The 54,206-nt window shown below is 67.5% G+C and carries 58 protein-coding genes, 2 tRNA genes and 1 other RNA gene (1 of these 61 running past the window's edge); 27 read left to right on the top strand and 34 right to left on the bottom strand.

Annotated features, from left to right (window positions below; translation table 11 throughout):
• The 7 genes in view from K3A84_RS11540 to K3A84_RS11510 are tightly spaced (at most 5 nt apart) and all read right to left on the bottom strand, a layout consistent with a single transcriptional unit that may run on beyond the window.
• A protein-coding gene (locus tag K3A84_RS11540; protein ID WP_225009501.1) for a hypothetical protein crosses the window boundary here: on the bottom strand, positions 1–399 show its 5' portion. 24 nt of this gene lie to the left of the window's left edge; only the first 399 of its 423 coding nucleotides appear in the window; its start codon is at positions 397–399; its stop codon lies off the left edge, out of view.
• The gene (locus tag K3A84_RS11535) at positions 389–1,717 is read right to left on the bottom strand and encodes a FliI/YscN family ATPase (RefSeq protein ID WP_225009500.1); all 1,329 of its coding nucleotides are present in this window, start codon (positions 1,715–1,717) and stop codon (positions 389–391) included. Before K3A84_RS11535 ends, K3A84_RS11540 begins: the two co-directional genes overlap by 11 nt.
• Positions 1,711–2,346 carry a FliH/SctL family protein gene (locus K3A84_RS11530; protein WP_225009499.1) on the bottom strand — a complete coding sequence of 212 codons (636 nt, stop codon included), beginning with the start codon at positions 2,344–2,346 and terminating at the stop codon, positions 1,711–1,713. The genes K3A84_RS11535 and K3A84_RS11530 overlap by 7 nt, the downstream gene beginning before the upstream one ends.
• Positions 2,339–3,355 (bottom strand): flagellar motor switch protein FliG, encoded by a 1,017-nt coding sequence (gene fliG / locus K3A84_RS11525; RefSeq protein ID WP_404823157.1) that lies wholly within the window; start codon positions 3,353–3,355, stop codon positions 2,339–2,341. Before fliG ends, K3A84_RS11530 begins: the two co-directional genes overlap by 8 nt.
• A gap of 5 nt (positions 3,356–3,360) precedes the next feature.
• Positions 3,361–5,088: a flagellar basal-body MS-ring/collar protein FliF gene (gene fliF / locus K3A84_RS11520; protein ID WP_225009497.1), complete on the bottom strand. Its 1,728-nt coding sequence runs from the start codon at positions 5,086–5,088 to the stop codon at positions 3,361–3,363.
• Positions 5,089–5,091: 3 nt separating this feature from the next.
• On the bottom strand, positions 5,092–5,457 hold the full coding sequence (fliE, locus tag K3A84_RS11515) for a flagellar hook-basal body complex protein FliE (RefSeq protein ID WP_225009496.1): 366 nt from the start codon (positions 5,455–5,457) through the stop codon (positions 5,092–5,094).
• Positions 5,454–6,737, bottom strand: a complete 1,284-nt coding sequence (locus tag K3A84_RS11510) for a sigma-54 interaction domain-containing protein (RefSeq protein WP_225009495.1) — start codon at positions 6,735–6,737, stop codon at positions 5,454–5,456. Before K3A84_RS11510 ends, fliE begins: the two co-directional genes overlap by 4 nt.
• A 245-nt stretch (positions 6,738–6,982) precedes the next feature.
• Between K3A84_RS11510 and K3A84_RS11505 the strand changes: the two genes are divergently transcribed.
• Complete coding sequence (locus K3A84_RS11505) at positions 6,983–7,783, top strand: flagellin N-terminal helical domain-containing protein (RefSeq protein WP_225009494.1); 801 nt, start codon at positions 6,983–6,985, stop codon at positions 7,781–7,783.
• A 418-nt stretch (positions 7,784–8,201) separates the two neighbouring features.
• The gene (locus K3A84_RS11500) at positions 8,202–8,600 is read left to right on the top strand and encodes a MarR family winged helix-turn-helix transcriptional regulator (RefSeq protein ID WP_225009493.1); all 399 of its coding nucleotides are present in this window, start codon (positions 8,202–8,204) and stop codon (positions 8,598–8,600) included.
• Positions 8,601–8,796: 196 nt separating this feature from the next.
• On the opposite strand, the gene K3A84_RS11495 is transcribed toward K3A84_RS11500, so the two are convergent.
• Genes K3A84_RS11495 through flgB form a run of 13 tightly spaced genes read right to left on the bottom strand, consistent with a single transcriptional unit; the run spans position 8,797 to position 18,505 of the window.
• Positions 8,797–9,636, bottom strand: coding sequence for a flagellar motor protein MotB (locus K3A84_RS11495; protein ID WP_225009492.1), 840 nt, complete (start codon positions 9,634–9,636; stop codon positions 8,797–8,799).
• Between the two features lie 15 nt (positions 9,637–9,651).
• Positions 9,652–10,515 carry a flagellar motor stator protein MotA gene (gene motA / locus K3A84_RS11490; protein ID WP_225009491.1) on the bottom strand — a complete coding sequence of 288 codons (864 nt, stop codon included), beginning with the start codon at positions 10,513–10,515 and terminating at the stop codon, positions 9,652–9,654.
• Between the two features lie 24 nt (positions 10,516–10,539).
• The gene (locus tag K3A84_RS11485) at positions 10,540–11,448 is read right to left on the bottom strand and encodes a flagellin N-terminal helical domain-containing protein (RefSeq protein ID WP_225009490.1); all 909 of its coding nucleotides are present in this window, start codon (positions 11,446–11,448) and stop codon (positions 10,540–10,542) included.
• A gap of 7 nt (positions 11,449–11,455) precedes the next feature.
• Positions 11,456–12,811, bottom strand: coding sequence for a flagellar hook-associated protein FlgK (gene flgK / locus K3A84_RS11480; RefSeq protein ID WP_225009489.1), 1,356 nt, complete (start codon positions 12,809–12,811; stop codon positions 11,456–11,458).
• Between the two features lie 4 nt (positions 12,812–12,815).
• Positions 12,816–13,172, bottom strand: coding sequence for a rod-binding protein (locus K3A84_RS11475; protein ID WP_225009488.1), 357 nt, complete (start codon positions 13,170–13,172; stop codon positions 12,816–12,818).
• On the bottom strand, positions 13,169–14,275 hold the full coding sequence (locus K3A84_RS11470; protein ID WP_404823146.1) for a flagellar basal body P-ring protein FlgI: 1,107 nt from the start codon (positions 14,273–14,275) through the stop codon (positions 13,169–13,171). The genes K3A84_RS11475 and K3A84_RS11470 overlap by 4 nt, the downstream gene beginning before the upstream one ends.
• A gap of 20 nt (positions 14,276–14,295) precedes the next feature.
• Positions 14,296–15,027, bottom strand: coding sequence for a flagellar basal body L-ring protein FlgH (locus K3A84_RS11465; protein WP_225009487.1), 732 nt, complete (start codon positions 15,025–15,027; stop codon positions 14,296–14,298).
• 2 nt (positions 15,028–15,029) lie between these two features.
• On the bottom strand, positions 15,030–15,818 hold the full coding sequence (gene flgG / locus K3A84_RS11460) for a flagellar basal-body rod protein FlgG (protein ID WP_225009486.1): 789 nt from the start codon (positions 15,816–15,818) through the stop codon (positions 15,030–15,032).
• A 14-nt stretch (positions 15,819–15,832) separates the two neighbouring features.
• Positions 15,833–16,573, bottom strand: a complete 741-nt coding sequence (locus K3A84_RS11455; protein WP_225009485.1) for a flagellar basal body rod protein FlgF — start codon at positions 16,571–16,573, stop codon at positions 15,833–15,835.
• Positions 16,574–16,592: 19 nt separating this feature from the next.
• Entirely contained in the window at positions 16,593–17,435 is an 843-nt protein-coding gene (locus K3A84_RS11450; protein WP_225009484.1) for a flagellar hook-basal body complex protein, read from the bottom strand.
• 19 nt (positions 17,436–17,454) lie between these two features.
• On the bottom strand, positions 17,455–17,736 hold the full coding sequence (locus K3A84_RS11445; RefSeq protein ID WP_225009483.1) for a flagellar hook assembly protein FlgD: 282 nt from the start codon (positions 17,734–17,736) through the stop codon (positions 17,455–17,457).
• On the bottom strand, positions 17,736–18,128 hold the full coding sequence (flgC, locus tag K3A84_RS11440) for a flagellar basal body rod protein FlgC (RefSeq protein WP_225009860.1): 393 nt from the start codon (positions 18,126–18,128) through the stop codon (positions 17,736–17,738). Before flgC ends, K3A84_RS11445 begins: the two co-directional genes overlap by 1 nt.
• Positions 18,129–18,157: 29 nt before the next feature.
• A complete protein-coding gene (gene flgB, locus K3A84_RS11435; protein WP_225009482.1) occupies positions 18,158–18,505 on the bottom strand; it encodes a flagellar basal body rod protein FlgB in 348 nt (115 codons plus the stop codon).
• Positions 18,506–18,714: 209 nt separating this feature from the next.
• On the opposite strand from flgB, the gene K3A84_RS11430 reads away from it, so the two are divergent.
• The 10 genes from K3A84_RS11430 to K3A84_RS11385 all read left to right on the top strand — a co-directional run bounded on the left by K3A84_RS11430 (position 18,715) and on the right by K3A84_RS11385 (position 26,829).
• A complete protein-coding gene (locus tag K3A84_RS11430) occupies positions 18,715–19,392 on the top strand; it encodes a MotA/TolQ/ExbB proton channel family protein (RefSeq protein ID WP_225009481.1) in 678 nt (225 codons plus the stop codon).
• Entirely contained in the window at positions 19,389–19,829 is a 441-nt protein-coding gene (locus K3A84_RS11425; protein ID WP_225009480.1) for a hypothetical protein, read from the top strand. The genes K3A84_RS11430 and K3A84_RS11425 overlap by 4 nt, the downstream gene beginning before the upstream one ends.
• Before the next feature lie 44 nt (positions 19,830–19,873).
• Positions 19,874–20,380 carry a flagella basal body P-ring formation protein FlgA gene (locus tag K3A84_RS11420; RefSeq protein WP_225009479.1) on the top strand — a complete coding sequence of 169 codons (507 nt, stop codon included), beginning with the start codon at positions 19,874–19,876 and terminating at the stop codon, positions 20,378–20,380.
• A 97-nt stretch (positions 20,381–20,477) separates the two neighbouring features.
• Positions 20,478–20,762, top strand: coding sequence for a flagellar biosynthesis anti-sigma factor FlgM (gene flgM, locus K3A84_RS11415; RefSeq protein ID WP_225009478.1), 285 nt, complete (start codon positions 20,478–20,480; stop codon positions 20,760–20,762).
• Complete coding sequence (locus K3A84_RS11410; RefSeq protein WP_318248300.1) at positions 20,762–21,139, top strand: flagellar protein FlgN; 378 nt, start codon at positions 20,762–20,764, stop codon at positions 21,137–21,139. The genes flgM and K3A84_RS11410 overlap by 1 nt, the downstream gene beginning before the upstream one ends.
• Positions 21,140–21,234: 95 nt before the next feature.
• A complete protein-coding gene (locus K3A84_RS11405; RefSeq protein ID WP_225009477.1) occupies positions 21,235–22,155 on the top strand; it encodes a lysozyme family protein in 921 nt (306 codons plus the stop codon).
• Between the two features lie 3 nt (positions 22,156–22,158).
• A complete protein-coding gene (locus K3A84_RS11400) occupies positions 22,159–24,267 on the top strand; it encodes a flagellar biosynthesis protein FlhA (RefSeq protein WP_225009476.1) in 2,109 nt (702 codons plus the stop codon).
• Positions 24,264–24,995, top strand: a complete 732-nt coding sequence (locus K3A84_RS11395; RefSeq protein WP_225009475.1) for a sigma-70 family RNA polymerase sigma factor — start codon at positions 24,264–24,266, stop codon at positions 24,993–24,995. The genes K3A84_RS11400 and K3A84_RS11395 overlap by 4 nt, the downstream gene beginning before the upstream one ends.
• Positions 24,996–25,075: 80 nt before the next feature.
• On the top strand, positions 25,076–26,050 hold the full coding sequence (locus K3A84_RS11390; RefSeq protein ID WP_225009474.1) for an NAD(P)H-dependent flavin oxidoreductase: 975 nt from the start codon (positions 25,076–25,078) through the stop codon (positions 26,048–26,050).
• Positions 26,047–26,829, top strand: a complete 783-nt coding sequence (locus K3A84_RS11385) for an SDR family oxidoreductase (RefSeq protein WP_225009473.1) — start codon at positions 26,047–26,049, stop codon at positions 26,827–26,829. The genes K3A84_RS11390 and K3A84_RS11385 overlap by 4 nt, the downstream gene beginning before the upstream one ends.
• On the opposite strand, the gene K3A84_RS11380 is transcribed toward K3A84_RS11385, so the two are convergent.
• Positions 26,826–27,527 (bottom strand): L,D-transpeptidase family protein, encoded by a 702-nt coding sequence (locus tag K3A84_RS11380; RefSeq protein WP_225009472.1) that lies wholly within the window; start codon positions 27,525–27,527, stop codon positions 26,826–26,828. The two genes, K3A84_RS11385 and K3A84_RS11380, sit on opposite strands and share 4 nt — an antisense overlap.
• Before the next feature lie 94 nt (positions 27,528–27,621).
• On the opposite strand from K3A84_RS11380, the gene K3A84_RS11375 reads away from it, so the two are divergent.
• Entirely contained in the window at positions 27,622–28,275 is a 654-nt protein-coding gene (locus tag K3A84_RS11375; RefSeq protein WP_225009471.1) for a retropepsin-like aspartic protease family protein, read from the top strand.
• Here K3A84_RS11375 and K3A84_RS11370 read toward each other — a convergent pair.
• A complete protein-coding gene (locus K3A84_RS11370) occupies positions 28,265–29,494 on the bottom strand; it encodes a DUF418 domain-containing protein (protein ID WP_225009470.1) in 1,230 nt (409 codons plus the stop codon). The genes K3A84_RS11375 and K3A84_RS11370 overlap by 11 nt on opposite strands.
• Before the next feature lie 4 nt (positions 29,495–29,498).
• Positions 29,499–30,626 carry an SPOR domain-containing protein gene (locus tag K3A84_RS11365; protein ID WP_225009469.1) on the bottom strand — a complete coding sequence of 376 codons (1,128 nt, stop codon included), beginning with the start codon at positions 30,624–30,626 and terminating at the stop codon, positions 29,499–29,501.
• A gap of 204 nt (positions 30,627–30,830) precedes the next feature.
• On the opposite strand from K3A84_RS11365, the gene K3A84_RS11360 reads away from it, so the two are divergent.
• From K3A84_RS11360 to K3A84_RS11350, 3 genes are read left to right on the top strand one after another with little or no spacing between them, the layout of a single operon-like run.
• Positions 30,831–31,559 carry an AAA family ATPase gene (locus tag K3A84_RS11360; protein ID WP_225009858.1) on the top strand — a complete coding sequence of 243 codons (729 nt, stop codon included), beginning with the start codon at positions 30,831–30,833 and terminating at the stop codon, positions 31,557–31,559.
• Between the two features lie 14 nt (positions 31,560–31,573).
• Positions 31,574–32,083 carry a hypothetical protein gene (locus K3A84_RS11355; protein WP_225009468.1) on the top strand — a complete coding sequence of 170 codons (510 nt, stop codon included), beginning with the start codon at positions 31,574–31,576 and terminating at the stop codon, positions 32,081–32,083.
• Between the two features lie 19 nt (positions 32,084–32,102).
• A complete protein-coding gene (locus tag K3A84_RS11350) occupies positions 32,103–33,362 on the top strand; it encodes an SPOR domain-containing protein (RefSeq protein ID WP_225009467.1) in 1,260 nt (419 codons plus the stop codon).
• A gap of 67 nt (positions 33,363–33,429) precedes the next feature.
• On the opposite strand, the gene K3A84_RS11345 is transcribed toward K3A84_RS11350, so the two are convergent.
• Both K3A84_RS11345 and K3A84_RS11340 read right to left on the bottom strand, forming a co-directional pair.
• Positions 33,430–34,662, bottom strand: coding sequence for a dihydroorotase (locus K3A84_RS11345; RefSeq protein ID WP_225009466.1), 1,233 nt, complete (start codon positions 34,660–34,662; stop codon positions 33,430–33,432).
• Positions 34,659–35,687 carry an aspartate carbamoyltransferase catalytic subunit gene (locus tag K3A84_RS11340; RefSeq protein ID WP_225009465.1) on the bottom strand — a complete coding sequence of 343 codons (1,029 nt, stop codon included), beginning with the start codon at positions 35,685–35,687 and terminating at the stop codon, positions 34,659–34,661. The genes K3A84_RS11345 and K3A84_RS11340 overlap by 4 nt, the downstream gene beginning before the upstream one ends.
• 84 nt (positions 35,688–35,771) lie before the next feature.
• Here K3A84_RS11340 and sppA point away from each other — a divergent pair, with 84 nt between their 5' ends.
• A complete protein-coding gene (gene sppA / locus K3A84_RS11335; RefSeq protein WP_225009464.1) occupies positions 35,772–37,658 on the top strand; it encodes a signal peptide peptidase SppA in 1,887 nt (628 codons plus the stop codon).
• Positions 37,659–37,661: 3 nt separating this feature from the next.
• Here sppA and K3A84_RS11330 read toward each other — a convergent pair whose 3' ends face one another.
• Positions 37,662–37,826: a hypothetical protein gene (locus K3A84_RS11330; RefSeq protein WP_225009463.1), complete on the bottom strand. Its 165-nt coding sequence runs from the start codon at positions 37,824–37,826 to the stop codon at positions 37,662–37,664.
• A 155-nt stretch (positions 37,827–37,981) separates the two neighbouring features.
• Here K3A84_RS11330 and K3A84_RS11325 point away from each other — a divergent pair.
• From K3A84_RS11325 to clpX, 4 genes are all read left to right on the top strand, one after another.
• A tRNA-Leu gene (locus tag K3A84_RS11325) sits at positions 37,982–38,066 on the top strand.
• Positions 38,067–38,129: 63 nt separating this feature from the next.
• Positions 38,130–39,698, top strand: a complete 1,569-nt coding sequence (tig, locus tag K3A84_RS11320) for a trigger factor (protein ID WP_225009462.1) — start codon at positions 38,130–38,132, stop codon at positions 39,696–39,698.
• 196 nt (positions 39,699–39,894) lie between these two features.
• Positions 39,895–40,590: an ATP-dependent Clp endopeptidase proteolytic subunit ClpP gene (gene clpP / locus K3A84_RS11315; RefSeq protein WP_225009857.1), complete on the top strand. Its 696-nt coding sequence runs from the start codon at positions 39,895–39,897 to the stop codon at positions 40,588–40,590.
• 149 nt (positions 40,591–40,739) lie between these two features.
• Positions 40,740–41,996 (top strand): ATP-dependent Clp protease ATP-binding subunit ClpX, encoded by a 1,257-nt coding sequence (clpX, locus tag K3A84_RS11310; protein WP_225009461.1) that lies wholly within the window; start codon positions 40,740–40,742, stop codon positions 41,994–41,996.
• Positions 41,997–42,060: 64 nt separating this feature from the next.
• On the opposite strand, the gene K3A84_RS11305 is transcribed toward clpX, so the two are convergent.
• From K3A84_RS11305 to K3A84_RS11285, 5 genes are all read right to left on the bottom strand, one after another.
• Positions 42,061–43,020: a cation diffusion facilitator family transporter gene (locus tag K3A84_RS11305; protein ID WP_225009460.1), complete on the bottom strand. Its 960-nt coding sequence runs from the start codon at positions 43,018–43,020 to the stop codon at positions 42,061–42,063.
• A 92-nt stretch (positions 43,021–43,112) separates the two neighbouring features.
• An RNA gene (gene rnpB, locus K3A84_RS11300) (RNase P RNA component class A) lies at positions 43,113–43,553 on the bottom strand.
• Positions 43,554–43,561: 8 nt separating this feature from the next.
• Positions 43,562–44,266 (bottom strand): N-acetylmuramoyl-L-alanine amidase, encoded by a 705-nt coding sequence (locus tag K3A84_RS11295; RefSeq protein WP_225009459.1) that lies wholly within the window; start codon positions 44,264–44,266, stop codon positions 43,562–43,564.
• A 17-nt stretch (positions 44,267–44,283) separates the two neighbouring features.
• Positions 44,284–44,925 carry a histidine phosphotransferase family protein gene (locus tag K3A84_RS11290; RefSeq protein ID WP_225009458.1) on the bottom strand — a complete coding sequence of 214 codons (642 nt, stop codon included), beginning with the start codon at positions 44,923–44,925 and terminating at the stop codon, positions 44,284–44,286.
• Positions 44,926–44,967: 42 nt separating this feature from the next.
• Complete coding sequence (locus tag K3A84_RS11285; protein ID WP_225009457.1) at positions 44,968–45,363, bottom strand: Mov34/MPN/PAD-1 family protein; 396 nt, start codon at positions 45,361–45,363, stop codon at positions 44,968–44,970.
• A 57-nt stretch (positions 45,364–45,420) separates the two neighbouring features.
• Here K3A84_RS11285 and K3A84_RS11280 point away from each other — a divergent pair, with 57 nt between their 5' ends.
• Both K3A84_RS11280 and rpoH read left to right on the top strand, forming a co-directional pair.
• The gene (locus K3A84_RS11280; RefSeq protein WP_225009456.1) at positions 45,421–46,398 is read left to right on the top strand and encodes an RluA family pseudouridine synthase; all 978 of its coding nucleotides are present in this window, start codon (positions 45,421–45,423) and stop codon (positions 46,396–46,398) included.
• A 102-nt stretch (positions 46,399–46,500) separates the two neighbouring features.
• A complete protein-coding gene (gene rpoH / locus K3A84_RS11275; RefSeq protein ID WP_225009455.1) occupies positions 46,501–47,403 on the top strand; it encodes an RNA polymerase sigma factor RpoH in 903 nt (300 codons plus the stop codon).
• Between the two features lie 58 nt (positions 47,404–47,461).
• Here rpoH and K3A84_RS11270 read toward each other — a convergent pair whose 3' ends face one another.
• On the bottom strand, positions 47,462–47,656 hold the full coding sequence (locus K3A84_RS11270; RefSeq protein WP_225009454.1) for a hypothetical protein: 195 nt from the start codon (positions 47,654–47,656) through the stop codon (positions 47,462–47,464).
• Positions 47,657–47,742: 86 nt separating this feature from the next.
• On the opposite strand from K3A84_RS11270, the gene mtgA reads away from it, so the two are divergent.
• Positions 47,743–48,459 carry a monofunctional biosynthetic peptidoglycan transglycosylase gene (gene mtgA, locus K3A84_RS11265; protein WP_225009453.1) on the top strand — a complete coding sequence of 239 codons (717 nt, stop codon included), beginning with the start codon at positions 47,743–47,745 and terminating at the stop codon, positions 48,457–48,459.
• A gap of 193 nt (positions 48,460–48,652) precedes the next feature.
• Here the strand turns inward: mtgA and K3A84_RS11260 are convergent, their stop codons facing one another.
• On the bottom strand, positions 48,653–51,166 hold the full coding sequence (locus K3A84_RS11260; RefSeq protein WP_225009452.1) for a TonB-dependent receptor: 2,514 nt from the start codon (positions 51,164–51,166) through the stop codon (positions 48,653–48,655).
• A gap of 332 nt (positions 51,167–51,498) precedes the next feature.
• Positions 51,499–52,284 (bottom strand): metallophosphoesterase family protein, encoded by a 786-nt coding sequence (locus K3A84_RS11255; RefSeq protein WP_225009451.1) that lies wholly within the window; start codon positions 52,282–52,284, stop codon positions 51,499–51,501.
• Positions 52,285–52,543: 259 nt separating this feature from the next.
• Between K3A84_RS11255 and K3A84_RS11250 the strand changes: the two genes are divergently transcribed.
• From K3A84_RS11250 to K3A84_RS11240, 3 genes are all read left to right on the top strand, one after another.
• Positions 52,544–53,314, top strand: coding sequence for a TorF family putative porin (locus K3A84_RS11250; protein WP_225009450.1), 771 nt, complete (start codon positions 52,544–52,546; stop codon positions 53,312–53,314).
• A 118-nt stretch (positions 53,315–53,432) separates the two neighbouring features.
• Positions 53,433–53,867: a VOC family protein gene (locus K3A84_RS11245; RefSeq protein ID WP_225009449.1), complete on the top strand. Its 435-nt coding sequence runs from the start codon at positions 53,433–53,435 to the stop codon at positions 53,865–53,867.
• Positions 53,868–53,945: 78 nt separating this feature from the next.
• A tRNA-Thr gene (locus tag K3A84_RS11240) sits at positions 53,946–54,021 on the top strand.
• The last annotated feature ends 185 nt before the right edge of the window (positions 54,022–54,206 follow it).

Below are 54,206 nucleotides of genomic sequence, written 5' to 3'. Positions count from 1 at the left end.
GGCCACGGGCGTCGCACCGGCCTCGATCAGTCGTGCGATGCGGCGGGCCTGGTCCTCGGCACGGTCCTGCACCGCGGCGCGGCGGCGCTCGGCTTCGGCAGCTTCTGCGGCGCGGGCGTCAGCCACCGTGCGGGCGCGGGCGATGTCGCGGTCCGTGCTGGTAACGACGCGCTCCAGTCCGCGCACGAACGTGTGCAATTGCTGCAGGGCGGCGGCGTCGGGCGCATCGCTGCGCGCGGCATAATCGCCGACGAGGCCGCGCGTGCGCTGGCCCAGCGCTTCCAATTGCGCGAGCGTGCCCTCGGCCTTGCCTGCTTCGGCCAGCGCGGTGCGGCGGGCCACGTCGCGGATGCGTTCGAGCCTCTGCAACCGCGCGAGGCGGGCGCGTTCAGCCTTCATGGCCGAGCAGCGCGATCAGCGCCGCAACGCTTGCGTCGAACCCGACGATTTCACGCTGTGGTTGCGAGAGGAACGCGCTCAAGGCCTCGTGCATGGCAATCGCGCGATCGAGCTGGGGGTCGGCCCCGCTGCGATAGGCGCCCATTAGCACCAGATCGCGGTTCGCTTCGTAGGTAGCGACCAGCGCGCGGAACTGGCGGGCAAGCTTCTGGTGTTCCGGGGCGGTGATGTCGCTCATCACGCGGCTGAGCGAGGCGGCGATGTCGATCGCCGGATATTGCCCGCGCTGCGCCAGATCGCGCGACAGCACGATATGCCCGTCGAGGATCGAGCGCGCGGTATCGACCACCGGATCGTCCTGGTTGTCGCCGTCGGCCAGCACGGTGTAGAGGCCTGTGATCGAGCCTCCGCTCGCCGCCGAATTGCCCGCGCGTTCGACCAGCTTGGTGATCGTGGCCAGCGCCGAAGGAGGATAGCCGCGCGCCGCGCCGGGTTCGCCCAGCAGCAGCGCGATCTCGCGCCCGGCGTGGGCCACGCGGGTCAGCGAATCCATGATCAGCAGCACGCGCTTGCCACGGCTGCGGAAGTATTCGGCCATGCACGTCGCCAGCATCGCCCCGCGGATGCGCAAGTTTGGCGCATGGTCGGCGGGCACCGCCACCACCACGCTGCGCGTGCGCTTCGATCCGTGCATGTGGCGCTCGACGAAATCGGACACTTCGCGCGCGCGCTCGCCGATCAGGCCGACGACCACGATCTCCGCCTCGGCCCCATGCGCGATCATGTCCAGCAGCACCGACTTGCCCACGCCCGATCCGGCCATGATGCCGATGCGCTGGCCGACGCCGAAGGTGGTCAGCGCATTGAGCGAGCGCACGCCGGTATCGAACGAGAGCCGGACCGGCGAACGGTCGAGCGCGCCCGCGCGCACCCCGCCCGAAGGCCATTCGCGCGCCGCCTCGATCTCGGGCCCGCCGTCGATCGGCTTGCCCTCGCCATCGACCGCGCGCCCCAGGAAGGCCTCGCCCACGGGCAGCATTCCCGGTCGCCCCTCTGGCCGCACCCGCGCGCCGGGGCGCAGCAGCACGGCATCGCCGAGCAGCATCATCAGGGTATGGCCGTTGCGAAAGCCGATCACTTCGGCGGCGAGCGAGCCTTGCCCATGCGGAATGCGGCATTGCGTGCCGATGGGCACCGACAGGCCGGTCACTTCAAGCAGCCCCCCGTCGCAGGCCGACAGCAGGCCATAGCGGCGCGGGGCGAAATCGGGCTGCGCGCCTTCGAACCGGGCGAGCAGCGGGAACGCCGGGTTCAGCATTGCCGCAGCGCGTCTTCGATTGCGCGCCGCCACTGTTCCGGGCCGTCCTCCACGCCGCCTTGCGTGCCCTCGATGCGGATCGCGCCGCGTTCGAGCGTGGGGCAGGGTTCGCAATGCCAGGCTTCGGGCAGGCGCGAATGGACCAGCGCGAGGTCTTCGGGATGGAGCCGGATCACCCGCGCATCCTCGGCGCGCGCCAGCATCGCGGCAGCAGTCGCCACGCGGCGGGCCAGTGCCTCGGCGTCGATCGCGGCGGGGCCAAGCGCGGCCTCGCACAGCGACAGCACGGTCTGGCGCAGCCGGTCCTGCAACTGGTGGAGCAGGTCGTCGTCCATGCGCACCAGCGCGGTTTCGATGCGGTGGCGCGCGGCATCGGCCTCGGCGGCCTCGACCTGCGCGGCGCGGCGGGCATCGTCTGCCCCTTGCGCGTAGCCATCGGCAAAGGCGGCTTGCAGCGGGTCTTCCTGCGCGGCGCGCGGGATACCGGCGGCCTCGGCTTGCGTTCGCTCGCCCGCAGGTACGAAGCGCGCATCGCGCGCAAACGGTCCGGTGGTGCCGCCGATCAGGTCGGCCAGCGCGAAGGCGCGTGGGGCGGCGCTGGCGAAGCGGTCGTGCAGCAGCTCAGACATAGTCGTCGTCGCCCGCGCCGAACACGATCACGCCTTCGGCGGAGAGGCGGCGAGCGGCGGCGACCACCGCCTTCTGCGCCTCGATCACCTCGGCCATCTTCATGCGCCCGCGCGCCGCGATCTCGTCGCGCACGCCATCGGCGGCGCGGCTGGACATGGCGCGGAAAAAGCAGTCGCGCTGGTCTTCGGGAATGCCCTTGAGCGCGGCGATGAGCGTGTCCGAATCGACCTCGCGCAGCAGCGAGCCCATCGACTTGTCGTCGAGCACGTAGAGGTGTTCGAACTTGAACATCTCGTTCTCGATCGCCTTGGCCAGCGCTTTGTCCTGCTTGGCGATTTCCGGCATCACGCGCTTTTCGACCGCGCGTGCCGCCGCGTTGATGATGTCCGCCGCCTCGCGCGGGCCACCCATGGTCAGCGCGGCGCGGCCATGGCATTCGGTGATCCGGCGGCCGAGCATTTCCTCCAGCAGCACGATCGCCTCGGGCGCGACCGGACCCAGCGTGGCGATGCGATGCACCACCTGCGGCTGGATCGCATCGGGCAGCGCGTGCAGCACGGCGGCGGCGACTTCGGGATCGAGCTGCACCAGCAGCACCGCGATCGCCTGCGGGTGTTCGTCGCGCACCAGCGGGACCAACACCTGTGGCGTCAGCCAGCGGGCGAGTTCCAGCGAGCTGGTCTTGTTGGCTTCCTCGGGCGCGATGCGTTGCATCAGGCTGTCGGCCTTCACCTCGCCCACCGCGCGGGTCATCAGCGAGCGGACCTGGCCCACGCGATCGTGCGCGGTCAGGCCCAGCTTCTCGGTCTTTTCGACGAAGCCGACGATCGCCTGCGCGATGGTGCGCGGCCCGATCTCGCCCAGCGCGCACATCTTCTCGCCCAGCAGGCGCAGTTCGCCGGGTTCGAGCTGAGACAGCAGGTGCGCAGCCTGATCGTCCTCCAGCAGCATCACCATCACCGCTGCGCGTTCGGGATCGCTGATCGCCGCCCCCTCGATTGCGCTCATCTCGCTCATCGCGCGCCTTCCTCTTCGGGTTCTTTCAGCATCTGCCGCAGCGCTTCGACCGCGCTGTCGGGCTTTTCGGCGACCAGCCTCTGCGCGAGGCTGACTTGCGCGCTCAGCAGTTCGGGATCGATCTGGCCGGTCCTTGCGTCAGTGATCGCGGCGCGCTGCGCGGCGGCCCCGGTGGGCCCTGCGCCGCCCTCATCCTCGCCGTTTCCCACGTCGTCGTCGTCCTCATCGTCGCCGGTGGCGGCCTTGCCCTTCTTCTTCCTGCCGGCCGCGGCCGGATCCGCCGGATCGCGCTTCAGCGCCTTGATCAGTGGGCGCACGCCCAGCAGCAGCGTCAGCAGCACCGCGACCAGCGCCACGGCATTGCGCAGGATCGTGGCGAACCACGGGGTCTCCCAGAACTTGGGCGGCTCGACCACCAGCGGACGGAAGCTGCGCACCGCCACGGCCACCTGATCGCCGCGCGCGGTGTCGGCGCCCACGGCGGCGGAGACGAGCTGCTTGATCTGCTCGATCTCGGCGGGCTTGGCCTTGGCCATGACTTCGGCCGACAGCGCGACCGCGACCGACAGCCGCTTGATCTTGCCGGGGCTGGCATTGACCACGGCGACTTCGCGCCCCAGCTCGTAGGTCTTGGTCGAAGCGCTTTCGCCATTGGTCGGGGCGGGGCTGGGAGCCGCGCCCGGTGCCGCAGGCGCTGCGCCCGGCGCGCCGGGTTGTGCGGTTGTCGGCGGCGGCGGCGTGTTCGAAAGCACGCCGGGCACGCCCGCCGCGCCTGCTGCCCCGCTGCTTTGCGAGGCGCTCTGCGATTCCTGCCGCACCGCGCCGTTCTTGTCATAGCTTTCGCGCGCAGAGGTCGTCTGGTCCATGTCCAGCTCGACCTGGATTTCGGACGAGAAGTTGCCGTCGCCCAGCATCGGGGTCAGCAGTTGGGCAACCTGCTGGCGCAGCTTTTCCTCCAGCCTGCCCTGCATCTCCAGCCGGTCGTTGTCGCCCGGCTTGTCAGACGACAGCAGCCGCCCGTGCTGGTCGATCACCCGCACCGCATCGACGGCGAGCCCCGGCACCGAGGCGGCGACGAGGTTGACGATCGCCGAGACCTGGCTGTCGGACAACTGCCGCCCGCGCGCCAGCTTGACCATGACCGAGGCCGATGGCGCGGCGCTGTCGCGCACGAACACCGACTTTTCGGGTTCGGCCAGATGCACGCGCACCGCTTCCACCCCGTCGATCTGCATTACGGTCAGTTCCAGCTCGCGCTCGCGCGCGGCCTGCAACCGCTCGCCCTCGACGGTGCGGCTGGCGCCCATCGGCAGCTTGTCGATCATCTGCTCGCCGGTCTCGGGCGTCGCCAGCGCGCCGTCCGATGCGGCGACCATGCGCGCCTTGTAGAGATCGTCCTCGCCCACCGAGAGCGCGCCGGTCGAATTGTCGATGGTGTAGGGAATCGACGCCTTGTCGAGCGCGGCGACCACTTGTGCGCGCTCGCTGTCGGAAAGGTCGGAATAGAGCACGCGCTGCGGAGCAGGGGCCATGGTCAGCCATAGCAGGCCGGTCAGCCCCGCCGCCGCCACGCCGCCGAACCACGGCAGCGAGCGGCGTACGGGGGGCTGGCCGAGGAACGCGCCCACGCGGGTCAGCGCCGAACCGCCGGCAGGATCGGTCAACGGCGCCAGCAGCGATGGCGCTGGCAGACCGGCGGCAGATGCGGGAACAAGGTCCGCCATCTATCAGATCCCCATCCGCATGATGTCCTGGTACGCGGTCAGCAGCTTGTTGCGCACCTGCAGCGTCGCTTCGAACGCGACGCCCGATTCCTGCCGCGCCAGCATGACCTTGGCCACGTCGGTCACTTCGCCCTTTTCATAGGCCTCGCTCAATGCATCGGCCTTGCCTTGCGTGGCCGAGACCTGTTCGAGCGCGGATTTGAGCGCGCCGGTGAACCCGCCTGCCGGGCTGGTGCCCTCGGTCTCCGCCGCGGCATCGCCGGGATTCCTGATCTGCTGGAGAAGCTGCGAGCGTTCGACGATCTGCTGGCGCAGGGCCATGATCTGCTGGACGCCGGTTGCGCCGCCGATGGCGCCGATGCCGCTCATCGCCGGCCTCCCGCAACGGCGCTGCCGGTGGCGATACCCGCCTCGCGGAAGCTGGCGAGACGATAGCGCAGCGTGCGCTCGGAAATGCCGAGCTGGCGCGCGGCGGCGACGCGGCTGCCGCCGCAGGCTTCGAGCGTGGCAAGGATCGCGCGCGCTTCGGACAGCTGGACGATGTTCGACAGCTTGCCGCCCGTCGCTTGTGTCGTGACCTCCCGCGCCGGGGCCTCGCCCGCCAGCCGCACCGTCTGGTCGAAGGCGATGTGTTCGGGGCCGATCTCGGCCGCATCGCCCGCCAGCAGCAGTGCGCGGCGGATCACGTTTTCCAGTTCGCGCACGTTGCCGGGCCAGGCATGGCAGGCCAGCACTGCCAGCGCGGCCTCGCTGATCCACGGCAGCACGCGGCCCGCGGGCACGTGGCGCAGCATCAGCGCGAAGGCCAGCGGGGCTATGTCCTCCACGCGCTCGCACAGCGGGCGCAGTGCGAGCGGGAACACGTTGAGCCGGTAGTAGAGGTCCGCGCGGAAGCGCCCCTCGGCAACTTCCAGCGGCAGGTCGCGGTTGGCGCAGGCGATCACGCGCACGTCGACCTTGACCGGGGTGGTCGCGCCGATCGGCACCACTTCGCTTTCCTGCAGCGCGCGCAGCAGCTTGGCCTGGAGCGACAGCGGCATTTCGGCGATTTCGTCGAGCAGCAGCGTACCGCCGTCGGCGGCGCGGAAGAAGCCTTCGCCTGCCGCATTGGCGCCGGTGAAGGCGCCCTTCTGGTGGCCGAACAGCATGGCTTCGAGCATGGTTTCGGGCATGGCCGCGCAGTTGATCGCGATGAACGGCTTGCCCGACCGGGGGGAGCGGTCGTGGATGAAGCGGCTCAACACTTCCTTGCCGGTGCCGGTCGGCCCGTTGATCAGCACCGGGATCTCGCTGACGGCGATTCGCTCGGCCAGCGCCAGCACCGAAAGGCTTTCGGGATCGGCGGCGATCGGCGTGCCGGGGCGCGCGGCGCAGGCCAGCAGCGCGGCCAGCGCGGTGGGCGATGCGCCATCGTTGTGGCGCAGCACTATCCGTTGCCCGCCCGCGAGCCGTGCGATTCCGCAGGAATCTGCGCGTTCGAGCACGACCTGCGCCCGGCGCGGGTCGGCCGGAACCCGGTCGGATATGTCGCGCAGCTCCACCTCGGCCCCGCCGAAGCTGGTCACCACGCCCGCCGCGCGTTGCGCCAGCGGAGCGTGGAGCCGGCCTGCGGCTTCCGAGATGTGCAATCGACCTGCTTCGCGACTCATTGGATGGACCCCCGTCTTAACCATGTCTTCCGAGCGGTCTTTTCGCGCGAAAACGTCAAACGGGCGGGAACTTTAAGGCGCGGGCTTTCCCTTAGTGTCAGCCCCAGGGGGCGGCAGTTTCCGGCAGGCGGCACCCTTAATCCCGGCAGCTTCTTGCCGGTCTTTGCCTCGACGGCCCAAACCCTCGACGGTGCATCCTCGACGGTCCGGCAGTCTTTCGGGAACGATCTCACTGGAGAGAAAACATGGCGGTTATCAACACCAACATCAGCGCCATCAAGGCTGCCAACGCTTCGAACTCGGCTTCGAAGATGGCCAGCACCGCGATGGAGCGCCTGTCGACCGGCAAGCGCATCAACGGCGCCAAGGACGACGCCGCGGGCCTGGCCATCAGCACCACGATGACGGCGCAGATCAAGGGCATGAGCCAGGGTGTGCGCAACGCCAACGACGGCATCTCGCTGGCGCAGACGGCGGAAGGCGCGCTCAACGAAGTGACCAACATGCTGCAGCGCGTGCGCGAGCTGTCGGTGCAGTCGAAGTCGGCCACCTACACCGACACCGACCGCGGCTACATGGACTCGGAAGTGCAGGAGCTTTCGACCCAGATCAACAACGTGCTGACCAACACCAAGTTCAACGGCAACGCCGTGTTCGGCACGGCGGATTCGACCGTGTCGATCCAGGTCGGCGCGGAAACGGGTGACACAGTGGACATCACCAGCAAGGGCATCGCTGCCGTGACGTTCGACGTGACGTCGGTTGCCGGCGCCACCACGGCGATCACCGATGCCGATACTTCGCTCGGTGAAGTCAACGCCGCGCGTGCTTCGTTCGGTGCGGGTCAGAACCGCCTCGAATCGGTGGTGAACAACCTCAACGACAACATCACCAACCTGTCCGACGCGCGTTCGCGCATCCAGGACACCGACTACTCGGCCGAAACCACCGCGATGGCCAAGGCGCAGATCCTGGCGCAGGCCTCGACCGCGATGATCGCGCAGGCCAACCAGAGCCAGCAGAACGTGCTGTCGCTGCTGCGCTAAGGCCACCTGCCACAATCGCCTGTCTCCACCAGGCGGCCCGGACCCGGCGATCCCCCCGATCGCCGGGTTTCGGGCTTGCTGCGTCTGGTGACAGGCCGCCCGATTCGCAGGGCGCGCGCCGATCCGGCCGCAGGCGGCGGTTTCCGGTACGGCAGGCGGCGGACCGATGGCACCGACCTATCCAAAAGTATGACAATCGATTTCCAAAATCGCGGAAATCTGCCGTTCCTGGCAGTGAGGTCCGTTTCGGACATTATTATGTTATTGTTTATGCAATGTTTTGATCGAATGCGGTGAGTAATCGGTAGGGCGATACGGTCATTGGCCATGCGTCCTTCCCACAACGAGAGACGGTCGCATGGCTTCGCATCAACGGGCGCGCAGGAATGAAACGAGCGCCCCCGCGCTCAAGGATCCAATGCTCAACGGTCCCACGCTCATCGGGTTGCCATCGCCCGTGCCGGCGGCGGCGAACGAAACCGCGCTGGAAATGGCGCGCAAGCTCTACCGCGACCGGCAGCGCCGCAGCCAGCACTTCGGCGCCGATCTGTTCGGCGAGCCGGCATGGGACATGCTGCTCGATCTCTACATCGCGGCCTGCGAAAAGCGGCAGGTCTCCACGACCAGCGCGTGCATCGGCGCGAACGTGCCGGTGGCCACCGGCCTGCGTTGGCTCCAGGTGCTCGAAACAAGGGGGCTCGTCAGTCGCAAGGCCGATGCCAGCGATGCACGCCGCGTGTGGATCGCGCTGACCCCCACCGCCCGGCGCGACATGAGCGCCTATTTCGCTGGCATGGCCAACCGTCCCGCAGATTAGGCGAGGGCGGGCACCGCCTGGCGGCTGCTCGGCAATTGCGGGGGCCGGAAGATCGCCTGTCGGACTGGCGCCATGCGTGAAGCAGCACGCCGGCGGCGATGTCGCTGTTGCACAGCGCCGGCATGCGTCGTCAGCGCGCCACGACGCCCTTTCCTCCCGCAACCGCGAGGGGCGGCGGCGTGCAAACAGCCAGGGGTCAGTTCAGCAGGAGGATCGACATCCGACGGTTGCGCGGGTCGGCAGGGTTGTCCTGCACCAGCGGTTCCTTGTCGGCCACGCCCTCGATGCGCTGGAAACGGGACTCCGCGATGCCGCTGCGCATCAGCGCCTGGCGCGTGGCTTCGGCACGCCCGGCCGAAAGCGACCAGTTGTTGGCCGCATCGCCCGGCTTCCATTGCAGCGAATCGGTGTGGCCGCGCACGGTCATGCCGGAGGGATCGGGTGCCAGCACCTGCCCGATCGCCATGACCAGTTCGAGCGCGTCGGGCGTCAGGATCGTGGTGCCGAGGCGGAACATCGAGAACTTGGCGTCGTCGACGAGATCGAGCCGGATACCTTCGGGTGTCATCGTCATGCGCACCTGGCGCGACAGCTTCTTGAGCTTTTCGCTGGCGGCCAGCTTCTGCTGCAATTTCTGTTGCAGGGCGGCGGTGCGCTTGACCTTGGACCCGCCATCCTTGGCCCCGCCGGTGGCGTCGCGCGGGATGGTCAGCGTCTTGGTGCCGGTCTGCCCGGCGCGATACTGGTAGGTGTCCGAATCGGTGAGCGAGGACCCTTGCAGCAGGCCATAGGAGCCCGCGCTGCCTTCCTTCATCTTGACCAGCGTCGGCGTGAAATAGTCGGCAATGCCCTTGCGCTGCTTTTCGGTCGTCGCGCCCAGCAGCCACATCAGCAGGAAGAACGCCATCATCGCGGTCACGAAGTCGGCATAGGCCACCTTCCATGCGCCGCCGTGATGGCCACCGGCCACGACGGTGATCTTCTTGACGATGATCGGCTTGGGCGGTTCCGCCTTGCCCTTGGGCGCTTTTGCCATGGGTTTGCCCGCCTCTTACCGGCCGCGCAGCGCGTCGAGCAGTTCGGACAGGCCGGGGCGGAAGGCATGGCCAAGGCCGGAGCGCGCCGATTCGACCACCAGCGGCTGCGGCCAGCCGTGCAGGCTTGCCACGATCACCTGCTTGACCGCCTGGAAGATCATCTCGTCCTGATCGAGCACCTGCTTGAGCCGGCCCGCCAGCGGCGCGACCATGCCATAGGCCAGCAGCACGCCCATGAAAGTGCCGACCAGCGCCGAGCCGATCATAGCGCCCAGGATCGAAGGCGGCTTGTCGATCGAGCCCATGGTCTTGACCACGCCCAGCACCGCCGCGACAATGCCGAGCGCGGGCAGGGCGTCGGCCAGACCCTGCAAGGCGTGGTGGGCTTCGCTTTCTTCATGGAAGTGGGTCTTCATCGCGTGGTCCATCACGTCTTCGACGGCGTGGACTTCCAGCGTGCCCGAAGACACCACGATCAGCGTCAGCGTGTCGCAGATCAGCGCGATCAGCGCCGAATTGCCCAGAAGGCGCGGATATTCGGCGAAGATCGGCGAGTTCTTGGGGTCGGTCACATGGCTTTCCAGCGCCACCGGGCCGTCCGAGCGCAGGATCTTCATCAGCTTGGTGCACAGCACGATCGCGTCGACGTGGTCCTGCTTGTTGTGCTTGGGGCCCTTGAACACCTTGCCGAACCCCGCGCCGATGCCCTTCAGCTCGTGCAGCGAATTGCCGGTGATCGTCGCGCCCAGCGCGGCACCGCCGATGATCAGCATTTCGTGCGGGATCGCCTCCATGACGGGGCCGAGCGCGCCGCCGGTGATGGCGAAGCCGCCGAAGACCATTGCCAGAAGAACAACGATGCCGATGCCTGCGTACATGGGTGGGGGAGCCCCTTGAATCGGTTACTTGAGAAGGTCGAACAGCGACAGGTTGGACAGCCGGGCAAAGCTCGCCTGGCTGGCCTGCAGCACTGTCGACAGCTCGCTCAGGCGCGTCAGCGCCGTGGTCAGGTCGGTCGCGCCCAACTGGGTCTGCTCTTCAGAACGCGCCTCGCCCATCACCTGCTGGCGCTGGGTGTTGAGGTCGATCCACGATAGCCGTGCGCCCAGCACGGTCTGCGCGGTGGTGATCGAATCCAGCCCGTCGTTCAGCGTTGTCAGCGCCGCGTTGGCCGCCGCCGCCGCGCCCGTGCCGCCCGCGCTCAGCGTATCGGCCAGCCCCTTGATCGTGCTGAACAGGTCCTTGGTCGCGCCGCCCGACTTGAAGGTCAGGAGCTCCGGCCCGGTAAAGCTGCGCGCCACCGATTGCCCGTCGCCCAGTTGCAGGATTCCGGCCGCGCCGGTGCCGATGTAGGTGCCATCGGCCTGGTAGGCATCGCCCGCCGTGTCCCCGCCGAATAGCGCGTGGCCCGCGCTGTCGCGCGTGTTGGCCAGCGAGACGAGGTTGCCGTGGATCTGCGACAGTTCGGTGCCGATCGACTTGCGCTGGCTGTCGGTCAGCGTTCCGCTGGCGGCCTGCGTCGCCAGTTCCTGCGCGCGGGTGATGAAGGTTGCAAACTCCGACAGCGCCGAATCGACGAGGTTGAGGTCGGACGTCGCGCGGTTGGCCGCCGCCGTATCGATCTGCGACAGCGCCTCGGTCCGCGCGAGGTTGCGCAGGCGCGATGCGGCAAGCGGATCGTCGGACGAGGCGGTCAGCTTCTCGCCCGAGCCTACCTGGCTCTGGATCTGCTCGGCCTGCGAGCGTAGCGACGAGAGGTCGAGCACGCTGCGATCGAAGAACGCGCTAGTGCTGGTGGCGAAGATCGTCATGGGCGGGCTACCTGATGTTCAGCAGGGTGTCGAAAAGGGTGGTAGCCACCTGCATGATCCGGCCCGAGGCCTGGAACGCCTGCTGGTAGCGCACGAGATTGGCGGCTTCGGTGTCCAGATCGACGCCCGACTGCGCGGCAAGCGCGGTGCTGGCCGAATCCGAAATGGTCTTGAGCGCGTCGCGCGTGATCTTGCGGCCGTTGACCGTGGCCGAAATGTCGAACAGCACCTGGTCCATCGCGATCGCCGGGTCCTTGGCGTTCAGCGCGCTTTGCAGGGCATCGAGGTTGGTCGTGTCGCGGCTGCCGGCCGCTGCTCCGGCGATGGCAGTGGCGATCTGCCGTCCGCTGGTCGCGGTCAGCGTCATCGTTGCGGCGGTCAGCCCGGCGGGATCGAAGATGTTTGCCCCGGCATTGCCATCCAGATCGCTGCCCGCCGTGTTGCCGGCGTTCACGGTGGTGACGATGTCCTTCACCAGCGCGTCGAGATCGTCGTGGATCTGCGCCAGCTTGGTCAGCGCCAGCGATTGCCCGGCGAGCGATCCACCCGACAGCGTCACGCTGGAGGTCGTCGGCGTGTTGGCCAGGCTGAAGCTGATCGCGCCGTTGCTGGCGGTCGTGCTGCTCAGCGCGTTTGCTGTGCCGCCGTCGACCAGCAGCGGGCCGCCCGTGCCGCCCAGCCGCACCTGCACGCTGCCGTCGTTGGCAAAGGTGGTGGCCACGTCGCCATACTGGCTGATCTGCTGCAACAGCGTGTCGCGCTGGTCGAGCAGCGTCGACTGGTCGCTGCTGGCATCCGCCGCGCGGCTCAACCGCAAGTTGGTGCGCGCCAGCTCGGTGGCGAGCCGGTTCACCTCGGTCACCCCTTGCGAGGCGGTGAAGCGCAGGCCGGTGCCGACCGCGTCGAGTTCCTGCGAGGCGATCTGGAAGGTGCCGGTCACGTTGCGCGCGGCCTCCAGCACCGAAGCGCGCAAGGATGTGTCGGTCGGGTTCTGGCGCAATTGCTGCAACGAACTGAGGAAGCCGGTGACGGCGGTATAGGCGTTCGAATTCTCGACCGCGGCCTCGATGCTTTCCAGCCCCTGCACTTCGGCGTCGGCGCGCGCGGTGTCGGCACCGGTGCGCCGCACCTCGGACTGGCGGAAGGCGTCGGCGTTGCGCTGGATCTGGCTGACGCGCACGCCCGACAGCGAGATGTCGCGCACCGTGCCCTGAAAGCCGGTGGACGAAAGCTCGGACAGCGAGACGCTGCGCCGCACGTATCCGTCGGTCGAGGCGTTGGCGATGTTCTGCGCGGTGACGTCGAGCGCGATGCGCGCGGCCTTGACGCCGCTGCGGCCGATCGAAAGCAGGTCGGACGACATGGGTTCAGCCCTCCGTCGCTGGCGGGGTGGGGGTGGATGCGGTCGGCGCGGCTGGCTTGGCCGCCAGGTCCAGCCCGCGTGCGAGCTGGGCTTCGATCTGGCGCGCAAGGCCGATGGTGCCACTGTGCGCGGCGATTTCGGCAAACCGCTCATCGCGCATCTGCGTGAAGGTATCGTCGCCGCTGCCTACGGGATTCCCCCCGAACAGGTCCTTTTCGCCGCCGAAGCTGCCCTTGCGCGCTGCGCTGAGGATGTGGCGCACGAACATCGCCTCGAACCCTTCGGCCGCCTTGCGCAGCTTCTGCCGTTCGGGCGAGGGCGCGGCGCCTGTTGCGGCGGCAATGGGCGAGGGCGCGCTCACAGTACTTCCATTTCGGCCTTGAGCGATCCCGCCTGCTTCAGCGCCTCCAGGATCGCGACGAGGTCCGATGGCGTGGTGCCCAGCTTGTTCAGCGCATCGACCAGCGAGGACAGCGACGCGCCCGGCTTGAACAGCGCCACGTGCGCTTCCTGTTCGCTGACCGAGATCTGGCTGTTGGGCGTCACCGTGGTCTGCCCGCGCGAGAACGGGCCGGGCTGCGAGACCTGCGGCTTTTCGTCGATCTTCACCACCAGCTTGCCGTGGCTGATCGCGGCGGGCGACAGGCGCACAGCGCTGTTGATCACGACCGTGCCGGTGCGGCTGTTGACGATGACCCGCGCGGCGGCTTCGGCGGGTGAGATGTCGATCATTTCGATCGCGGCCATCGTGCTGGCCCGCTTGTCGGCCCCTGCGGGCAGGCGCAGCGCCAGCGTGACCCCGTCCTCGACCGAGGCCGCGCCGGGATAGCGCAGGTTCACCGCGTCACGCACGCGCGCGGCGGTCAGGAAATCGGCCTGGAACAGGTTCCAGCGCAGCACTTCGCCCGAATCGAAGCCGGTGGCGACCGCGCGCTCCACGCTCGCGCCATCGGCGATACGGCCCACGGTCGGCACGTTGACGGTCAACTGCGAGCCGTCCTTGGCGGTGATGCCTAGGCCACCGACGGCGAGGTTGCCCTGCGCCATCGCGTAGATCTGCCCGTCCGCGCCATAAAGCGGGGCGAGGATCAGCGCGCCGCCGCGCAGGGACTTGGCCTTGCCGATGGTGCTGACGGTCACGTCGATGCGCTGGCCGGGCTTGGCAAAGGCGGGAAGGTCGGCGGTGATCAGCACGGCGGCGGCGTTCTTGAGGCCAGGCGAAACCCCCGCCGGAAGCTGCACGCCCAGACGGCCCGCCGTGCCGCGCATCGCCTGCGTCAGGTATTCGAGGTTGTCGTCACCCGTGCCGGGCAGGCCCACGACGATGCCATAGCCGGTCAGCTGGTTGCTCCGCACGCCCTGGAACGCGCCGAGGTCGCGCACGCGTTCGGCGTGGGCGACGGGGGCGGCGAGCGGCATGGCCAGGGCCATCAGACCGACGACAAGATAGAACAGGTGGCGCATCGTGTGGCTCTCCCGGCTCGTCAGAAGGGGCTGATCGCGTTGAAGAACTTGGACAGCCAGCCTTCGCGGCTGGCCCGGTTGATCGCGCCGTTGCCCGCATATTCGATCCGCGCGTCGGCCACCCGGCTCGACGGCACGGTGTTGTCGCCGTCGATGTCGCCAAGGCGCACGATGCCGGAGAACTGCACCCATTCGTTGCCCTGGCTCAGCAACATGCGCTTTTCCCCCCTGACAAGGGCCGTGCCATTGGCGCGGACTTCGGCGATGGTCACCGCGACCTGCCCGCCCAGCGAGCTGGTCTGTGTCGCGTTGCCCGTTCCGTTGAACGACGAACCGCCCGAGGCTTTAAGGGCGTCGGGATTGAGGAACGACAGCGGTCCGGCGCTGGGCGGAACCACGTTGAAGCTGCCGTTGCGCTGGGTCTTGGAACCGGCCGATTTCGAGGTGGTGAGTTGTTCAACCAGCACGATCGTCAGCGGATCGCCCACCGCATGGGCGCGGCGTCCTTCGACTAGCCCGGCATAGCCTGCCGCCACGTTGAAGATCGAACCGTTGGCCTGTGGCGCGATCGGGGCAGGCGGCGCGGCGGGTTCGAACCCCGGCGCGGGCTTGTTGGATCGCCCGTGCGCGGGCGGGGCAAGCAGCAGCGCGCCCGCCATGGCAAGGCCACCCAGCACCGCCAGCGCCACGCGCGAAAGGGGGGCGGGCCGGATCGGGCGTTCCCAGTCGATATGGTCGAAGGGGCTTTCCATCGTCACAGCGTCTGGTTCGCGTTCTTGAGCATCTCGTCGACGGCAGAGATCATCTTGGAATTGATCTCGTAGGCGCGCTGGCACTCGATCATGTCGACCAGCTCTTCGACCACGTTGACGTTGCTGGCTTCGAGATAGCCCTGCCGGATCTGGCCGCGCCCCGCATCGCCCGCGATGCCGATCTGCGCCGCCCCGCTCGCGGCGGTTTCCAGCAGCAGGTTGTCGCCGCGGTTCTGCAGGCCCGCCGGGTTGGTGAAACTGGCGATGGTGATCTGGCCCAGCTGCGTCGGATCGGTCGTGCCGGGAATGCTGGCCGAAACCGTGCCGTCGGTGCCGATGGTGATCGCCTGCGCGCCTTCGGGCACGGTGATCGGCGGTTGCAGCACATAGCCCTGGCTGGTCACGAGCTGCCCTTCGGAAGAGCGCGAGAAGTTGCCCGCGCGGGTATAGCCCAACTGGCCCCCCGGCAGCGCCACCTGGAAATAGCCGTCGCCATCGAGCGCGAGGTCGAGCGCGGTGCCGGTCTGCTGCATCGCGCCCTGCGTCTCGATGCGCGAGGTGCCCTGCACGCCGACGCCGGTGCCAAGGTTCAGCCCCGTGGCATAAGCCGTTTCGCCCGAGGACTGCTGCCCGGCGACGCGCGCGTCCTGATAGGCGAGCGTGGCGAAGTTGGCGCGGTCGCGCTTGAAGCCGGTTGTGCCGACGTTGGCCAGGTTGTTGGCGATCACGCGCATCCGCGTGTCCTGGGCCTCGAGCCCGGTGCGGGCGACGTGGAGGGCGGAAGAAGGCATCGGTTATCGCTCCGTCAGGTAAGGCGCATCAGGGAGGCACTGTTTTCGTCGACCTCCTTGGCGGTGGAGATGAGCTTGGTGCGCATGTCGAACAGGCGCTGGGCTTCGACCATTTCGACAAGGATCGCGGTGGGATCGACGTTGGATTGTTCGAGCGCGCCGATGTTGACTTTGGCGTCCTCGTCAGCGGGCAGAACGCCGCCACCCACCACGCGGAACAGTCCGTCGAGGCCCTTCTGGATCTGCGAGCCTTCGAAGCTCGCGATCTTGATCCGCGCCACCTGCTGCGGCGGCTGGTCGGGGGTGGCGGGGTCGGCGACCAGCACCGATCCGTCGGGCCCGATCGACACTTTCGATCCCGGCGGCACGGTCACTGGCCCGGCATCGCCCACCACGGGGCGCCCGTCGCCGTTCACCAGCACGCCGGTCGGGTCGATCGAAAGATCGCCGCGCCGGGTATAGGCCTCGCTGCCGTCCTCGGCCTGTACGCTGAGCATGGTCCTGCCCTGCAAGGCCACGTCGAGCGGGTTTCCGGTTTCGACCAGCGCGCCCTGCTTCATGCTGGCGCCGCGCACTTCGCCTTCGGTCATGGCGCGCGCTTCCAGGCTGGGGCCTTTCAGCGTCACCGGCAGGGCATTGAGCATTTCGGCGCGAAAGCCGGTGGTCTGCGCGTTCGCCATGTTGCTGGCGATCACGCGCTGGCGGACCATCGAGCCGCTCATGCCCGAATAGGCGGTGTAGATCAGACGATCCATCGGCTCAGGCCCTCAACCGTCAGGTGCGCAGGTTGATGATGGTCTGCGAAATCTGCGTCGCGGTATCGATCGCCTTGGCGTTGGCCTGGAAATCGCGCTGCGCGGTGATCAGGCCGACCAGTTCCTCGGCGATGTCCACGTTCGACCGTTCGAGCGTGCCCGACAGGATGGAGCCGTACTGGCCCGCGCCCGGCAGGCCATAGACGGCGGTGCCCGACGTGCCGGTCGAGGTCCAGTTGGACGATCCGACCTGCTTCAGCCCGTTGGGCGCGATGAACGAGGACACCGCGATCTTGCCGACGATCGCATTGCTGCCATCGGCATAGGACGCGGTGACGTCGCCGTTTTCGAGGATGGTCAGCCCGGCAAAGCCCGCGCCCGCGGTGTTGGTGGCCGGCACCGTGCAGTTGACCAGGTCGCTCGCGGCGTAACCGCCCGCGGGATTGGGGGTGGCGGTCATCGCGCCGGTGGCATCGACCGCGTAGACCTGCAGGATATTGCCCGAATCATCGACCACGTTGCCCGCGCCGTTCAGGCTGAACGCGCCGTTGCGGGTGTAATAGGTATCGCCCGTGATCGACGACTTGGTGGTGAAGAAGCCATCGCCGTTGACCATCAGGTCGAGCGCGGAGCCCGTCTGCTGCACCGCGCCTTGCGCGAAGTTCTGCGTGATCGACGTCAGCGTCGCGCCGATGCCCTGGATCAGCTTGGGATTGGTAAAGGCGCTGCCCGCGACGATGTCGGCGAATTCGGTGCGGCTCTTCTTGAAGCCCACGGTCTCGGCATTGGCGATGTTGTGGCTGATCACGTTGAGGTCGGTCTGCGCATTCTTCAGGCCGTTGAGCGAGGTGTAGAACGACATGGGGGGATGTCCTTTCGGGTCAGGCGAACTTGCTGTTCAGCGTCGCGAGCTGGTCGGAAATGGTCTTGAGCGTGGCCGCCATGTCGGTGGAGTTCGACAGCGTCGAAAACTGCGCGAGCTGAGCGACCATCTGGCTGTTGTCGACCGGCTGGGTCGGGTCCTGGTTCTTGAGCTGCGTGGTCAGCAGCTGCAGGAAATCGCCCGCACCCAGCGAGCCCCAGCCCGACTTGTCGGTGGCGGTCTTGGCGGTGGTCGCGGCGTTGGTGGCGGTGGCGGTGGTGTTGGTGACGGCAGTGGTCATCACTTCATCCTCATCGTTTCGAGCATCAGCTGCTTGGCGGTCTGCATGGCCTCGACCACGTTCTGGTACTGGCGGCTGCTTTCGAGCATCTCGACCATCTCGGCGTTCTCATCGACCGGGGCGGACCAGACATCGCCGTTGGCGTCGGCCAGCGGGTGATCGGGATTGTGGTCGCGGATCGGGGTCGCGTCGGTGCGGTAGACGCCATCGACCTTGACGGTGGAAAGCCCGGTCGCGTTGTCCAGCTGCTGGGCGAAGACCGCGCGCAAGGGGCGGTAGGCCTCCTGCTCGCTGCCCGCGACCGTGCCCGCATTGGCGAGGTTGGAGGCGGCGGCGTTCATCCGCACGAGTTGCGCCGACATCGCGCGGCCCGCCACGTCGAACAGCGTCATCGGGTTGGGAGAGACGGGGTTTGCCATCGTCAGTCGCCCTTGATCGCGCGGGTGATCGTTTCGACCCGGCCCTTGAGGAACGACAGCGTCGCCGAATAGCCGACCGCGTTTTCGGCAAAGGCGGTCTGCTCGGTCGCCATCTCGACGGTGTTGCCATCGAGGCTGGGCATGACCGGCACGCGGTAGCGGGTCGCACCGCCGATCGCCTTGTCCTCGCTCGCCCCACGCTCACGCGCGGCGAGCGCAGAGGCGAAGTCGATGTCCTTCGCCTTGTAGCCGGGGGTGCCGGCATTGGCGATGTTGGAGGCAAGCTGGCCCATGCGCTGCGAGCGCAATTCGAGGGCCATGCCGTGAATGCCGAAGAGAGTATCGCTCATCGTCTGAAACGCACTTTCCGGGTCGGGTTGAACGTGCCTCTGTTTCAGCAAGGGCCGTGCCAAGTGCGGCTAGGTGCCGTTCGGGTGCGTCTAGATGCCGTTCTGTCGGCCCTTTCCGGCAAGCTCTTGCCGTTTCCTGCAAAGTTTCGCCGCGCCCTGAAATCGCGGCCTGCGCCGCCGTTCTTCGTCAACGAGGAGAACTGACCGCGATGGACCTGACGCATCTGCTCAATGCATCGGCTGCGACCGTCGTGATTGGCGGCACGGTGCTGGCCACTGTCCTGCGCGCCGGGATAAGTGATTGCCGCATAACGTTTTCCGCGCTGGTCCGGCTGGCAAGGCCCGCGTTCCACGCCGAACGGGTCCGCGCCGATCTGGCGGGGCAGGTGGCGCAGATCCGCCAGGACGGCGTGCTGCGCGCGCGCTTCCGCCATACCGGCGACGCCGAATTCGACGAGGCGACCGACGCGCTGATCCGCACCCGTTCGCTGCCCGCGCTGATCGAACGCCACGAAGCGCACCGCCGCCGCCGCGCCGAAACCGCCGCCGCCGCCGCGCGCACGCTCTATCAAGCTGCTGATCTCGGGCCGGTTTTCGGGCTGGCGGGCACGCTCGTTTCGTTGAGCCAGCTGCCCGCCGAGGGGGTGGCGCGCGCGGCGTTGACGGGCGCGATCTCGATGGCGGTGCTGACCACGCTCTATGGCCTGCTCATGGCCAACCTGCTGTGCGCCCCGCTGGCCCGTGCGGTCGAGCGGCAGGCCGAGATGGAGGAGCGCGCGCGGCAGGAGGTTATCGACTGGCTGTCGTGGCAACTCGCGCCCGCGCTGCCGCTGCACGAGCCGGTGATGCCTGTCGTTGCGCGCGAAGTGGCCGAAAGGGCGGCATGAACGCGCGCGCCGCCACCAGCTGGCAGACGATCCTCGCCGATCTGGCGATGATCCTGTTCATGGTCACGGCGTCTGCTCTGTCCGATCCGGCGGCGATCCCGCCTCCACCAAAGCCCGCCCCGCCGACCCCGCCGCCCACGCCCCCGCAACTCGCCGCGTCGGTGCGGGCCGAGCCGGTGGGCGTCTGGCGCGAGGGGCCGGGCGGTCCTGCACTGGCAGAGTGGGTGGCGCAACAGGGGGCCGACCCGCGCTTGCGCGCAACGGTACTGGTGCGCGATAGCGGCGATGCCGTGCAAGCGCTCGACCATGCGGGGCGACTGGTCGCGGCGCTGGGCGCGCGCAAATCGGGCGCGCGGGTGGTGGTTGAGCCCGCCAACGGAGCGAACGGCGGCGCGACGGTGACGTTGGGCTACGATGCTGAAGCCGTGGCACGATGATTGCTTGAACAGGCCGGACGATCAACAGCTTGCCGAGACCGCCCGTGACCCGCCGCACCCATTTTGCCGCCGCCCTGTTTCTGCCGCTCGCCCTGCTGGCCCGCCCGGCAAGCGCGGCAGGCTTTGCCGATCCGGCCGAGATCGACCGCGCGGTGGCGCAGTTCACCGGCTTGCCGATCGGCGTGCCGGGCGGCGCGATGCTGCCGGTCGACCGCCGCCTGCGCCTTGCCCGCTGCGCCACGCCGCTGGCGCTCAGCTGGCGCGGCGGCGCACACGACAGCGTGCTGGTGCAATGTCCCGATGCGGGCGGGTGGCGGCTGTTCGTGGCCGTCGCGGGCCAGCAGGGGCAGGCCGATGCCGGTCCTGCGGTGGCACGCGGCGATGCCGTGACCATTGCCGCGACGGGCGAGGGCTTTTCGGTGTCGCAACCGGGTGAAGCGCTCGATGCCGGGCCGGTCGGCGCGTGGATCCGCGTGCGCACCGGGCCGAAGGCAGAGCCGATGCGCGCCCGGATCGTGCGCCCCGGCCTGGTCGAACTGCCGGTCGACTAGGGACTCTTGCCGCCAACGGCAAAAAATCGCCGCCGGCTCTTAAAGGCCTCCTGCTTCTGTCGTTCTGGGTGGTGTGAACACGCTGAGGAGCGGAACCATGCCACCCATTGAAATCGGCCCGTCGCGCCCGGTTGGCGCGGTGCAGGCCCGGACCATCGGCACCGAGGCCGTCCAGGCCAGTGCCATCAAGACCGCGACGCCCGCCAGCGCCGCACCGCAGGTCCAGACCAGCGATGCCGTCAAGGCCGGAGACGCCCCCGTCGACGCCGAGCGCGTCGCCACCATCCGCAAGGCCATCGAAGAAGGCAGCTACCCGGTGATCCCCACCAAGATCGCCGACGCCATGATCGCCGCCGGAATGCTGTTGAGGAACCCGCAGTAATGGCCATGTCGCTTGCCGCGCACCAGTTCGGCGCAGACCCGATCGCGCATCCGCTGGAACTTCGCGAGACGCTGCGGCAGATGCTTGCCGTGCTCGAGGACGAAAGGCACGCGCTTGCCGGCCTCGATGTGGACGCCATCATGGGCTGCGCGGTGGGCAAGGATATGCTGTGCGAGCGGCTCGACGGCGCAGCCGCCGAACTGGTCGATGCCGAATGCCGCGGAATGCTCGATGCCGCGCGCCGTCTGAACGAAGCGAACCGCCGCGTGCGCAACCTGATCGCGGCCAATGTCGCGCAGCGGCTCGATGCGATGACCGGCCAGCCCGCGCTCTATCGCGCCCATGCGGCGCCTGCACGGATCAGCCGCGCGCGATGATCGCGGCCGTTCGCGCAAGGCCCTGCGCGATTTGGCACGGGCCTTGCTGATCCCTTTTCGTGCGCCCCGACCGGGCGCGATGGAAAGGGAATTGCGTGAGTTCAGTCCAGTCCCTGCAGGGCGCAGGCAGGCCCGGCGAAGTCCATGCGGCGATCGCGCAGGCGGCAGAGGCCACCGGAGTCGATTTCGACTACCTGCTGGCTCAGGCCAAGCTCGAATCAGGCCTCGACCCTTCGGCCCGCGCGCGCACGTCCAGCGCCAGCGGGCTCTATCAGTTCACCGATGCGACATGGCTGCGCACGCTGGGCAACCACGGCGCCGAACACGGCATCGGCTGGGCGGCGGACGCGATCCAGAGCGGCGCGATGCGTAACCCGCAGGTCCGCTCGCAACTGATGGCGCTGCGCTATGACCCGCAGGTCTCCGCGCTGATGGCAGGGGAACTCGCCAACGACAACCGCGCCTATCTGGGCGGCACGCTGGGCCGCAATCCCGACAGCGCCGAACTGTACATGGCGCACTTCCTTGGCGCGGAAGGCGCATCGCGCTTCCTCTCGGCGCTCGATGCCGATCCTTCGCAAAGCGCCGCGGCGATCCTGCCCAAGGCGGCGGCGGCCAACCGTTCGATCTTCTTTGGCCCCGGCGGCGCGCGTAGCGTCGGCGAGGTGATGGGCCTAGTGCGCGGCCGGCTGGAAGCGGCCATGCCCGGAATCGGCGGCGGTGTCGGCGAAACCTTGCCGGGCGGCGGCGACATGCCGTTCGGCGAAGCGACTTTTGCCACCCGGCCCACGCTCAACTATCTGCCCGTGCCGCTCAACCGCACCGGGGCCGAAGCGCCGAGCTGGGGCGGCGACGTGGCGCGCGAATATCATGCGGTCGCCGCGGCCGCGCCCACCGGGCCGATGCGTGCGAGCATGGCCGAGACGCTGCGCGATACCTTCGGCATGGCCGAGGGCAGCGCCGGCGGACAAACCGTGCGCGCCGCCTATGGCCGCCTGCGTGCGTTCGGGCTCTGACGGATGCTGAAACGCTTCGGCTCCAGCCCCGGCGCACTTGCGCTGCCGGCGGGTATCCTGACGCTCATCGTGCTGATGATCGTGCCGATCCCGCCGTTCATGCTCGACGTGTTCTTCGTGGTGAACATCGCGCTGTCGGTGGCGATCCTGATGGCCGCGATGAACGCGGAAAAGCCACTCGATTTCTCCTCGTTCCCCAGCGTGCTGCTGTTCGCCACGCTGCTGCGCCTGTCGCTCAACGTCGCCTCCACCCGCGTCGTGCTGGTCAAGGGCCACGAAGGCGGCGCGGCGGCGGGCCACGTGATCGAAAGCTTCGGCGAATTCCTGATCGGCGGCAATTTCGCGGTCGGGCTGTTCGTCTTCCTGATCCTGATGATCATCAACATGGTCGTGGTGACCAAGGGTGCGGGCCGCGTTTCGGAAGTGTCCGCGCGTTTCACGCTCGATGCCTTGCCCGGCAAGCAGATGGCGATCGACGCCGATCTTGCGGCAGGGCTTTGCACGGCGGACGAAGCCAAGAGCCGCCGCCGCGAGGTGTCGACCGAGGCCGACTTCTACGGCTCGATGGACGGTGCCAGCAAGTTCGTGAAGGGCGATGCGGTCGCCGCGCTGCTGATCCTGGCGGTCAACATCCTCGCTGGCTTCTGCCTCGGCATGCTCAGCCACGGGCTGACCGCCGCCGAGTCCGCGCAGCGCTACATCACGCTGGCGGTGGGCGATGCGCTGGTGGCGCAAGTGCCGTCGCTGCTGCTGTCGATCGCGGCGGCGGTGATCGTCACCCGCGTTTCGGACACGCGCGACCTTGCGGGGCAGATCGGCGGGCAGTTCGCCAATCCGCGCACGTGGTTGCCGGTCGCGGTGATCCTTGGCGCGATCGGGGTGATCCCGGCGATGCCGCAGATGGTGTTCCTGCCCGCCGCCGGGCTGACCGGCTGGCTGTGGTGGAGCCTGAAGGAGCGGGCCAAGCGCCTTGCCATCGCGCCCGTTGCGGCCCCGCCGCCGCCGCCCGATCCCTCGCGCATCACGCTTGACGATGTCAGCGACCATACGCTCGTCACGATCGAGCTGGGCTATGGCCTTGTCCATCTGGTCGACGAACGGCGCGGATCGCCTTTGGTGGCGCGCGTGACCGGGGTGCGCAAGCAGCTCAGCCAGGCGTTCGGCTTCGTGGTGCCGCAGTTCCGCGTGCGCGATTCGCTGGAACTGCCGCCGGGCGAGTATCGCATCCTGCTTGGCGGGGTGCTGCTCGGCACGGCCGCGATCCGCGCCGACCGCGTGCTGGCGATCGATGCGGGCGAGGCGCGCGACGACCATGATCTGGCCGGCGAGCCGACCCGCGATCCCAGCTTCGGCTGCCCCGCGCTGTGGATCGAGCCCGCGCAGCGCGACCAGGCCATCGCCGAAGGTTTCCTGACCGTCGATTCGAGCACGGTCATCGCCACGCACCTCAACCAGTTGCTCGGCGAACGTCCGCACCTGCTGCTTGGGCCCGATGAAGTGCGCTCGATCGTGGACGGCGTGCGCGAGCGCGCATCGGGGCTGGTCGAGACGATCCACCCCAACCCGCTGTCGCTGGGCGCGTTGACGCGGCTGTTCCACGCCCTGCTCGAAGACGGGATCAGCGTGGCGCATCCACTGCCGATCCTGTCGGCGATCGGGCAGGCCGTGCAGCAGACCACCGAGCACGAGCGCATGATCGACATCGTGCGCGCCGAGCTGGGCGCGATGATCGTGTCGCGCATCTGCCCACCGACGCACCGCCTGCCGGTGCTGACGCTGGAAGCCGGGCTCGAACAGATGATCGTCAACGGGATGCACGATCCCGTGACCGGCCAGCCGGTGATCGAGCCCGACCTTGCCCGCGCCATTGGCGAGCGCGTGGCCGATATCTTGGCCGAACGTGGCCCTGCCGCGCCGCCGATGGCGCTGGTGGTGCAGCCGCGTGCGCGCCGGGCGCTGGCCGCCTTGCTGCGCCTGCGCGCGCCGGGTTGCCTCGTCATCTCGATTTCCGAACTGCCGCCGACCCAGCCGATCGAGGTCGTCTCGGTCATCGGCGAGGCCGCGCCGCCGCCTGCCCTTCCTGCGCCCACCGTTCAGGGACTTGCCGCATGAACTACGATCACCGCAGCTTTGCCGCCGCGCGCGCTTATCGCGACGATACGGCAGACCGCATCCGCCGCTTCCTGCCCATGGTTCGCCGCCTTGCCTGGCACGTCCACGGCTCGGGACGGGCGGGCATGGATCTCGACGATCTGATTCAGGCCGGCCTCGTCGCGCTGACCGAATGCGCGCAGAAGCATTCTGGCCCGACCGAGGACGGGTTTGCCGCCTATGCCAAGCTGCGCGTGCGCGGGGCGATGGTCGATCTGGTGCGCCGGGCGAATCCGCTGTCACGCTCGGCTTCGGACCGGCGGCGCACCTTGCGCGGCGCGACGACGGCGCTGCAGAATCGGCTGGGACGCGAGCCGACCGAGGAGGAGTTGGCGCAGGAATTGGGCGTCAGCCGCGCCGAGCTGGCCGATTTGCGCGCGGCGGCGGAGCCGGTGCGATTCGAGGCGATCGACGATGCCTATTCCGACAGCGACAGCGCCTTTGCCGATGATCGACCCGACAGCTTCGCCATGCTCGCCGATGCCGAGATGCGCGGGCAGGTGGCGTCCGCCATCGCCACGTTGCCCGACCGGTTGATGATGGTGATCCAGCTTTATTTCGTGGAAGAACTGAACCTTGCGGAGATCGCCGAGGTGCTGCAGGTCTCGGTTCCGCGCGTCCACCAGCTGAAGGCGCAGGCGCTCGACAAGCTGCGCGCCGCGTTGGGAGACGGCTTCGAGGTCCTTTGACAAGAGGCTGCTTTTAGCCGCTTGCGCGCACGCCCCTTTTCGGTTTAATCGGTTGATTAAACAATTCACGGAGAGGCAATATGGCGTTCAAGACCCGCATCACCGAAATGCTCGGCATCGAGCATCCGATCGTGCAGGGCGGCATGATGTGGGTCGGCACCGCCGATCTTGCTGCCGCCGTGTCGAATGCGGGTGGCCTTGGCATCATCACCGCGCTGACCCAGCCGACGCCAGACGCGCTGCGCGCCGAGATCGATCGCTGCCGCAGCATGACCGACAAGCCGTTCGGCGTGAACCTGACCATCCTGCCCTCGATCAACCCGCCGCCCTATGCCGAATATCGCCAGGCGATCATCGATTCGGGCATCAAGATCGTCGAGACCGCCGGCTACAAGCCGCAGGAGCATGTCGACCATTTCAAGAGCCACGGGATCAAGGTGATCCACAAGTGCACCGCGGTCCGTCACGCGCTGTCGGCGGAACGCATGGGTGTCGATGCGATCTCGATCGACGGCTTCGAATGCGCCGGGCACCCCGGTGAAGACGACATTCCCGGCCTGATCCTGATCCCGGCGGCTGCCGACAAGGTGAAGATCCCGATGCTGGCGAGCGGCGGCATCGGCGATGGCCGTGGCCTCGTCGCCGCGCTGGCGCTGGGGGCCGAAGGCATCAACATGGGCACGCGCTTCTGCGCGACGGTCGAAGCGCCGATCCATGAAGGCATCAAGCAGGCGATGGTCGACAACGATGAACGCTCGACCGAGCTGATGTTCCGTTCGTACAAGAACACCGCGCGCGTCGCGAAGAACAAGGTCGCCGTCGAAGCGGTGGCGATCGAGCGTTCGGGCGAGCCGTTCGAGAAGATCGCGCACCTCGTCAACGGCAAGCGCGGCAAGGAAGGGCTTGAGAACGGCGATCCCGATCACGGCATCTGGACCGCGGGCATGATCCAGGGCCTGATCCACGACATCCCCACCTGCCAGGTGCTGATCGACCGCATCATCAGCGACGCTGAAGCGATCGTGAAGCAGCGCCTCGCAGGCTTCCTCGCATGAAGATCGACGCTTCGACCGCCGCCGTCGTGACCGGCGGCGCTTCGGGCCTGGGCCGCGCCACGGCGGAGGCGCTGGCCGCCGCCGGGGTGAAGGTCGCGATCTTCGACCTCAACGAAGAACTCGGGCAGGAAGTCGCCGGCCAGATCGGCGGCCTGTTCTGCAAGGTCGACATCATGAGCGAGGATTCGGTCCTCGCCGGATTCGAGAAGGCGCGCGAGGCGCACGGACAAGAACGGATCACCGTTCACTGCGCCATGGCCAGCCGCAAGGGCAAGACCATCAGCCGCAACCGCGAGACGGGCGAGTTCACCCGCCTCTCGACCGAGGACTATGCCTTTGCCGCCGAAGGCATCCTGATCGCCAGCTACCGCGTCGCTTCGCTGTCGGCGCTGGGCATGGCCGGGCTGGAACCGCTGGAAGACGGCGAGCGCGGCGTGATCACGCTGACCGCTTCGGTAGCGGCGCAGGATGCGCAGATCGGGCAGGTGGCCTATGGTTCGCTCAAGGCGGGCGTGAACGGTCTCGTGCTGCCGATGGCGCGCGACCTGATGGACCTTGGCATTCGCGTGAATTCGATCATGCCCGGCATCTTCGAAACGCCGCTGCTGGGCCGCCTGCCGGAAAACGTGAAGGCCAGCCTCAACGCCTCGGTGCCGTTCCCCAAGCGCCTCGGCAAGCCGGGCGAATACGCCAGCCTTGCGCTGGAACTGGTGCGCAACACCTATTTCAACGGCCAGTGCATCCGCCTCGACGGCGCAATTCGCATGGCCCCGCGCTAAGATGTAACGGCGGGGTTGGCGACCACGATGGGATCGCCGACCCCGATCCGCTTGCCGTCGGTGACGATGATCCGGTCGCCGAGCTTCGTCACCGCGAACAGCTTCTTCGCGAAATCTTCGGGCACGCCGACGCAGCCGTTGGTGGCATAGCCCTTGCGCACGTTGGCGCCGTGGATCGACACGCCATCGTTGGTCATGCGCAGCATGTAGGGCATCGGCGCGTCGTAGATGTTCGAGACGTGGTCGGCGTCCTTCTCGATGATCGGGAACACGCCCAGCGGCGTCGGTTTTTCGCCATAGCCTTTCAGGATCGCGGTCGCGCCGATCTCGTGCCCGTTGCGGAATACCGACAGCGTGCGCGCGGCGAGATCCACGGTGATCACCGTCGGGCCGGGCTCACCCTTGCTTTCGTCCCAGTAAGACTGGCCGTACTTGATCGGTCCGTCGATCTTGAGGATCGACTTCACCACGAAGGGGCCTTCGGGGGTGGGCTTGGGCCTTACGCTGGCCGCGACGAGTGGCGGCGACGCGGCTTCTGCGAGGGGGGTGAATTTCTGGCGCAGCTTTGCGCTCGCCACGGTCACGACATCGCCACCGACCTGAAACGCCAGCAGCCCGCCCAGCACGAAGACGCCGCCCGCGATCGGCGCGGCGAGCGGGTTGCGGCGGAGGAAGGCAAGTAGCGCGGAAAGAGCCATGCCCATTCGATAGCACGGCTGGCAGGCGGCGCGGGAGTCCCCTTCATGGCGCGGCAAGGATCCTTGTGGCAGGACGGACAGAATGGATGCCCTGATGTCCCATGTGCAGGCGGTGCTGGCCGGTCTCGGCAGCGCGCCGCCGCTGCTGCTGGCGGCGCTCGCCGCGATTGCGCTGACGATGCTCGCCGCAGGCCTGGGGCGCCTGTCGCCGCGTCTTGGCGGGCTGCTGCGGCTGGCGGGCAACCTGCTGCTGGTGGGCGTGTTCCTGCTGGCGGCGATGCGCTTCGTGCGGCTCGACCCGGCGTTCGATTCGCTGACCGCCAATCTCGCCATGCCCGCGCAGACCGTGGTGGGCGGTGAAACCCGCGTGCCGCTGTCCGCCGACGGCCACTACTGGATCGAGGCGCGCGTCAACGGCACGCGCCAGCGCTTCATGGTCGATACCGGCGCCACGATCACCGCGCTGTCCACCGAAGCGGCCGATGCGGCGGGGATCGAACCCGATCCGATGCGCCTGCCCGTGGTGGTCCGCACCGCCAACGGATCGACGCAGGCGCAGATGGCGCGGATCGACGAGGTGCGGTTCGGCTCGATCGTGGCGCGCGACATGGATGCGATCGTCACCGGATCGACCGGGGGCCTGAACGTGCTGGGGATGAACTTCCTGTCGCGGCTGAAGGGCTGGCGGGTGGAGGAAGGCGTGCTGGTGTTGACCCCGCGCCATGCGCAACCCGCGGTCAGCGGCTGACGCCGAGCCACGTTAGCCGTCGCCACAGCGCTTCCAGCGGCCCCTGTCGGAAGCGGACGAGCCACCACCTCGGCCATGCCACCATCGCCAGCCAGCCCGTCACGACGAACAGCGGTAGCCACGCACGCGGTATTTCGGGGCCAAGGCCCAGTCCCCAGCCTGAGAAGAACGCCCCCATCAGCGCCGTCGTACCGATGTAATTGGTGAAGGCACAGCGTCCTGCCGCGACGATCCGCCGCGCCAGCGCGCGATCGGCCACGCGGGGCCAGAGCAGCAGTAATCCCGCTGCATAGCCCAGCGCCATCAGCAGGTGCGGCAGCGCGCCCAGCGATCCCAGCGCGGCAAACATCGCGCGCGGTGGCCAGCCATGCGCCACCAGCCAGCCGAGCAGGGCGAGCGTCAGCGCCCCGCCGATCCCGATTGTGCCGATGGCCAGCGCGCGCAAGGCCCGCTCCGACCAGTCGCCCGCAAAGAACCCGCTTGTTTGCAAGGCCATGCCCAGCAGCATCAGTGGAAAGGTCTCGGTCAGCGTGGACAGCGTGGTCTCGAAGGGCAGGAACGGCGCGGTCGTCCAGCGCAGCCGGACCGCCTCGACGAAGCCTGCGTTGAGGATACGCACGTCGTCCGCCACCGAAGCCGCGATGCGCTGCATCATGCCGGCCTGTTCGGCGACTTCGGCGGGGCTGGCGTGCCCTGCCAGCACGCGCTGTTCGGCGGCGAGGCCATAGAGATCGCCCACCATGGCCGCGCCGTGGCTCAGCACGAAGATCGACAGGCCGAGCGCGGCCAGCGTCACTGGCGCCAGCCGCCGCAGAGCCAGCGCCAGCAGCCCGCACAGCGCATAGGGAAACAGGATGTCACCCCACCACAGCAGCAGGTAGTGGGCATAGCCGAACACCCCGAGCCACAGCAGGCGCCGTGCCTGCATCAGTTCCGGCTGGCGTCCGCGCCGCTCGACGCTGGCGCAGAACAGCATCATGCTCGCCCCGAACAGCAGCGTGAACAGTGCGCGCATCTTGCCTTCGAACAGCACGAAGGCCAGCGTGAACCATGCCGCGCCGCCTGGCTCCGCGCGGGGGATCATCGGGCTGAAGCTGGAAAGCGTCGGCCCCCAGAAGCCGGTTATGTTGATGGCGAGAATGCCGAGCACGGCCACGCCCCGGACGAAGTCCAGCGCCTCTATGCGGTCGGCGGGGGAGGGATGTTCGGGAGCGCGCAAGCGCTCAGGGCTTTACCACCAGGCATGCGAGCCCACCAGCCTTGAGCGCGGCGCAGGCGCGGCTGGCCGTAGCCTCGTTGGCAAAGCCCCCCGCCTGAAGGCGGCTGACGCCCTGCGCGGGCAGGTCGATGCGGGCGTGCCCTGCGATTTCGGGCCGTGCGCGGACCTTGCTCCACAGTGCATCGGCATTGGCCTTGCTGCCGAACGCGCCGAGTTGCACGCGCCATGCACCGCTGGCGGCAGGGCGTGAGGCAACGCGCACCATGTCGGGCGTCGGCGGCGTGTAGGGCACGGGCGCGGCGACCGTGGCGCGTGGCGTGGTGCGCGGCGGCAGCATTACCGCGCCCGCCTGTTCGGCGCCGACAACGACCGGGCGCCCCGGCTCGCTGGCGTAAGCGGGAACGGCCTGTTTCACGGACGCATGTTCGCCCACCACGCGGAACGGCTGGGCCTGTGCCGGTGGAGCCGGGGCGGCCGGGACCGGCGTTGCAGCGGCGGGCGGCGCATCGGGCGCCGAGCGAGCTTTGGCGGCAAGGTCAGCGCCGCCGAGTTGGATCGCGCGCGCCCGCGCCTCGCGCTGTTGCAACTCGCCCGAAAGCGCGATGCCCTGCTGGCGCTGTTCGAGCGGGATGGTCTGGTTCATCGTGGCAAGTCCGCTCAGCGCCTGCGGCAGGTCGCTCGCGGCGGCACGGGTCAGCAGGGCATAGGCGCGCACCCAGTCGCGCGGGGCGAAGTCGCCGTTGAACGCCGCCACGCCGACAAGGTACTGCGCGCGCGGCTCGCCCCGCTCGGCGGATTGTTCGAGCCAGGGCATCGCCTGCTGTTGCCGTCCGGACTGGAACAGCAGCAGGCCATAATTGTCGGCGGCGCGGGCGTGGCCCTGCTCGGCGGCGGCGCGATAGAACTGTTCGGCCCTGGCAAGGTCGGGCGTCACGCCGCGGCCCAGCTTGTAGGCCTGGCCCATGTCGAACTGCGCATCGGCATCGCCCTTGGCGGCGGGGCCTTCCCATTCCTTGATCGCGCGGGCGTAGTCGCCGCGCGTCCAGGCTTCGACTCCGGCGCGGACGTCGGCCAGCGCGGGCGTTGCGGCCAGCGCCGCGATCGTGGCGAGGAACGGGGCGGGGCGGCGCATGGGGCGAATTGGTCCTTCCGGATGGGCGAGTCTGCGGCGCAAAATACAGGCGATACAATGCCGCATATAGTCAACGACGCGTTAGCAAAGCCTTGACGGCCTGCGGACCTTGCGCGGCCCGGCGTGGGGCGGTCGTTAACCAATACTTCAGTCTGTTCTGCGATCCCTACGAGCGTTCCTGTTCAGGACTTCCAGGGGGAAATGGTGCGCGTACTGGCATTGGCTTCGCAGAAGGGCGGATCGGGCAAGACGACCTTGTCCGGGCACCTCGCCGTCCAGGCGCAGCGCGCGGGCGCAGGGCCGGTCGTGCTGATCGACATTGATCCGCAAGGCTCGCTGACCGACTGGTGGAACGAGCGCGAGGCCGAGTTTCCCGCCTTTGCCCAGACCACCGTTGCAAGGCTTTCCGCCGATCTGGCAATCCTGCGCCAGCAGGGTTTCAAGCTGGCGGTGATCGATACGCCGCCCGCCATCACCATGGCGATCCAGTCGGTGATCGCGGTGGCCGAACTGGTCGTCGTGCCTACCCGGCCCAGCCCGCACGATTTGCGCGCGGTGGGCGCCACGGTCGATCTGTGCGAGCGCGCGGGCAAGCCATTGATCTTCGTGGTCAACGCCGCCACGCCCAAGGCGCGCATTACCTCCGAGGCCGCTGTCGCGCTGTCGCAGCACGGCACGGTCGCGCCGGTCACGCTGCACCACCGCACCGACTTTGCGGCCTCGATGATCGACGGGCGCACGGTGATGGAAGTCGATCCTTCGGGCAAGTCGGCGCAGGAAGTGACCAACCTGTGGACGTACGTGTCCGAACGGCTCGAAAAGAACTTCCGCCGCACCGTGTTCGCGGTGCCGCAGGCGGCCATGGCGACGCCGATGGCGGTCGCCGGCGCGCCGCGTCCGACAGGCGGCTTCGGCCGCCGCGTGGTGTCGTGAAGGGAGCCGTGGCCATGCGTGAAGCCCGCGCCTTCGCCTCGCTGACTTCGGGCCTGCTTGCGCGCAAGGGTGAAGCGCGCCCCGCGATGCGCTCGCCGCTCCAGGCGCTGGGGGGCGATTTCGACGCCGACGATCTCGGCTGGAACGACATGGGGGAGCCTGCGCCGGTGGTGGCGATCACCCCCGATACGGTGCCTAGCGCCGCCCCGGAGCGCCCGGAAGTGCTGCGCCAGCTCGATTCGCTGGCCAACGTGATCACGCGCAAGGTCGCGATGGATGCGCGCGTCGCGGCAGCAGAGGCGCACGCGAGCCCGCGCCCCTCGCGCCGCAAGGGCGAGGCGCTGAAGGAAGGGCGCAAGGCCGCCTTCACACTGCGGCTCGACGCCGATCGGCACCTGGCGCTGCGCCTTGCCGCCAGCCTCGACAACCGCAGCGCGCAAGCAGTCGTCCTCGACGCGCTCGATGCATTTCTTAACGACATTCCCGGCATGGACGAACTTGTCCGTCGTGCCCGCAGCAGTTGAACCTGAAAGATCGCATGTCATGACGACCCGCGCCCAATTCCCGCTTTCCAACAAGGCCCTGCGTATGGGCTTGTCGAGCGCGCTCGCCATCGGCCTGCTGGCCGGTTGCACCGCCTCGGGCCCGCACGCCTCGAAGTTCGCCGCCGGGGCCGAGGCTGCCGTCGGCAGCGAACGCGGCGTCGCGCTGGCCGAAAAGGCCGTGCTCGCCGATCCGCGCAACCCGGCCTACCGCACGCTGCTGGGCAATGCCTATCTGCGCAGCGGTCGCTTCGAATCCGCGCGCCAGGCTTATGACGAGGCGATGCAGCTGGGCGAGGACAGCGGCAAGGCTGCGCTCAGCCTTGCGCTCGCCGACATCGCGCTGGGCCAGCGCGACAGCGCGATCGATACGCTGGTCGCCTATCGCGCGGCGCTGCCATCGGCCGACTACGGCCTCGCTCTTGCGCTCGCGGGCCGCGCGCCCGAAGGCGTGAGCGTGCTGATCGGTGCGCTGCGCAGCGGCGAGAACACGCCCAAGACCCGCCAGAACCTCGCCTATGCCTATGCGCTTGCCGGGCTGTGGCGCGATGCGCGCGTGATGGCGTCGCAGGACGTGCCCGCAGACCAGCTGGACGGGCGGATGCAGGAATGGCTGCTCAATTCGAACCCGCGCGACAGTCGCACCCGCGTCGCCGGCCTGCTCGGCGCGCCGGTCCGCGCCGATGCCGGGCAACCGCAGGCGCTCGCGCTTGCCAATTTCCCCGACACGCAAGGCGTGCGCCGGGCCGATGCGGCTCCTGCCGCGCCTGTTGCCGCCGACGCGGCACCCATGCTGGCGCAAGCGGCGGTGCAGGAACTGCCTGCGCTGCCCGTGGCAGAGCCCGCTCCAGTCGTGGCCGATGCTTCGCGCGCGCCAGCTGGCTTGCTGTTGGCGGTCGATGCACTGCCCGCCCGTGTACGGGTCCGCAATGTGCCCGCGCCGGTTCGGGCCGTGGCCACGGGTGGCAGCCACCTCGTGCAGTTGGGCGCCTTCGCCAGCGAGCAGGGCGCGCAGCGCGCGTGGCGGCACTATGCCAAGGTCAATCCGGCGCTGGCCGGACACAAGAGCCTGATCGTGCGCACGACCGTCAACGGGCGCACGTTGTGGCGCGTGCAGGCGGCGGGCTTCGAGGGCTTTGCCCGCGCGGGCACGATGTGCGGCCAGATCAAGGCCAGGGGCGGCGCATGCCTCGTGATGGCGGCACCCGTTCGCTCCGTTCCGGGCCATGTCGCGGAAACCCGTTTCGCTCGCAGGCGTTGAGCTTATTGCATACCCCTGAATGAACCAACTGGGGCCGGACGGAAACGTCCGGCCCCATTTTCGTGGCTTAGTCGATCCGCGCGCCACCCTTGAACAGCGCCAGCACGCGGCCTTCGACCGGGCGGCGGTCGAACGGGGTGTTGCCGGCTGCGGCGGCCATCTTGTCCGAGTTGACGATCCATGGGCGTTCGGGATCGATCAGCGCCACGTCCGCCTGCGCGCCGACGTACAGTCTGCCCGCGGACACGCCGAGCAGCGCCGCGGGATTGCCTGCGAGCAGTTCGAACGCGCGCGCCATGTCGATATGGCCATCGCGCACCAGCGTCAGCGTCAGCGGCAGCAGCGTTTCGGCGCCTGCCATGCCGGGCTCGGCATCGCTGAAGGGCAGGCGCTTGTCCTCGGCCCCGCGCGGGTCATGGCCCGATCCGATCACGTCGATCGTGCCATCGGCAATAGCCGCGATCACCGCCTTGCGATCGGCATCGCTGCGCAGCGGCGGCGAGAGGCGGCAATAGGTGCGGAAACTGGCGAGTTCGAGGTCTGACAGCATGAAGTGCGCCGGGGTAACGCCTGCGGTCACGCGCACGCCCTTTTCCTTGGCGGCGCGCACCAGATCGAGCGCGCGCGCGGTCGTTACCTGCCGGAAATGCACGCGCGCGCCGGTCATCTCGGCCAGCGCGATGTCGCGCGCCACGGCCAGCGCCTCGGCCTCGGCAGGCGCGGAGGGCAAGCCCATGCGCGTTGCCATCTCGCCCGCGGTGGCGACGGCGCTGCCGGTCACGCCCGCGTCCTCGGCATGGGTGACCACGACGAGGTCCAGCATCGCACAATAGGACAGCAGGCGCAGCATCACGCCCGAATCGCCGATCCACTGGCGTCCGGTCGCAACCGCGCGGGCGCCCGCATCGCGCATCAGTGCCAGTTCGGCGAGGTGCGCGCCTTCGAGGCCCACGGTTGCGGCTGCGAGCGGGTGGACCCACATGTCGGGCTTGCCGCTTTGCGCGGCAAAGCGCACGCGCGCCGGGTGATCGAGCGGCGGGCCCTGATCTGGCATCAGCGCGGCGCGAGTGATGCCGCCGAAGTGGAAGGCGGGCTTGTCCACCGCGAAGACGCCGAGGTCGACCAGCCCGGGCGCGACCAGAGCGCCCCTCGCATCGACCACCTCGTCGCCTTCCTGCGGCGTCACGTCCGGCCCCAGCGCGACAATGTGCCCATCGACGCAGCGCAAGGCCCCCGCGGCTGGCGCGCCCGTGGGCAGGACCAGCCGACCGCCGGTGATCGTCAGCGGACGCGGGATCATGCAACTGCTCCTTCAAGCGCGTCCCAGCCGGGCAGGCGGCGGGCGCGGCGCGTCAGCACGTCGAGGCAGGCCATACGGATGGCGACGCCGCGTTCGACCTGATTGGTGATCAGGCTGCGCGTGGGATGGTCGGCCACTTGGCTGTCGATCTCGACGCCCCGATTCATCGGCCCGGGATGCATCACCAGCGCGGCAGGGTCCGCCTTGGCCAGCCGGTCGAGCGTCAACCCATAGAGGTGGCGGTATTCGCGCGGCGAGGGGATGAACTGGCCCTGCATCCGTTCCTGCTGCAAACGCAGCATCATCACGATCTGCGCGCCCTTCAGCGCGGCGTCGAAATCGTGGAACACCTGCACGCCCATCGCCTCGATTTCGGCGGGCATGAGCGCGGGCGGGGCGCAGACGCTGATGTCCGCGCCCAGCGCGGTCAGGCTGAGGATGTTCGAGCGCGCGACGCGGCTGTGCAGGATATCGCCGCAGATGGTGACCTTCAGCCCGTTGAGGTCGCTGCCGGGCGCAAGCTTCAGTGCGTGGCGGATCGTCAGCGCATCGAGCAGCGCCTGCGTCGGGTGTTCGTGCTGCCCGTCGCCCGCGTTGAGCACGGGGCAATCGACCTTTTCGGCGATCAGCCGCACCGCGCCCGAACTGCCGTGGCGGATGACGATGGCGTCGGCGCGCATGGCGTTGAGCGTCATCGCCGTGTCGATCAGCGTTTCGCCCTTCTTCACGCTGCTGGTGGCGGCGTGCATGTTGACGACGTCGGCCCCCAGCCGCTTGCCCGCGATCTCGAAGCTCAACAGCGTGCGCGTCGAATTCTCGAAGAAGGCATTGATGATCGTCAGGCCTGACAGCACTTCGGCCCGCTTGTGCGGCTGGCGGTTCAGTTCGACCCACTGTTCCGCCTCGTCGAGCAGGTAGAGGATCTCGTGCCGGGCGAGCTGGGCGATGCCGGTCAGGTCGCGGTGCGGGAAGGCGAGGCCGCCCGTGGGATAGCGATTGCCGGAGGGAATGTTCGATGGTTGCATCGAAGACCACGCGTTAGTCTGCAAGGGACGGCGGCTCAAGGGTTCGGGGTGGCAAGTTCGCGCTGCGGCCCGTAGATATCCCCCATGAACTTTGCCCGCTCGGTCTGGAAGATCCTCGTCGCCATCAAGGACGGCCTCGTCCTCGTCCTGCTCCTGCTGTTCTTCTGGGCGCTTTACGCCGCGCTGATGCTGCGGCCGACTCCGGGCATGGTGCGCGAGGGCGCGCTCTACATCGCTCTCGACGGGCCGGTGGTGGAGGAAAAGACCCGGCTCAATGCCACCGCGCTGTTGCTGTCGCGCGATGCGCCCCGGCACGAGGTGCAGACCCGCGATCTTGCGCGCGGGATCGAATCGGCGGCCGACGATTCGCGCATCAAGGCCGTGGTGCTCGACCTGCAGGACTTCGGCGGCGGCAGCCAGGTGGCGATGGAGCGCATCGGCGCGGCGATGGACAAGGTGCGCGCGGCGAAGAAGCCGGTGCTGGTGCGCGCGATGCTCTACACCGACGATGCCGTGCTGCTCGCCGCGCATTCCACCGAGGCGTGGGTCGATCCGGTGGGCGGCGTCGCGGTCACCGGGCCGGGCGGCACCCAGCTCTACTACAAGGCGCTGCTCGACAAGCTGCAGGTCAAGGCCCACGTGTTTAAGGTCGGTACCTACAAGAGCGCGGTCGAGCCGTTCCTGCGCACCGAGGCCTCGCCCGAGGCGAAGGAGAACCTGACCGGCCTGCTCGGCGCGCTGTGGGCGAACTGGCAGGCCGACGTGAAGAAGGCGCGGCCTCGCGTGGACCTTGATGGCGTGACCCGCGATCCCGCCGCATGGCTGGCGGCTTCGGGCGGCGATGCCGCGCAGGCGGCGGTCAAGGCCGGGCTGGTCGACCGCGTGGGCGACAAGGTGGCCTTTGGCAAGCGCGTGGCCGAGATCGTCGGGGCAGACCCGACGGGGTCGGAAGGCGCCTTCCGTGCGACCAAGCTGGGAGCCTACCTCGCCGATCGGCCCGAGCCCAGTTCTGGCAAGGCCATCGCGGTTGTGACTGTGGCGGGCGATATCGTCGATGGCGATGCGGGGCCGGGCGTGGCGGGCGGCGACCGCATTGCCGACCTGATCGACCAGGCGGCGGCGAGCGACAAGTACGCCGCGCTGGTCGTGCGCGTCGATTCGCCCGGCGGTTCGGTGCCCGCCTCCGAGCGCATCCGAGCGGCCATCGCGCGGATGAAGGCGCGCAAGGTTCCGGTCGTGGTGTCGATGGGCAGTCTTGCAGCGAGCGGCGGTTACTGGGTTTCCACGCCTGCCGACCGGATCTTCGCCGAGCCGTCAACCATCACCGGCTCGATCGGCGTCTTTGCGGTAATTCCCAGCTTCGAGGACGCGCTGGCCAAGCTGGGCGTGACCACCGATGGGGTGCGCACCACCGCGCTGTCGGGCCAGCCCGACGTGATCGGCGGTCTGAATCCGCAGATCTCGGCGGTGACGCAGGCCGAAGTGGAGGCGATCTACGCGCGCTTCCTCGGCCTGGTCGGCAAGTCTCGCGGAAAGTCGGCGCAGGATGTCGACAGCATCGCGCAAGGGCGCGTGTGGGACGGCGGCACGGCGCGGCAGATCGGGCTTGTCGACCAGTTCGGCGGGGTGGAGGAGGCGCTCGCCTATGCCGCGAAAAAGGCGGGGGCGACGACATGGCATCCGGTCTGGCTGGGCGGCAGCGACGATCCGTTCCAGAGCGTGCTCGAACAGATGACGGGCACCAATGCCGACCAGAGCGAGAGCCATGTCGGCGCGCGCGATATCGCAGGGCTGGTGGCGCGCCAGCAGTTGCGGCTGGCCGACCGGCTCGTAGCCGACCTGGAACGGCTGACCGGCGGGGCAGGCGCGCAGGCCTATTGTCTTGAATGTGCGGGGTTTGCGCCGGTGCGCGCCAACGCCGCGCAGCAGCGCAGCGGTCTGCTGGCGCTGCTGGTGCGTCTCGTCGGCTGACCCTCAATCGGTGGGCGCGGGCGTCTCGCTCGGCGCGCCCGGTTCGATCGTGTCGGGCGCAGGAAACTCGATCTCGCCGGGTTGGCCGACGGGGCCTTCGTCGGGCGTCGGCGTTGGGGGCGTTTCGGGCGGCGATTGCGGGTCTATGCGGTCGGGCTGGGTGGCCATGGGCGGGGATGTCCTTGTGCTCTGCGAATGCAGGGAAACGGGATCAAGGGTAGCACGGTTCCGCCCCCATCCGGCACGGCAAATCGGCGCCTGGCCAAGGGCGCTTGCCCTTTCCCCGCGCGTACGATAGGGGCACCGCTCGCTTTTCGCCGGATGCGGGCGTGGCGGAACTGGTAGACGCAGCAGGTTTAGGTCCTGCCATCGCAAGATGTGGGGGTTCGAGTCCCTTCGCCCGCACCAGAGCCGCCGGGTCGGCTCCGTCCCCAAATTGACGTGCAGTCTTACGAGAAAGTTGGATCACAGATGCAGATCGTCGAAACCAGCAACGAGGGCCTGAAGCGCGCCTACACCGTGACCATCGCGGCGGCTGACATCGCTTCGCGCGTCGAAGGCGAGATCACCAAGATCGCGCCGCAGGTGCGCATGCCCGGCTTCCGCCCCGGCAAGGTGCCCGCCAACCTCGTGCGCAAGATGCACGGCCCGGCGCTCCACCAGGAAGCGCTCCAGACCACGATCCGCGAAGCGATGGACAAGCTCGTCGCCGACCACAAGCTGCGCCCGGCGATGAACCCGGATGTCGCGCTGGCCGAAGGCTACGAGGAAGGCAAGGACGCCGAGCTGACCGTCAGCCTCGAAGTGCTGCCCGAAATCACGCTGCCCTCGCTCGATGGCCTCAAGCTCGAAAAGCTGGTCGTGCCGGTCGAGGAATCGCAGGTCGACGAACAGATCGAGCGCATTGCTTCGGGCCAGAAGTCGTTCACCGACGCCGAGGAAGGCGCCGAGGCGAAGGACGGCGACCAGCTGATCATCGATTTCCTCGGCAAGGTCGACGGCGTGCCCTTCGACGGCGGCGCGGCTGAAGACCAGGCGCTCGAGATCGGCTCGGGCCGCTTCATCCCGGGCTTCGAGGAGCAGCTCGTCGGCGCCAAGAAGGGTGACGAGAAGGTCATCACCGTGACCTTCCCCGAGGACTACCCGGCTGAGAACCTGAAGGGCAAGGAAGCGACCTTCGACATTACCGTCAAGGCTGTGAAGAACCCCGGTGAGTTCGTCGCCAACGACGATTTCGCCAAGATGCTCGGTCTCGAAAGCATCGAACAACTGCGCGGTCTGCTCAAGGGCCAGCTCGAACAGGAAACGGGCGGCCTGACCCGCACCGCGATGAAGCGCGCGCTGCTGGACCAGCTCGCTGCCGGCCATGATTTCGCCGTGCCGCCCTCGATGGTCGAAGCCGAATTCTCGCAGATCTGGCAGCAGCTGGAGCAGGAAGCCGGCAACGAGGAAAACCCTGAGGAAGCCCTCAAGGAAATCGAGGCCGAAAAGGACGACTACCGCAAGATCGCCGAACGCCGCGTGCGTCTCGGCCTGCTGCTGTCGGAAATCGGCCAGGCCAACGGCGTGGTCGTGACGGCGCAGGAAATGGAAATGCTGATCCGCCAGGCGGCGCAGCAGTACCGTGAACAGGACCGCCAGCGCTTCGTCGAATACGTCCGTGCAGAGCCGATGGTTGCTGCCCAGCTGCGCGCCCCGCTTTACGAGGAAAAGGTCGTCGACTTCCTGTTCGACAAGGCCGAAGTGACCGAGCGTGAAGTGACCCGCGAGGAACTCCAGGCCGCGATCGAAGCCGACGAGAACGGCGCGGCTCCGGCCAAGGCCGAGCCCAAGAAGAAGGCCCCGGCCAAGAAGAAGGCCGCTTCGGACGAGGCTCCGGCCGAAGCTGCTGGTGAAGGCGAAGACAAGCCCGCCAAGAAGGCTCCGGCCAAGAAGAAGGCCGCTGCGGAAGAAGCTCCGGCCGAAGCCGTTGCCGAAGGCGAGGAAAAGCCCGCTGCCAAGAAGCGGGCACCCGCCAAGAAGAAGGCCGAAGAGGCCTGATTCGGACGCGAGGTCCGGCCTGCTCGGACAGGCCGTCCCAAATGCGAGGCCCGGCCGCCAGCAAGCGCGCCGGGCCTTGCTTTTTGGGGGAAACCGCACGGCATGTATCCGTGTTGATCGCCAATGGCGGTTAACGCCCTTGAACATCGCGGCGGGGCACGCGACATAGGCCATCGCCAATCACATGAGGATTCCCATGCTCGACCTGTTCGGCGCTTCCAGCGCTCAAGGAAAGTTCACCTCCGACCCCGTCACCGGCGCGCTGATTCCGGTCGTGGTCGAGCAGTCGAGCCGCGGTGAGCGCAGCTTCGACATCTATTCGCGCTTGCTGCGCGAGCGCATCATCTTCGTCACCGGCGAAGTCGAGGACCACATGGCCTCGGTCATCGTCGCGCAGCTGCTGTTCCTCGAATCGGAAAACCCATCGAAGGACATCTCGATGTACATCAACTCGCCGGGCGGCGTCGTCACGGCGGGCATGGCGATCTACGACACCATGCAGTACATCCGCCCGCGCGTGTCGACCGTGTGCATCGGCCAGGCGGCCTCGATGGGCAGCTTCCTGCTGGCCGCGGGTGAGCCGGGGATGCGCATCGCGCTGCCCAGCGCGCGGATCATGGTCCACCAGCCCTCGGGCGGCGCGCGCGGCATGGCTTCGGACATCGAGATCCAGGCGCGCGAGATCCTGCGCATCCGCAAGCGGATGAACGATCTCTACGTCAAGTTCACCGGCCGCTCGCTGGAAGAAATCGAGAAGGCGATGGACCGCGACACGTTCCTCGAAGCCGAGGAGGCCAAGGCCTTCGGCCTGGTCGACAAGGTTTTCGAATCGCGCCCCGCGACCGACCAGACTGGCGTCGAAGAAGGTTCGGGTGGCGCGCCGACTCCCTGATTCATCCTTGTCCTGCGGCATCTTAAGCTAGGGCTAAGGTGCCGCAGCATAAGACGGTTTTCACTGTTTTCGTGTCCGGTTGATTAATGCCCTTGCGGTAGTAGGATAACCGGGCCCGTCTCTCGTGGAGAGGCGCCTGGGATTGAAGAATGACCAAGCTTTCCGGATCGGATACCAAGAGCACGCTCTACTGCAGCTTCTGCGGGAAGTCGCAGCACGAGGTGCGCAAGCTGATTGCCGGGCCGACGGTGTTCATCTGCGATGAATGCGTCGAACTGTGCAACGACATCATCCGCGAGGAAACCAAGGCCGGCCTCGCCGGCAAGAAGGACGGCGGCGTCCCCACCCCGCGCGATATCTTCGAAACGCTCAACGACTACGTGATCGGGCAGGACCGCGCCAAGCGCGTGCTCTCGGTCGCCGTGCACAACCACTACAAGCGGCTGAAGCACAGCGGCAAGGGTGGCGAAGTCGAGCTGTCGAAGAGCAACATCCTGCTCGTCGGGCCCACCGGCTCGGGCAAGACGCTGCTGGCCCAGACGTTGGCCAAGACCTTCGACGTGCCCTTCACGATGGCCGACGCCACCACCCTGACCGAAGCCGGCTACGTGGGCGAGGACGTCGAGAACATCATCCTCAAGCTGCTCCAGGCTTCAGACTACAACGTCGAGAAGGCGCAGCACGGCATCGTCTATATCGACGAGATCGACAAGATCAGCCGCAAGGCCGAAAACCCCTCGATCACGCGCGACGTGTCGGGCGAAGGCGTGCAGCAGGCGCTGCTCAAGCTGATGGAGGGCACCACCGCCTCGGTGCCGCCCCAGGGCGGGCGCAAGCATCCGCAGCAGGAATTCCTGCAGGTGGACACGACCAACATCCTGTTCATCTGCGGCGGTGCGTTCGCCGGCCTTGAAAAGATCATCGCCGACCGCCTGCAGAAGCGCTCGATCGGCTTTGGCGCGCATGTCGCCGATCCGGACAAGCGCAAGGTGGGCGAACTGCTCCAGAAGGCGGAGCCGGAAGACTTGCTCAAGTTCGGGCTCATCCCCGAATTCGTCGGTCGTCTGCCGGTGATCGCCACGCTCGAGGACCTCGACATCGAGGCGCTGGTCAAGATCCTGCGCGAACCCAAGAACGCGCTGGTCAAGCAGTATGCCAAGCTGTTCGATCTGGAGGACGTGGCGCTGACCTTTACCGACGACGCCCTGGAAGCGATCGCCAAGAAGGCCATCGAACGCAAGACCGGCGCGCGCGGGCTACGCTCGATCGTCGAAGGTCTGCTGCTCGACACCATGTTCGACGTGCCGACCGAAACCGACATCGCCGAAGTCGTGGTCGACAAGGACGTGGTCGAGGGGCGCAAGGAACCCGTCCGCGTGCTCAAGGGCAAGGAAGCGGCAGCGTAAGCCCGATGCTTCTCTGACGAAAACTAAAGGGCGGGCTTCCTCGGGGAAGTCCGCCCTTTTCGCATCACACCACCGCTTCGCTCGCCAGCGCGCAGACGTGGGAGTCGGGGCTGGTCTCGATCTGCAAGGTTGCGTGGCCGATGCCGAAGTCGTCTTCCAGTTCGTGCGCGACATGGTGCAGGAAGGCATCGCCCGGATGCCCCTCGGGTATCACCAGGTGTGCGGTCAGCGCGGTTTCGGTGGTGCTCATCGGCCAGATGTGAAGGTCGTGCACCGCGCACACGCCTGGCTGGCTGGCGAGGAAGGCACGCACCTGCGCCTCGTTGATGGCGGCAGGCACGGCGTGGAGGCCCATCTTCAGCGAATCCTTGAGCAGCCCCCAGGTGCCGCGGGCGATTACCGCCACGATGACGAGGCTGGTGACCGGATCGATCCAGAGCGCGCCGGTCAACTGGATGGCCAGCCCCGCCAGCACGACGCCCGCGCTAACCGCTGCGTCCGCCATCATGTGCAGGTAGGCGCCGCGCACGTTGATATCGTGGTGGCGCCCGCGCATGAACATCAGCGCGGTGCCCATGTTGATGGCGATGCCGATCGCGGCGACGATCATGACGGGCCCGGCTTCGATCGGTTGCGGGTCGAGCAGGCGGCGCAGTGTCTCCACCGTGATCGCGCCCAGCGCCACCAGCAGCAGCGAGGCGTTACCCAGCGCGGCCAGGATCGAGCTGGACTTGAAGCCATAGGTGAAGCGCGCCGAGGGCGGGCGCTTGACCAGCGCGCTCGCGCCCCAGGCGATTAGCAACCCGAGCACGTCCGACAGGTTGTGGCCGGCATCGGCCACCAGCGCCATCGAACCGGACAGCACGCCATATAGCGCCTCGACCACGACGAAGCCCGTGTTCAGGACCACGCCCACCGCGAAAGCGCGGCCGAAATCGGCAGGGGCATGGGAATGCCCGTGGCCGTGATGGTGACCGTGGGAATGGTCATGGTGGTGATCGTGATGATGGTGCGCGCCGGACATGGCGGCTCCACTAGCCGCATCTGTCTTTCGGGCCAATGGCCTACGCGCGCGCCCGTTCCAGCCGCCGAAGGAGCGCGACAGGTGAGAATCGTGACGCCAGGGGGCCTGTAAGCCGGGTTCTGTAGCGCCGACGGTATGTCCAAGGTTTCCCCGAAAGGATTCCTTGCCGGACACCGTATCGGCACTGGCAGCCATTCCTCTAGGCGGACCGTTGCCGGAACGCTCAAGCAATCAACCCGGACTGCTGGCCCGAAACAAGCCTGCCCCGCGAGGAGGCGCGCAGTCCCTATTCGATCTTGCTCCAGGTGGGGTTTGCCGTGCCGCTTCTGTCACCAGTCGCGCGGTGCGCTCTTACCGCACCCTTTCACCCTTACTGGACCTTGCGGGCCAGCGGTCTGCTCTCTGTGGCACTTTCCCTTGACCGTCGGCCGGAAGCCTTCGGCCCGGCGGGCGTTACCCGCCACCCTTGTTTCGTGGAGCCCGGACTTTCCTCGGCATCAGCAAGCTGATGACGCGGCTGCCCGGCCCCCTGGCGAACCGGTCACCTAGCATGCCCCAGATCACGTTCCAACAGCAGTTCGAAGAGCAGTGCGCCCAACTGGCCGTCGATCTCGCCGGTGATGCGGTGCGGGCGCCAGCGGCGTTCGAAGGCGCGGATCGCGGCGGCGCGGTCCGATATGTCGTAGCCAAAGCGTTCGAGCGCGAGGAAGAACGCCCCCTCGTTGTCGAACAGCAGGCGCATCTTCAGCTTGGGATTGGGCAGCGCGAGCCGCAGTCGCGCCAGCATGTCCCAATCGAACAGTTCGCCGGGATCGGTCTTGCGCGCGGGCGCAATGTCTGAATGCCCCACGACGTTGGCGCGCGGCACATTGTGGCGTTTGACGATGTCGGCCAGCAACGGGACCAGCGCTTCCATCTGCGCATCGGGAAAGGGGCGATACCCCCATTCATGCCCCGGATTGACCAGTTCGATGCCGACGCTTGCCGAATTGATGTCGGTTTCGCCGCGCCAGTACGAGCGCCCGGCGTGCCATGCGCGCTTGTCCTCGGGCACGAGCCGGGTGACGGTGCCGTCCTCGTCGATCATGTAGTGCGCGCTGACTTCCGCTGCGGGATCGCACATGCGCTCCAGCGCCTCGGCCCCGGTCCGCATGCCGGTGTAGTGCAGCACGACCATCGAAACCGGCAACTTGCGCTCGTTCCAGTTGGGAGAGGGAACCTCCTTGTGGACGAGCCAGCGGTTCATGGATCTGGCGTCCGCGCTCAGGCCGAGGGCAGCACCGCGCCGAGCAGCAGCGCCTCGGGGGTGGCATGGACCTGCACCCCGCCGCCCATCTGCGCGGCGATCAGCTGGACCATCGCCGCAGGCGCGGTCTTGCTGGAAAGTTCAGCAGTCGGCAGCGAGCCGTCGAGCGCCTGGCCCACGGCGGGATCGAACGCGACTCGCGCGCCGCTGGCACGGATCACGATCTCTGTGGCCTGCGCGCCCGCTTCGGCGCCGATATCCAGCGTGCCGCCGCGCACCAGGGCGTCGATGCCGATCAGCGCCAGGTTGAGCAGGATCTTGATCGCGCTCTTGGACAGGGCGTCGCTGCCCAACACCCAGTTGACGGTGATGCGGCCATTGTCGCCGACCAACGCATCGACCAGCCCGCGCGCCTCGTGCAGCGGCACCATTTCGCCAAAGCCGCCAGCTGCGCCGAACGCGAGGCGGAAGAAGCGCAGCTTGTCCGCCGAAATCCGCGCGCTCTGTTCGAGCAGTTCGAAGCACTTGGCGCGCATGTCCGGGTCCTTCTCGTCGGCGAGAAGTTCCAGGCCGTTGGTCATCGCGCCTACCGGGCTCAACAGGTCGTGGCACAGCCGCGAGCACAGCAGGCTGGCGAGATCGAGCGAGGCGGTGGTCATGGGGTTGCGCAATTCCTGAATGTCGACACTTCGGTCCCAGCCTTAACCGTCAACCACGTCATAGAAAAGCGGTTCGAACCCTGATGGGCCGTCGCGCCAGACGGTAATCCCTCCATTTGCGACGATCGCCCAGATCCGCCCATCGTGGGCGGCGCTCGCGGCATCGGTCGCGGATGGGCGGTCAAGGCCGTTGGGGTGCGAATGGAAGTAGCCGAGCACCTGAGACCCGCCGCCGCGCGCGGCCTTGTGGGCGGCGAGCAGCGCGCCCGGATCGATCTCGAAATGACGCGCTGGATCGGGCGCGAGGTTGTCCGCAGGCTGCGCTGAGGCGATGTGCTGCCCATGTCCGAGCAGCAGCCCGCAGCACTCCAGCGGATGCGAGCGCGCCGCAGTATCGAGCATCGCGGCGAGTGCGGGCGGAGCGATGGTAAGCGCCATGGCCGGAACCCTAGAGCCCCCCTTGTTGGAAGCGCAAGCCTTCCCATATCCAACAACATGGGGGCAAACGACGCGATCATTGAAGGCATCATCACCCCCGGCGGCCTCAGGCTCGACCGGGCGCTGGCCGATGCGTCGGGCCTTTCGCGCGAACGTATCAAGGCGCTGTTGGACGAAGGCCGGATCGCGCTCGCCGGAAAGGTGGCGCGGCAGGCTTCGGCCAAGGTGGCCGAGGGCACGCCGTTTTCGATTCGCGTGCCCGAGGCCGCGCCTGCCGAAGCCGTGGCGCAGGATATTCCGCTGGTCGTGGTCTATGAAGATGCCGACCTGATCGTTGTCGACAAGCCGGCGGGGCTCGTCGTTCATCCGGCCGCGGGCAACCCCGACGGCACGCTGGTCAACGCGCTGCTGCACCATTGCGCCGGGCAGCTTTCGGGCATCGGCGGCGTGGCCCGGCCCGGCATCGTCCACCGCATTGACAAGGATACATCGGGCCTGCTGGTCGTCGCCAAGACGGACGTCGCGCACGAGGGGCTGGCCAGGCAGTTTGCCGACCATTCGATCGTGCGGGCCTACAAGGCGGTGACGGCGGGCACGCCCGTGCCGCCTGCGGGCACGGTGCGCGGCGCGATCGCGCGGTCGAATCATGATCGCAAGAAGATGGCGTTGGTGGAGGATGGGCGCGGTAAGCATGCGGTCACGCATTACCGCACGCTCGAAGTGCTCGACGGGGCGGCGCTGGTCGAATGCCGGCTGGAGACGGGGAGAACCCACCAGGTGCGCGTTCACCTCGCGTCAATCGGCCATGCGCTATTGGGCGACCCTGTCTATGGACGTCCCCCTTCGCGCATCCGCCCGATCCTGCAGCGCCTCGGCTTCCGCCGTCAGGCGCTCCATGCCGCCGAACTGGGGTTCCTCCATCCGGTCAGCGGCACGGCGCTCCATTTTGCCAGCTCGACGCCCGTCGACATGCGGGAACTCATCGTCGAACTATGCGCTCAGGAACAGGGTGCAGCGCTTATGGCCAGGTTGTAGTATAGAGTTTCAGCCCGCGTAGATTCCATGTGTGGCCCCACCGCCAGACGCCCGTTAGGGGTTGGGCATCGGGGTGCCGACGCGACGAAAGGAAGTGTTCAGGTGAGCGAGAAGACCAAGGCGACCAGCGTCCCCGCGCTCAACGGGGAAGCCAGCCTCAATCGCTATCTTTCCGAGATCCGCAAGTTCCCGGTCCTCACGGCCGAGCAGGAATACATGCTCGCTAAGCGATATCAGGAACATGGGGATCCCCAGGCCGCTGCGCAACTGGTGACCAGCCATCTTCGGCTCGTGGCCAAGATTGCCATGGGCTATCGCGGCTATGGCCTGCCGGTGTCCGAGCTGATCAGCGAAGGCAACATCGGGCTGATGCAGGGCGTCAAGAAGTTCGAGCCCGACCGGGGCTTCCGCCTGGCGACCTACGCCATGTGGTGGATCAAGGCTTCGATGCAGGAATTCATCCTGCGCAGCTGGTCGCTCGTGAAGATGGGCACCACTGCCGCGCAGAAGAAGCTGTTCTTCAACCTGCGCCGGATGAAGAAGAACCTCGAAGCCTTCGAGGATACCGACCTGCATCCGGACGACGTGCGCAAGATCGCGACCGACTTGGGCGTTCCTGAGCAGGAAGTGGTCAACATGAACCGGCGCATGATGATGGGCGGCGATGCGTCGCTCAACGTCTCGATGCGCGAGGATGGCGAAGGCTCCTGGCAGGACTGGTTGACCGATGATCGCCCGCTGCAGGACGAAACCGTGGCCGACGCCGAAGAGGCTCAGGTGCGGCACGAACTGCTGGTCGAGGCGATGGAAAGCCTCAACGATCGCGAGCGCCACATCCTCACCGACCGTCGCCTCGTCGACGAACCCAAGACGCTCGAGGAGCTGAGCCAGGTCTACAACGTCAGCCGCGAGCGCGTGCGCCAGATCGAGGTGCGCGCCTTCGAAAAGCTGCAGAAGGCGATCCAGAAGATCGCCGGTGAACGCAGGCTGCTGGCCGTCGGCTGAGCGAATTCCTGCCCTTTCAAACAGGAACGGCCGGGGGAGACTCCGGCCGTTCCGCGTTTCAGGCGCCAGCTTTCAGGTAGAGCCGCAGCCCCAGCCCGCAGATCAGGGTCACCCCCAGCCACAGCACGACTTGCGAGATCACCACCGTCCGGTTGAAGCCATCGTCTGCTGCGGGCAGCAGCAGCAGCCCCAGCAGGCCGAGCGAAGCGGCGATGAAGATTGTCCAGATGCGGGTCGAGGAAGTCTTGGGCATGGTGGGGGGAATAGGCCGCGCCAAGGACGTGGGCAAGCGGGCGTTGCCGGATTGATTGGAGGGCGCGGGCATGGCTAATTGCGGGGATGGTTTCCAAAGCGCTCAGCCCCTCCCGCCCGACGAAGTCCCGCGGCTTCGCCTATCGCCTCGGCTGGTGGATCGGCCGGGGTATCGTGATCTTCCTCGCCGTGTCGGTCGGCCTGACGCTGGTCTACAAGTTCGTGCCGGTGCCCTATACGCTGACCATGGCGATGGACCCCAACGGGGCGACCAAGGACTGGACCAGCCTTTCGGCGATCGACCGCAACATGGTCGATGCGGCCATTGCGGGCGAGGATTCGAAGTTCTGCAGCCATTCGGGCTTTGATACCGACGCCATGCAGAAGGCCTTCCAGCGCAACCTGCAAGGCGGGCGTATTCGGGGCGGCTCCACCATCAGCCAGCAAACCGCGAAGAACGTGTTCCTGTGGCAGGGTGGCGGCTATTTCCGCAAAGGGCTGGAGGCCTGGTTCACGCTGCTGATCGAACAGATCTGGGGCAAGCGGCGGATCATGGAAGTCTACCTCAACGTCGCGGAGACTGGGATTGGCACCTATGGTGTCGAAGCGGGGGCACAGCGCTACTACAACAAGGGCGCGGCCAGCCTCAGCCGGGTGGAGGCGGCGCGAATCGCGGCGGCGTTCCCCGCGCCCAAGAAGCGCGAAGTCGTCGGCGCCAGCGGCTTTACCCGCCGCCATGGCAACGCCATCGCCGCGCGGGTCAATGTCGTGCGCGGCGACTACGATGGCTGCGTCTATCGGTGACCTGAACGAAAGCGGGGGCCGCCCCGACAAGAGACGGCCCCCGTTCCGGCTAAGGTGTACGCCTGTCCCGCCGGAAGTTCCGTGGCGACAGGGTAATCCATTGGGGTGGCCCCCGCACTGCGCCGTTCTACGTACGACTATGCAAGGGCGATGCGGCGCGCTGTGCAAATGGACACAGCGCGCCCCCCGGTCCTCAGAAGTCGAGGTTGATCGACCCGACGATCGTGCGCGGCGCGCCGAATTCGACCTGCGGGTTGTTCGAAGCCTGCGGCTGGGTAGACAGGTTGGCGAAGTACTGCTTGTCGAACAGGTTGATCACGTTGAGCTGCAGCCACGCCGAACCGCGCCCGATCTTGCCGATGCGATAGCGCGCATCGAGATCCACCGTGGTGTAGCTCGGCGCGATCACGTCGTTGATGTCGGTCAGGTAGCGCTTGCCGACATACTTGCCCTGCACGCCCACCGACACCGGATCGAGATCGAACTGCACGCGCCCGCCGACCTGCCACTTGGGCGTTTCGGCCACGAACTTGTCCTTGGTGGCCGAGCTGACGTTGCCTGCGGCATCGAGCACGTTGTCCTGCAGCTTGGCGCTGATCCACGACCCGAAGGCGTAGAGCGAGACCATGTCCACCGGCTTGAACGCGACGCTGGCATCGACGCCATAGCTCTTCACGCGCCCGACGTTGCGGTCGATGTTGAGCGAAGAACCGTCTTCCAGCAGCACCTGCGAGGAGATGATGCGGTTCTTGTAGCCGATGTACCAGCCGGAAAGCTGCGCCTGCACCTTGCCTGAGCCATAGCGCAGGCCAAGGTCGAACGAGTTGGTGCGCTCCGGCTTCACGTCGATGGTCGGCTGGATCTTCACGCCGTCGAACGCATAGAGGTTGTCGGTGCGCGGGGCGGAGAAGCCCTGGCTGAAGTTGCCGAACACGCTGACGGCGGGCGTCACCTTGTAGACGAAGCCCGCGTTCGGCAGCACGGTGTTGTAGCTGACCGTGCGGCCCTTGTACGGGGCGGCATAGGCCGGGTACTTCGCGGCGACCGTGGCCGCGCTCTCGCTGGTGCAATAGGCGTCGTTCGAACTGCCCGCGATGGTCCAGCAGTTGTTGGTCAGGTTGCGCTTGAAGAACGGCGCGCGCACGCCGAGCTGCAAGGTCAGCGCGTCATCGGCGAAGTGGCCGACATATTCGCCCGCCACCTGATGCAGGATCGCATAGGACAGGCGGTCGCGCTTCTGGATGACGTTGCCCGCCGCATCGACCGCCGCCGCGCCCGCCGAAATGCCGCCGAAATCGTCGAGCGGGTTGCCGTTGCTCTGCAGGTAGCCCGCTTCGCCCGTCTGGCGGTGGCGCGCGCGATCATAGGTATAGGCAAGGCGCACGGTCTGGCCCGGCTCGATGTCCCAGCGCAGCGATGCGGTGCCGCCGATGCGGTGCGTGCGCGTGTTCGACGGGAAGTAGAGCCGCACGAAGTCCGACAGGTCGCCATCGCCGTTGAGGTCCGCGCCCGCCGCGACACCCGCGCCCAGGCGGCTGCCCTGGCGGTTGTAGGCGCCATTGGTGCCCGCCGCCGCATCGCTTTCGGCAAAGACCGAGCTGCCGCCGCCATTGGCCAGCGTGTACTGGTAGCTGGCGTCGACCGTCAGGATCAGGTTGCTCGCCAGCGTGAAGCGCGAATTGAAGCGCAGGTTGCCCGTATCCGACGGGTTGATCGACAGGCCGTAATATCCCCCGCACGTGCCGGTCGCCGCAGCGGGCACTTCGCCCTTCGGCCCCAGCGTGCACGAAGCGTCGTTGTTGTAGCCGAACAGCGTATCGTACTGCGACGAGCTGATCTTCGACAGGTCGAGCGGGGTCGCAGGCGTGATCGAGCCGGTCACGGGAACCGTGTCGGTGCCCAGCAGCGTGCGCATGTCGTTCACGCCGACGCGGCGATAGAAGTTGTTGCGGTTCTGGTTGTAGTGCCCGGCGATCGAAACGAAATCGCCATTGCCGCCCAGCGGCTGGTAGATGCGCGCGTTGTACTGCGTCTTCCTGATCTCGCCCGGCCCACGGAACTGGTCGTAGCGGGTGTTGCTCGCTGCCACGAAGGCGCGCGTGCCCCAGGGGCCGATCTCGCCGGTGTCGATCGCGCCGAACACGCGATTGTAGTCATAAGTGCCGTGCGAGTAGTTGAAGGTGGCGCCAAGGTCCTGCTTGGGCAGGCGCGTGCGGTAGTTGACCGTGCCGCCGGCGGCGCTGGCGGTCGGGCTGTCCACGTCGGTCGCGCCGAAGTTGATGTTGACCTGCTCGATCAGCTCCGAATCGAGCTGCTGGTTGGTGTAGAGCGCGTAGTTGCCCGAATCGTTGACCTGAATGCCGTCGAACGTGGCAGAGATACGCGCGCCGTCGAAGCCGCGGATGCGCAGGTTGCCGCCGCCCGCGCCGTAGGGGTCGGTGCTGGTGAAGTTGACGCCGGGCACGATGTTGATCGTGTCGAAGATCGCCTTGCCGGGGTTCTGGCGCGCGATCAGCTCCTGCGTCAGCACGGCCTTGGCCTTGGGGGTGTCGGGCGCCTTGATGCCATTGACGGCGGTCTCGCCGCGCGCGCCGGTGACGACGATGGCGTCCTCGACATCGGCCGATCCGGTCGATTGCGCCTGTGCGGTCTGGCCGCCCGCGACGATCGCGAGCGCGCTGGCGGCGAGGAGGAAATTGCGTTGCATCGGAAACCCCGTTTGCTGGGCCGGGCGCGGGAGGGCGACGCCTGGCCGGTCTTGGTGCGAACCCGGCTGCGACTATCTCGCAGGGGCAAGGGCGTCAAAACGGTTTCCGATGACACTAAAATGACAGCTTCGGGTGGCGCTGCGGGCGGGTGGCGGCGGCCTCGAAATAAACGAAAGTATGTGTGCTGCACTGCGATATATTATTTCAAAATATCGATCTGTTTCAGACTCTTGATGCGGGTGTGGCCATGCTGCAACGCGGCCCGGAAAGCTGGGGGATGCAGCCTTAAATATCTATTTATATCCTGGGATAAGGTAGCGTGCCGGTGGCCTCAGGCGGGCTGGTCTTCCGGCAGGCGCTCGGCGCACAGCAGCCAGCGCGCCGTGCCTTCCAGCCCGATCGCGGTCAGGCGGCCCGAGGCGAAAGCGCCGGTATCGATGCCGATGCGCGTGGGCCGCAGTTCGGGTTCGTCGGCGATGGTATGGCCGTGAACCACCACGAAATCGCGCGGCGCCCGATCTTCGATGAACTCCCGCCGGATCCAGCGCAGGTCCGCCGTCTGCTGTTCCTCGACCGGCACGCCGGGACGGATGCCGGCATGGACGAACAGATAGTCGCCGATGCGGATGGCATCCTCCATGGCCCGCATGTAGGCGACGTCCTCATCCGGCACCACGTCGGGCAGCATCGCGCGCAGTTCCTCGATGGTGGTGCGCGCATAAGTGTCGTAGTCCATGTAGCTCAGCAGCGTCTCACGTCCGCCGTGGCGCAGGAAGTGACGCAGCGTGTCGTCGCGATCGAAGCTGCCGAGGAACATCTCCTCGTGGTTGCCCGCGATCGCGCGCACATGGCGCTGCGTCGCCCATTCGCGCGCGCGGCGCACCACGCCGGCACTATCGGGGCCGCGATCGACCAGATCGCCCAGCAGGATCACCGTGGTGTCGGCGCTTTCGCGTGCCGCGTCGTCCGCGTCGATCCGCGCGATCAGGTCCTCGAACAAGTCGAGTCGGCCATGCACGTCGCCGATGGCATAGATCCGCTGGCCCGCCGGAATGGTGGGAATGATCGCCGGCGCGTCAGGCTGGCCGGAGAGGAGGGAGCGGAGCTTCTTCAGCATGGTGGCGTGTTAACACGTACCAGATAGGACCATTGTGCCGCACTGCACAAGCGGTTGCGCCCACGTGGTGCGAAAATGCCACATTCCGAAGCAAGCCGGAAATATTCGGACACATTTTGCTTGTGCGCTGCAACATGACACGGCACCTGTAGCTCTGCCGGAACCAAAGCCGTCCCGTATCCCCAGCGTGGAGGATTACAGAGGATGGCGCTTCCGGCGCAGGTGGGACGACGCGTCAAGACCTAGAAAAGGAAAGACCATGCGCACGTCCATCAAGGCCCTCCTGGCCTCGACCCTCTTTGTCGCCGTCGCCACGCCTGCGATGGCCGACGAGACCGCTCCGCCGAGCGACATCAAGATCACCGGCTCTGCGGCCGTCGTCAGCCAGTACCGCTTCCGCGGCATCGCCCAGTCGGACAACAAGCCGGCGGTGCAGGGCGCGATCACGATCTCGCACAGCTCGGGCTTCTACGTTTCCACCTGGGGCTCCAGCGCCACTGCGGGTAACAGCGCGGTGAACATCGGCGGCACCGAGATCGACGTCTACGGCGGCTTCGCCCATGCGCTGGGCAGCAGCGGCATCAACGCCGACGTCGGCGTCTATGGCTACCTCTATCCGGGTGCGCCGGGCGGCAATTACTATGAAGTCTACGGCTCGCTTTCGGGCGCGGTCGGCCCGGTCAACGCCAAGGCCGGCGTGAACTTCGCGCCCGCGCAGAAGAACCTGCGCATCTATCCCACGCACTCGAATACCTACGTCTATGGCGAGCTGTCGGGCGCGATCCCCAACACGCCGCTGACCGTCCACTCGCACCTCGGCCACACCGGCGGCGCGTTCGACTGGACCAAGCAATACCTCGACTACTCGGTCGGCGTCGGCGCCACCTACAAGAACCTGACGCTCGACGTCTCGTGGGTCGGCACCAATGTCGGCAAGAAGGATGCGGCGCTCAAGCCGGTCACCTCGTCGTTCGAAACCTACCGCGCGGCCAAGGACGTCGCGGTGGTCTCGCTCACCGCGACCTTCTGACGCGAGGCGCATTTGCGCCGGACACCAGGGCCTGTGCCGCATCGCGGCACAGGCCCTTGGCTTTTTCAGCGGCCGCTCTATCTCTCGTGAACGTCCATCCACGAAAGAGCGTGCGCCCGTGACCAAGTTCCTGCATTCGATGATCCGCGTGACCGACCCGGATGCGACGATTGCCTTCTTCGCCCTGCTTGGGCTTGAAGAAGTGCGCCGCCACGAAAGCGAGGCGGGCCGCTTCACCCTGATCTTCCTCGCCGCGCCCGGTCAGGAAGGCATCGCCGAAGTCGAACTGACCTACAACTGGCCCCCCGAAGGCGGCGCGGGCGAGGCCTATGCCGGCGGACGCAACTTCGGCCACCTCGCGTTCGAGGTCGACGACATCTACGCCACGTGCCAGCGCGTGATTGATGCCGGCCATACCCTCCACCGCCCCCCGCGTGACGGCTACATGGCCTTCGTCAAGTCGCCCGACGGCATCTCGGTCGAACTGCTCCAGAAGGGCCGCCTGCCGGTGCAGGAACCCTGGGCCAGCATGGAAAACATCGGCAGCTGGTGAGGGCGCAAAAAAACAGCGCCAAAACCCCTTGCCACCACCTGACCTGCTGGCTAAAGCGCGCCCCTGCCCACAAGGCACGCCGCTTTAGCTCAGCCGGTAGAGCACATCATTCGTAATGATGGGGTCAGGTGTTCGAGTCACCTAAGCGGCACCACCTTCCTTAAGGTGCTTTCCCAAGCAAAATCATCGGTTCTGTACCAACGGCCGTTAGGCCCAAGTTGAACAGTGCCGGCGGAACACGCAGGGAACGCGAGCTGGTAAGTATTTGATTTTGCTAGGCGTGGGTTTGGGGGCAAAACCGGATGTGCTAACAACATTTTGCCTGTAACTGGCCGTTTG

The sequence above is a fragment of the Novosphingobium percolationis genome (assembly GCF_020179425.1).
GTDB lineage: Bacteria > Pseudomonadota > Alphaproteobacteria > Sphingomonadales > Sphingomonadaceae > Novosphingobium > Novosphingobium percolationis.
Note: the sequence above shows the minus strand (reverse complement) of the source record. Positions and strands in the feature narration are given on the sequence as shown.

Coding starts and splice junctions, on each gene's coding strand:
- K3A84_RS11535 (WP_225009500.1), bottom strand. CDS start 1,717: ATGCTGAACCCGGCGTTCCCGCTGCTCGCCCGGTTCGAAGGCGCGCAG.
- K3A84_RS11530 (WP_225009499.1), bottom strand. CDS start 2,346: ATGTCTGAGCTGCTGCACGACCGCTTCGCCAGCGCCGCCCCACGCGCC.
- fliG (WP_404823157.1), bottom strand. CDS start 3,355: ATGAGCGCAATCGAGGGGGCGGCGATCAGCGATCCCGAACGCGCAGCG.
- fliF (WP_225009497.1), bottom strand. CDS start 5,088: ATGGCGGACCTTGTTCCCGCATCTGCCGCCGGTCTGCCAGCGCCATCG.
- fliE (WP_225009496.1), bottom strand. CDS start 5,457: ATGAGCGGCATCGGCGCCATCGGCGGCGCAACCGGCGTCCAGCAGATC.
- K3A84_RS11510 (WP_225009495.1), bottom strand. CDS start 6,737: ATGAGTCGCGAAGCAGGTCGATTGCACATCTCGGAAGCCGCAGGCCGG.
- K3A84_RS11505 (WP_225009494.1), top strand. CDS start 6,983: ATGGCGGTTATCAACACCAACATCAGCGCCATCAAGGCTGCCAACGCT.
- K3A84_RS11500 (WP_225009493.1), top strand. CDS start 8,202: ATGCTCAACGGTCCCACGCTCATCGGGTTGCCATCGCCCGTGCCGGCG.
- K3A84_RS11495 (WP_225009492.1), bottom strand. CDS start 9,636: ATGGCAAAAGCGCCCAAGGGCAAGGCGGAACCGCCCAAGCCGATCATC.
- motA (WP_225009491.1), bottom strand. CDS start 10,515: ATGTACGCAGGCATCGGCATCGTTGTTCTTCTGGCAATGGTCTTCGGC.
- K3A84_RS11485 (WP_225009490.1), bottom strand. CDS start 11,448: ATGACGATCTTCGCCACCAGCACTAGCGCGTTCTTCGATCGCAGCGTG.
- flgK (WP_225009489.1), bottom strand. CDS start 12,811: ATGTCGTCCGACCTGCTTTCGATCGGCCGCAGCGGCGTCAAGGCCGCG.
- K3A84_RS11470 (WP_404823146.1), bottom strand. CDS start 14,275: ATGCGCCACCTGTTCTATCTTGTCGTCGGTCTGATGGCCCTGGCCATG.
- K3A84_RS11465 (WP_225009487.1), bottom strand. CDS start 15,027: ATGGAAAGCCCCTTCGACCATATCGACTGGGAACGCCCGATCCGGCCC.
- flgG (WP_225009486.1), bottom strand. CDS start 15,818: ATGCCTTCTTCCGCCCTCCACGTCGCCCGCACCGGGCTCGAGGCCCAG.
- K3A84_RS11455 (WP_225009485.1), bottom strand. CDS start 16,573: ATGGATCGTCTGATCTACACCGCCTATTCGGGCATGAGCGGCTCGATG.
- K3A84_RS11450 (WP_225009484.1), bottom strand. CDS start 17,435: ATGTCGTTCTACACCTCGCTCAACGGCCTGAAGAATGCGCAGACCGAC.
- K3A84_RS11445 (WP_225009483.1), bottom strand. CDS start 17,736: ATGACCACTGCCGTCACCAACACCACCGCCACCGCCACCAACGCCGCG.
- flgC (WP_225009860.1), bottom strand. CDS start 18,128: ATGACGCTGTTCGACGTGGCGGGCCGCGCGATGTCGGCGCAACTCGTG.
- flgB (WP_225009482.1), bottom strand. CDS start 18,505: ATGAGCGATACTCTCTTCGGCATTCACGGCATGGCCCTCGAATTGCGC.
- K3A84_RS11430 (WP_225009481.1), top strand. CDS start 18,715: ATGGACCTGACGCATCTGCTCAATGCATCGGCTGCGACCGTCGTGATT.
- K3A84_RS11425 (WP_225009480.1), top strand. CDS start 19,389: ATGAACGCGCGCGCCGCCACCAGCTGGCAGACGATCCTCGCCGATCTG.
- flgM (WP_225009478.1), top strand. CDS start 20,478: ATGCCACCCATTGAAATCGGCCCGTCGCGCCCGGTTGGCGCGGTGCAG.
- K3A84_RS11410 (WP_318248300.1), top strand. CDS start 20,762: ATGGCCATGTCGCTTGCCGCGCACCAGTTCGGCGCAGACCCGATCGCG.
- K3A84_RS11400 (WP_225009476.1), top strand. CDS start 22,159: ATGCTGAAACGCTTCGGCTCCAGCCCCGGCGCACTTGCGCTGCCGGCG.
- K3A84_RS11395 (WP_225009475.1), top strand. CDS start 24,264: ATGAACTACGATCACCGCAGCTTTGCCGCCGCGCGCGCTTATCGCGAC.
- K3A84_RS11390 (WP_225009474.1), top strand. CDS start 25,076: ATGGCGTTCAAGACCCGCATCACCGAAATGCTCGGCATCGAGCATCCG.
- K3A84_RS11385 (WP_225009473.1), top strand. CDS start 26,047: ATGAAGATCGACGCTTCGACCGCCGCCGTCGTGACCGGCGGCGCTTCG.
- K3A84_RS11380 (WP_225009472.1), bottom strand. CDS start 27,527: ATGGCTCTTTCCGCGCTACTTGCCTTCCTCCGCCGCAACCCGCTCGCC.
- K3A84_RS11375 (WP_225009471.1), top strand. CDS start 27,622: ATGTCCCATGTGCAGGCGGTGCTGGCCGGTCTCGGCAGCGCGCCGCCG.
- K3A84_RS11365 (WP_225009469.1), bottom strand. CDS start 30,626: ATGCGCCGCCCCGCCCCGTTCCTCGCCACGATCGCGGCGCTGGCCGCA.
- K3A84_RS11355 (WP_225009468.1), top strand. CDS start 31,574: ATGCGTGAAGCCCGCGCCTTCGCCTCGCTGACTTCGGGCCTGCTTGCG.
- K3A84_RS11350 (WP_225009467.1), top strand. CDS start 32,103: ATGACGACCCGCGCCCAATTCCCGCTTTCCAACAAGGCCCTGCGTATG.
- K3A84_RS11345 (WP_225009466.1), bottom strand. CDS start 34,662: ATGATCCCGCGTCCGCTGACGATCACCGGCGGTCGGCTGGTCCTGCCC.
- K3A84_RS11340 (WP_225009465.1), bottom strand. CDS start 35,687: ATGCAACCATCGAACATTCCCTCCGGCAATCGCTATCCCACGGGCGGC.
- sppA (WP_225009464.1), top strand. CDS start 35,772: ATGAACTTTGCCCGCTCGGTCTGGAAGATCCTCGTCGCCATCAAGGAC.
- K3A84_RS11330 (WP_225009463.1), bottom strand. CDS start 37,826: ATGGCCACCCAGCCCGACCGCATAGACCCGCAATCGCCGCCCGAAACG.
- tig (WP_225009462.1), top strand. CDS start 38,130: ATGCAGATCGTCGAAACCAGCAACGAGGGCCTGAAGCGCGCCTACACC.
- clpP (WP_225009857.1), top strand. CDS start 39,895: ATGCTCGACCTGTTCGGCGCTTCCAGCGCTCAAGGAAAGTTCACCTCC.
- clpX (WP_225009461.1), top strand. CDS start 40,740: ATGACCAAGCTTTCCGGATCGGATACCAAGAGCACGCTCTACTGCAGC.
- K3A84_RS11305 (WP_225009460.1), bottom strand. CDS start 43,020: ATGTCCGGCGCGCACCATCATCACGATCACCACCATGACCATTCCCAC.
- K3A84_RS11295 (WP_225009459.1), bottom strand. CDS start 44,266: ATGAACCGCTGGCTCGTCCACAAGGAGGTTCCCTCTCCCAACTGGAAC.
- K3A84_RS11290 (WP_225009458.1), bottom strand. CDS start 44,925: ATGACCACCGCCTCGCTCGATCTCGCCAGCCTGCTGTGCTCGCGGCTG.
- K3A84_RS11285 (WP_225009457.1), bottom strand. CDS start 45,363: ATGGCGCTTACCATCGCTCCGCCCGCACTCGCCGCGATGCTCGATACT.
- K3A84_RS11280 (WP_225009456.1), top strand. CDS start 45,421: ATGGGGGCAAACGACGCGATCATTGAAGGCATCATCACCCCCGGCGGC.
- K3A84_RS11270 (WP_225009454.1), bottom strand. CDS start 47,656: ATGCCCAAGACTTCCTCGACCCGCATCTGGACAATCTTCATCGCCGCT.
- mtgA (WP_225009453.1), top strand. CDS start 47,743: ATGGTTTCCAAAGCGCTCAGCCCCTCCCGCCCGACGAAGTCCCGCGGC.
- K3A84_RS11260 (WP_225009452.1), bottom strand. CDS start 51,166: ATGCAACGCAATTTCCTCCTCGCCGCCAGCGCGCTCGCGATCGTCGCG.
- K3A84_RS11255 (WP_225009451.1), bottom strand. CDS start 52,284: ATGCTGAAGAAGCTCCGCTCCCTCCTCTCCGGCCAGCCTGACGCGCCG.
- K3A84_RS11250 (WP_225009450.1), top strand. CDS start 52,544: ATGCGCACGTCCATCAAGGCCCTCCTGGCCTCGACCCTCTTTGTCGCC.